The sequence below is a fragment of the Chitinophaga sp. RAB17 genome (assembly GCF_052114225.1).
Classification (GTDB): Bacteria; Bacteroidota; Bacteroidia; order Chitinophagales; family Chitinophagaceae; genus Chitinophaga.
The window spans coordinates 173,015-227,495 of the sequence record NZ_JBFREI010000013.1; the positions used below are offsets into that span (position 1 = coordinate 173,015).

The 54,481-nt window shown below is 43.9% G+C and carries 30 protein-coding genes and 1 other RNA gene (1 of these 31 only partly in view); 9 read left to right on the forward strand and 22 right to left on the reverse strand.

The features are described from left to right. The 13 genes from AB4Z08_RS30615 to tam all read right to left on the reverse strand — a co-directional run. Positions 1 to 6,303 carry the 5' portion of a DUF6443 domain-containing protein gene (locus AB4Z08_RS30615; RefSeq protein ID WP_441577600.1) on the reverse strand. The gene continues 1,992 nt to the left of window position 1, outside the view, so 6,303 of the gene's 8,295 nt are visible here — the first part of the coding sequence; its start codon is at positions 6,301 to 6,303; its stop codon lies beyond the left edge, outside the window. A gap of 6 nt (positions 6,304 to 6,309) precedes the next feature. Continuing rightward, positions 6,310 to 7,050, reverse strand: coding sequence for a hypothetical protein (locus AB4Z08_RS30620; protein ID WP_441577601.1), 741 nt, complete (start codon positions 7,048 to 7,050; stop codon positions 6,310 to 6,312). Beyond that, positions 7,043 to 10,573, reverse strand: a complete 3,531-nt coding sequence (locus tag AB4Z08_RS30625) for a hypothetical protein (protein WP_441577602.1) — start codon at positions 10,571 to 10,573, stop codon at positions 7,043 to 7,045. Before AB4Z08_RS30625 ends, AB4Z08_RS30620 begins: the two co-directional genes overlap by 8 nt. Then, complete coding sequence (locus AB4Z08_RS30630; protein ID WP_441577603.1) at positions 10,549 to 11,043, reverse strand: hypothetical protein; 495 nt, start codon at positions 11,041 to 11,043, stop codon at positions 10,549 to 10,551. The genes AB4Z08_RS30625 and AB4Z08_RS30630 overlap by 25 nt, the downstream gene beginning before the upstream one ends. 23 nt (positions 11,044 to 11,066) lie before the next feature. Beyond that, complete coding sequence (locus tag AB4Z08_RS30635; RefSeq protein ID WP_441577604.1) at positions 11,067 to 16,646, reverse strand: PA14 domain-containing protein; 5,580 nt, start codon at positions 16,644 to 16,646, stop codon at positions 11,067 to 11,069. A 40-nt stretch (positions 16,647 to 16,686) separates the two neighbouring features. Next, on the reverse strand, positions 16,687 to 17,787 hold the full coding sequence (locus tag AB4Z08_RS30640) for a hypothetical protein (protein WP_441577605.1): 1,101 nt from the start codon (positions 17,785 to 17,787) through the stop codon (positions 16,687 to 16,689). 9 nt (positions 17,788 to 17,796) lie between these two features. Next, entirely contained in the window at positions 17,797 to 20,088 is a 2,292-nt protein-coding gene (locus AB4Z08_RS30645; protein ID WP_441577606.1) for a hypothetical protein, read from the reverse strand. A gap of 491 nt (positions 20,089 to 20,579) precedes the next feature. Beyond that, the gene (locus AB4Z08_RS30650; protein WP_441577607.1) at positions 20,580 to 22,106 is read right to left on the reverse strand and encodes a redoxin domain-containing protein; all 1,527 of its coding nucleotides are present in this window, start codon (positions 22,104 to 22,106) and stop codon (positions 20,580 to 20,582) included. Between the two features lie 12 nt (positions 22,107 to 22,118). Continuing rightward, positions 22,119 to 23,648, reverse strand: a complete 1,530-nt coding sequence (locus AB4Z08_RS30655) for a RagB/SusD family nutrient uptake outer membrane protein (RefSeq protein WP_441577608.1) — start codon at positions 23,646 to 23,648, stop codon at positions 22,119 to 22,121. A 10-nt stretch (positions 23,649 to 23,658) separates the two neighbouring features. Then, positions 23,659 to 27,210 carry a SusC/RagA family TonB-linked outer membrane protein gene (locus tag AB4Z08_RS30660; RefSeq protein ID WP_441577609.1) on the reverse strand — a complete coding sequence of 1,184 codons (3,552 nt, stop codon included), beginning with the start codon at positions 27,208 to 27,210 and terminating at the stop codon, positions 23,659 to 23,661. A 185-nt stretch (positions 27,211 to 27,395) separates the two neighbouring features. Next, entirely contained in the window at positions 27,396 to 28,535 is a 1,140-nt protein-coding gene (locus tag AB4Z08_RS30665; protein ID WP_441577610.1) for a FecR family protein, read from the reverse strand. Positions 28,536 to 28,613: 78 nt separating this feature from the next. After that, entirely contained in the window at positions 28,614 to 29,183 is a 570-nt protein-coding gene (locus tag AB4Z08_RS30670) for an RNA polymerase sigma factor (protein WP_441577611.1), read from the reverse strand. A gap of 94 nt (positions 29,184 to 29,277) precedes the next feature. After that, on the reverse strand, positions 29,278 to 30,066 hold the full coding sequence (gene tam / locus AB4Z08_RS30675) for a trans-aconitate 2-methyltransferase (RefSeq protein WP_441577612.1): 789 nt from the start codon (positions 30,064 to 30,066) through the stop codon (positions 29,278 to 29,280). A 256-nt stretch (positions 30,067 to 30,322) separates the two neighbouring features. On the opposite strand from tam, the gene AB4Z08_RS30680 reads away from it, so the two are divergent. After that, on the forward strand, positions 30,323 to 30,664 hold the full coding sequence (locus AB4Z08_RS30680) for a HopJ type III effector protein (protein WP_441577613.1): 342 nt from the start codon (positions 30,323 to 30,325) through the stop codon (positions 30,662 to 30,664). Between the two features lie 199 nt (positions 30,665 to 30,863). Here AB4Z08_RS30680 and AB4Z08_RS30685 read toward each other — a convergent pair whose 3' ends face one another. Next, on the reverse strand, positions 30,864 to 31,649 hold the full coding sequence (locus tag AB4Z08_RS30685; protein ID WP_441577614.1) for a M57 family metalloprotease: 786 nt from the start codon (positions 31,647 to 31,649) through the stop codon (positions 30,864 to 30,866). A 353-nt stretch (positions 31,650 to 32,002) separates the two neighbouring features. Between AB4Z08_RS30685 and AB4Z08_RS30690 the strand changes: the two genes are divergently transcribed. Beyond that, positions 32,003 to 32,974 (forward strand): hypothetical protein, encoded by a 972-nt coding sequence (locus AB4Z08_RS30690; RefSeq protein ID WP_441577615.1) that lies wholly within the window; start codon positions 32,003 to 32,005, stop codon positions 32,972 to 32,974. 753 nt (positions 32,975 to 33,727) lie between these two features. Here the strand turns inward: AB4Z08_RS30690 and ssrA are convergent. The 4 genes from ssrA to AB4Z08_RS30710 form a co-directional block, all read right to left on the reverse strand. Then, positions 33,728 to 34,101, reverse strand: a transfer-messenger RNA (tmRNA) gene (gene ssrA / locus AB4Z08_RS30695). Between the two features lie 113 nt (positions 34,102 to 34,214). Then, positions 34,215 to 35,549, reverse strand: a complete 1,335-nt coding sequence (rseP, locus tag AB4Z08_RS30700) for an RIP metalloprotease RseP (RefSeq protein ID WP_441577616.1) — start codon at positions 35,547 to 35,549, stop codon at positions 34,215 to 34,217. A gap of 85 nt (positions 35,550 to 35,634) precedes the next feature. Further along, positions 35,635 to 36,801 carry a 1-deoxy-D-xylulose-5-phosphate reductoisomerase gene (locus AB4Z08_RS30705; RefSeq protein WP_441577617.1) on the reverse strand — a complete coding sequence of 389 codons (1,167 nt, stop codon included), beginning with the start codon at positions 36,799 to 36,801 and terminating at the stop codon, positions 35,635 to 35,637. A 90-nt stretch (positions 36,802 to 36,891) separates the two neighbouring features. Then, positions 36,892 to 38,391 carry a GH3 auxin-responsive promoter family protein gene (locus AB4Z08_RS30710; RefSeq protein WP_441577618.1) on the reverse strand — a complete coding sequence of 500 codons (1,500 nt, stop codon included), beginning with the start codon at positions 38,389 to 38,391 and terminating at the stop codon, positions 36,892 to 36,894. A 400-nt stretch (positions 38,392 to 38,791) separates the two neighbouring features. Here AB4Z08_RS30710 and rplU point away from each other — a divergent pair, with 400 nt between their 5' ends. The 7 genes from rplU (at position 38,792) to AB4Z08_RS30745 (ending at position 43,787) form a co-directional block, all read left to right on the forward strand. After that, complete coding sequence (rplU, locus tag AB4Z08_RS30715; protein WP_331957880.1) at positions 38,792 to 39,148, forward strand: 50S ribosomal protein L21; 357 nt, start codon at positions 38,792 to 38,794, stop codon at positions 39,146 to 39,148. A gap of 49 nt (positions 39,149 to 39,197) precedes the next feature. After that, on the forward strand, positions 39,198 to 39,476 hold the full coding sequence (gene rpmA, locus AB4Z08_RS30720; RefSeq protein WP_133809043.1) for a 50S ribosomal protein L27: 279 nt from the start codon (positions 39,198 to 39,200) through the stop codon (positions 39,474 to 39,476). A 64-nt stretch (positions 39,477 to 39,540) separates the two neighbouring features. Then, positions 39,541 to 39,972, forward strand: coding sequence for a hypothetical protein (locus tag AB4Z08_RS30725; protein WP_331957894.1), 432 nt, complete (start codon positions 39,541 to 39,543; stop codon positions 39,970 to 39,972). 187 nt (positions 39,973 to 40,159) lie between these two features. Further along, complete coding sequence (locus AB4Z08_RS30730; protein ID WP_441577619.1) at positions 40,160 to 41,848, forward strand: helix-hairpin-helix domain-containing protein; 1,689 nt, start codon at positions 40,160 to 40,162, stop codon at positions 41,846 to 41,848. Then, positions 41,845 to 42,546 carry a PrsW family intramembrane metalloprotease gene (locus AB4Z08_RS30735; RefSeq protein WP_441577620.1) on the forward strand — a complete coding sequence of 234 codons (702 nt, stop codon included), beginning with the start codon at positions 41,845 to 41,847 and terminating at the stop codon, positions 42,544 to 42,546. The genes AB4Z08_RS30730 and AB4Z08_RS30735 overlap by 4 nt, the downstream gene beginning before the upstream one ends. Positions 42,547 to 42,652: 106 nt before the next feature. Continuing rightward, on the forward strand, positions 42,653 to 43,288 hold the full coding sequence (locus AB4Z08_RS30740; protein ID WP_441577621.1) for a DsbA family protein: 636 nt from the start codon (positions 42,653 to 42,655) through the stop codon (positions 43,286 to 43,288). 4 nt (positions 43,289 to 43,292) lie between these two features. Then, entirely contained in the window at positions 43,293 to 43,787 is a 495-nt protein-coding gene (locus AB4Z08_RS30745; RefSeq protein WP_441577622.1) for a GNAT family N-acetyltransferase, read from the forward strand. Between the two features lie 475 nt (positions 43,788 to 44,262). Here AB4Z08_RS30745 and AB4Z08_RS30750 read toward each other — a convergent pair whose 3' ends face one another. From AB4Z08_RS30750 to AB4Z08_RS30765, 4 genes are all read right to left on the reverse strand, one after another. Beyond that, entirely contained in the window at positions 44,263 to 46,746 is a 2,484-nt protein-coding gene (locus AB4Z08_RS30750; protein WP_441577623.1) for a Calx-beta domain-containing protein, read from the reverse strand. Between the two features lie 42 nt (positions 46,747 to 46,788). After that, positions 46,789 to 48,936, reverse strand: coding sequence for an OmpA family protein (locus tag AB4Z08_RS30755; protein WP_441577624.1), 2,148 nt, complete (start codon positions 48,934 to 48,936; stop codon positions 46,789 to 46,791). Positions 48,937 to 48,958: 22 nt separating this feature from the next. Beyond that, positions 48,959 to 49,873 (reverse strand): PorP/SprF family type IX secretion system membrane protein, encoded by a 915-nt coding sequence (locus tag AB4Z08_RS30760; RefSeq protein WP_441577625.1) that lies wholly within the window; start codon positions 49,871 to 49,873, stop codon positions 48,959 to 48,961. 56 nt (positions 49,874 to 49,929) lie between these two features. Further along, positions 49,930 to 54,481, reverse strand: a 4,552-nt coding sequence (locus AB4Z08_RS30765) for a gliding motility-associated C-terminal domain-containing protein (RefSeq protein WP_441577626.1), incomplete at its 5' end; no start/stop codon positions are given.

Here is a 54,481-nt window from a genome sequence, read left to right on the forward strand (position 1 = left end):
AATATCCTTTGCAGTTAGCCCACTGCCTATACCATCATGGCCCATATCGGTAGTGGTATTGACAGAACTACTATTAACCCCCTTTAACCATCCTTGTAAATTATAAGCATAATCCATCCCCTGCACCTGCGCTTGCCCTATCACACTCCTGGCAAGTGATCCATGCTTGTAATATTGGTAATACGCATCATTTTCCCAATACAGGCTATCACGGCTCGTCTCTATATTAGTAATCCTGTTTTCTGCATCATAGTTATAGCGATGGTAATAAGCATCTACCTTACCTGGTTGGTAACTCACTGTATTTACATTGCCACTGATGAGGTCATAACTGTAACGGATCTCTTTCCAGCGATTACTACTATTATCCTCTGTTGCTGGATTATAGTCCTGCAACAAGGTATTTACATTACCGTGAATATCGTAGCTATAATAGGTAGCAGCAGCCTGTCCCCCCGCTATTGTATCTGCAATGTTATTATATACTGCTGACCAGGAAACCCTGTTTCTCAGGTTCTTTGCCTTCCATCCGATGCTCTCCACAAAATTATATGGTTGATCATACACTGTACGGGTAATCTGGGAACGACTTCCTCCAGCATTCTGTATCCAGGATAATAAAGCCACAGGATTCCTGCTGATGAGATTGGTCATCGTTGCACTGTTGTTAATTTCACCTACTTCTGTAATACGACCTATATCATCATAAAGCGTGTAACTATATGCCACTGACCCGTTTACCGGATACAATTGCCTGGCACTTTGGGAAACAACGAATCTTCCCAAGCGGTCATACCATAAACGTGATACGCCTGCATCGGGAGTCTTTAACTCTACCACACGATTCAATGTGTTATACCTATATTCTGTCTCCATCTTATGCAAAGGTGTAAGCGATATACCGCTACTTCTGGCGTCTTTCACACTGTCCAGCCAAGGACGGCTGCGATTTCTGAGCACACCGGCGGGGGGCACCATTTTTACCAGGTTACCTGCCTGATCATAATAATACAGGGTATAGTGATATTCTCCAAGATTATAATGCACCGCAAAACGCTCATGTGATTTGGCATCCAGTGACCTCGCCATATACGTACCTTCAAAATCATTCATCACGGAATCCCGGATAGCATTGTAGATTTCACGTGCCTTATTCTCCGCTATATCCACACTATCTGCACAAGCAGTTACCGGCCTTAACGGATCCTCCTCGTAAGCAGGTGTTGCATTACCACATAATAACCGGTCTCGTGACATAAAGCAACTGTCAATACCCGGACAGTTAATGATAGTCAGTATTGGCGTACATACTTTCTCTGTAATAGCAACAGTATTGATATTGTTATACGAAAGAAATAAACTGGCCTGTGGCAATATCGAAATCAATCCCGGGTTACTGGCACTCACACTCAGATTTTCCACTTTATCGTCACAACCACTTTTTCCGTCTTTATTAGCCAGCATCAACATCGCGCGGCCATTATACAAACCGGCGCCCGCGTAAGAGCTATCTGCATTCTGTACTACTTTATACAATTTATCGTCCCCGCTCAACTGCACATGACTTGTCCAGCTTAATGCATTTCCAGCATTCCATTTAGTCCACCACACATCCTGATTGGAAGATGCCGCAATCACACCGCCATCCAACGTTGGAGACGCTGTCCAGGTGGAAGAAACAGCACCGGAGATACCATTTAGTTGCTTACTACTCGCTACATAACCGGTCTTGTCCACATCTATAAAAATGCCGGCATTATTACTTCCTGCTACCACTATTTTATAACCCGTGGAAGTCTGGATTAGATTGTTTACCACACCCGTACCATTATTGGCTGGCTGGTATTGCAGCATGAGTAACTGTGCCCCTGTTTTCAGGTGCTGCTTGAATAACACTGGTGCAATACCATTCTGGCCATTCATAGCCGTTGCTGCCACTAATGTGTCGCTGTTGGTAACCAGGCTAATCATACCTTTTACATCACCGGAGCCGGTTTGCTTCAGCCATACCAGTTCTCCTCCTGCCGATAATACACCTGTCACCCATTCTGTATTGATATTATTGGTGGTACGTACACCCGCAATGGCAAAATTTCCATCATGGGTTTGTACGATATCGCAACCTTTCGCCCCATTGTTGGCACCAAAATCAACTGTCTTATTCCATTGCACCGCACCATGTGCATCGACCTTCACTACCATCATCGCTCCTTGTGGGAAACAAAAAGAACGCGTGGAACCAATGGCGATATAGCCACCATCTGCCGTTGGTATTAATCTGCGGAACTCCTCATCATCTTCTCCCCCATAGGCTTTAGACCATTGCAGCTGCCCGCGGGCGTCCGTTTTGATAATATAAGCATCCTTTTTACCTGCACTACACCCCGTAGTGGCACCTGCCATTATGAAGCCATCTGCCACAGAGCAGATATCAGTGATCGTATCCTGGCCACCGTTATTATAAGTAATCACCTGACGTTGGGAACTCGCTGTTTTTACACATACACGGGTACCCAGATCGGTAGAGTTATGACAACTATCTAAAAAAGCCAGGTAAGTAGCCGTTCTTTCACTGAAGCCCAGACGGTTGTTCATAAAGGCTTCAAACAGTTTGTTCTTAGCTCGCTGCTGCGGATCCGTTTCATCTGAAAGTGGTGTAATACCAGGATAAGCAACCGTGAACTGATGATACAGACTATCCGTTACCACACAGTTGACGCAGGGTGGGGCAATATTGCATTGGATTAATACAGGGATCTTCACCGGCTTTGTCAGATAGCTACAACCAGAGGTGTTACTGCTGCAGGCTGCCAGCAGATCATCAAGGTCCGTCTGCGCAATCATTACACCACGGGTACGTTTCAGGAAAACGGAGAAGTTGGCATCTTCTGGTTTTTTATTCTGAAGATATTGTGCATTCAGTAAACTCAGATTATTACACTCACAGTCCTGCGGTTTCTTGTAACTGGAGTTGTTAGCAAGGGCTGGCTGGTTATTATAAGGCTTAGGATAAGTGATCACCTCACCATTACACACCAGCGGATCCGTGATCTCGTGACTGTTGTTATACTCTGCCAGGATCGCCTGAAAACTGCTATAAGCATTCAAGGCCCCGGGTTTCAGTGTGCTGGCACCATAAGGATGATCCGCATCTGCACTGGCTTTACACAGGCTGAGTAATTTTGTTTTAATCTGTGCAAGGGCTGCATCTGTATATTTACATGGTGCCAGTTGCTTTAACCAGGTATTGGCCAGCGTGTCAATATTGTTATAATATATCTGGTTAACAGCCTGCTGCGCCGCATCCTTCGTTGCCTGTTCATTGCCCGTCTGACTTAAAATACCATTGGCGATATCCGTCACTCCGGTCTGTTTCATGATCAGGTCAGGCGTAATAAACTGAGGTTGTTTCTTCGCTGCAACAATATTTGCTGCTGCTGCACGATCAGATGTACACTTCCCATTGATATAATTAGTACTCTGCTCACGGTGAATATTCAGATACAGGGAGCGGAATGTACGCCACGCCATATCCAGGTCACCTGCACATAAAGCAGCTTCTGCATCTGCCGGTGTGAAGGTCCTGTAATCATTAAAACAATTCGCCGATTCACCACACTTAGTAATTGCTACCGCCATACCCAGCAAGGTGATAGTACCGGAAGGTGCCCTGTATTTTGTCAGGCCGGCGTTCAATTCTGCACCCTTATAGGCTGTCAGTGGATCCGGATTGGTAGGCCCTGTTGGCAACAGGTAGCCCTTTTGCTTCGCACCGAAATAAGTATCTGTTTTAGAAAAATCTTTCTCCCAAAGCTGCGCGCTCTTCATTGCAGCCTCCTGTAAAGCAACCAGCTTGCAATACTCCGGATGCAAAGGCAATAAAGCCTCCGCCCATGAAGCTTGAAATGCATCAACGAACTGCTCCGGAGTAAGGTCCTGGGGAACTACCAAGGTATTGGTTTCAGTACTCAACACTTTCGCTGGCTGATTATTAGCATCCAGGTAGGTAATATCTCTACGTTTATATGCAGGAGTAGTATTGTTCCGGTAAAAAATGGAATAATCCGTTTTCATGTCATCAGATAACAGTGCATACTGCCCCGAAGGCGGGCTCATATCCTGCAACATCATATTCCGGATATCATCTCCTTCTGAATGCTGTGGATCTTCACACTCCGCACATACCGGCTCACAAAGATTCTTCCGCTGTTTTATTAACTGGTTCTCACGGATCGTTTCATAGGTAGTACAGATATTATTTTTCAGGAAGATACTATCGCGATAGTACTCCATCGCCACGTGACTCACCGACAAAGTTTTCGAAATATTGTAAGTACCCTTCACCAGGAAAAGAGAAAATTGAAGCGACAACTTACCACCATTAGCTATCTGCAAATCCGGTGTATAGTTATGCAGAACCGTATCAAAAGGAACTTTACCCGGCATATGCTGGTTCCACACATCATCGGTAATCTGAATCCGCAGATCATACAGACTAACGTAATTGGTGGCATGCTGATCACACCCCAGCTTTGTCAACACCGGAGGATCCAGTTCGTAATTGAATGTATAGGTACCATCCATCAATACCGGTGTAGACCGATTCGTGATTAATGCACGGTCACGAATAAACGTTCTATCTGGACCAGATAAAGAGTCAGTAACAGGAATCACTTCTTTTTCCGGCACATCTTCCAGGCTCTTATTCCAGGCTTCTCCTGCCAAAGCAGTAGCAATAGTACGCCCATGCATGTCCACATAAGTTACAGATAACAGTCCATTGGCGTCTTCCACTGCATTCTTCTTATAATGACTACTGGAGCCCACCTCAGTACCAAATAATGCATCCAGGCTTTCCTGCTCTGCATCGCCATAGTAGTATTTTACCTCATGGTTGCTGCCTATTTTAAAGTCTGGTCCCAAACCTCCATGACGACTAATGCGCCCGGTATTATCCGCCGTGTAGACGATTTCACTAAAAGCATACCCTTTTGCATCCGGTAGGTATTGATTTACACCTATATTCTTTTCCGGATTCGCTGGAGAATAATACTGATTGGCACCCGACGCGGTAGACATTTGCGCTGCACTGGCGTTCGATACTTCAGAAGGCTGGTCTATATGGTCATACATATCTTTATCATATTCCCCACCATTGATCGCCGAGTTAATACTTCGTGTGTACCTCATCACATTGTTCAACGTTGGCGCAGGTAGCACCTGGATAACCGGCCTTCCCTGATAATCATACAACGATTCTGCCACCAACGTTTTATTGGTTATATTATCTTTTGTGACTGTTTGCCGGTTACGCAAACTACCGTCAAAATACTGCACTGACACCTTGCGCTTCCCGCCTTCTGCAAATGATGCATATGCCTGCCAGTTCAGCCTGTTCTGGTGACCATTAAAAATATAATGTCCCAATCCTCCACTATAATCAGAACTCCAGGCCGTTTCTATTCTCACATCATTACTCTTCTCCTGCACCGCTCTCACCCGATAATACAACACTCCAACTTTATCATATAATAAAGGAACAGCATAGGAGTTGCCCGCAATAGTGACTCTTGTCGCATTGTTCTCAAAAACCAATAACGGATTTAATGGCATACCAAACCTGTTAGCGTCCAACGCGCTGGAATCCACATACGCCCATTCCAGATCATATACGTCTGCCCCCGTTACAGCAGCCCAGCTCACAGTGATTTCATCAGTAGAATCAGTATTTGACGGATTATCGGAAGAAATTGTTTTGATAGCATCTGCTGTACAATCCAGTTTATATACTGGGTATACCGTCATCTCATTTTCCAGTATCAGCGCAGGAATAATATTTTTAGCGGCATTGGTAGTAATGCTTAACACTTTTACCTTTACCTGGTGCGCTTGTGTGAATACGAAACTATTGCGCATCTTATAAGGATGCGTGGTATCATAATCTACACTGATAGCCTGATCCGTAGAATCTGTACTCAGATTCGGAGCCGTATAATAAATACGTACATTCACCGTAGCACTGAAAGTAGCCGGCAGATACAAACTGGAAAATTCATTGATACGCAATGTGACGCTGTTACGCACCTGGTAGGGCGTATCCAGCTTACTCTTGTTGGCATCAAAATAATATTTGTCCTGTATATCAATTACTGAATCTTTCGCTAATTGTCCATTGGCGCCATCCAGCACTCTTTTGATCAGGATCCCACGATTTAGCTGGGCATAACCTGTTAATCCTGCCAGCAAAAAAAAACTGAGCAATAGCAATAGGGTACGGGGCACTTTCAGCAAATAAGGTTTCATATACTTCTATAGGTTCGGCGATGCTTTAAAAATCTGATATTCCCGGTAAGCCGGGGTTGGTTTGATGATATCTCCTTCTCTAATGAAGTAAGTATTTTCATCAAACCCATTATACGCTCCAGGCAATGGTTTATGATTAAAAAAACGGGAATCCACCTCCATCATCTTCATACTTCCTTCTTCTTCTTCCCTAAAACTTCCCGTAGGAGCCATCATGACGATATGTGTTTGTATGATGTAACCTGTGCGCTGATCAATCGTAAACTCGGCACTTCTACAATTGGCCCCTTCTTTATACCGGATCTTCAATATGCTTTCTTTACCTTTTGTATCTATTATCCAGTCCTGCATATCATCTGCGAGGCGTCGCATATTAAGATTACCGGCGATGCCGATGTCCTTACTGTCGGAAGATCGTGTCAGGTACATACTTTTATTCTGCTTAAACAATACAATCATATACCGCTCGTTCACGATGGTTTCCACGTCATTCAACAGGTAATGCAAACGGCTGCCATCCATCTGCATATAACCAGATATGGAATCGGTTATTTTAGTAGATCCGGTTTTTACACTGGTAATCTGAATATCATAGGATACTGGCACTTTCCTGGCAGCTTGCTGTATTTTATTAAACTCGGCAAACAGCCTTGTTGTATCCTGCGATTGTGCCAGCAACCGGAAAACCGAAGCCAGGAATACCAGCAGGAAAAAACTAACCCTTAAGGACACACGCTTACTATTCATTATCTGTTTTTATAAGACCGTTTCTTGATTCTTTGATCGTTTTCACACCACGCTCCGTTTCCTTCTTCACCCTGGTAAGCGTGCCGTCATCATCATACTCATAAAAGGATGCATAATTATTCTCATCCAGTTCTGCCATCAGACGCAGATTCTGCGGATCATATACAAACGATTTCATGTTAGCATTGTAAGGATGAAAACGCAGGTCATCGAAATATACCTTCGTTCCACCAGTAGCCACCATCACCACGCTAAGCCCCGTGCTACCTGCAGGAAGATCAATTACCTGTTCATACCGCTGCCAACCTTCAATGATACTACCAGTAGGCTGCACTTCCGCCGTAATACGGGTAGTACCCGCCACAAACAAGGTGATCTTATTATTGGTATAGGAAGTACAATTACAAACCTGTTCTTCTTTTACCCATACACTGAACAACATTCTTTTACCAGCCACTGGAGAAAACGGCGGCAGTAATACAGAACTATTCGCTTTCACATTTTTCAATACCTCATAGGGGGTGCAAACGCTGGCGCCTTTATTAAAAGTAGGAGATTCCAGCACCGTTTCCGCCGCTACCACTGTTACTTTCATCTGAATAGTATCTTTGGGATCAGCACGCAAACTATAACGTCCGGTGTGATGCTGGGTATTGTCTATTTTAGAACTGTAATTACTAAAGTCCAGTCTGCGATCCACTTTACAGCTGGCATCATCATTACACTTGCCACTCAGGAACCCATAGTCTTCGAAGCCATCAAATGCAGCGTCTCTATAGCGGCTGTTTTGCACAGTGGCCACTGGCACGGCATTATCATAGCCATATAACCCGGCGTTGTAACGTCCCAACGGGTCTTTATTTTCCAGTTCAAAACCTTTCTTATTAAAAATGGTGCTTTCTGCATTCCATACCCAGGTAGTAGAATCGTAGTTAGCATCCTTTGCCCATCCTTTTGTTTGTTGTTTCCAGAAGGTTTCAAAATCTCTGTAGGCACCATCTGTACGGATATTGGTCTTTTCAGCGGTGCTGGATTGTGCACGGGCGCCGTAATAAGTGTAGGTCCGCGATGCCCGCCAATTGCCCAGCATGCCAAATGTATAAGGATTAACACTGGTATCTGTAACAGCGCTATAACAATAAGTAACATAAGGTGCCAGGCGGATATTCACACTGCCTTCAATAGGGCGGGAACACATATCGGAGCTGATAGTTACATGATATACCCCTTCGTCTTTTGGCTTTACCTGCGGTAAGATCACCGTTTGATCACTGCTGGTAAAGTTATTAGGTCCCGTCCAGGAATAAACCTTGGCGGTGGTGGGTAGGTTAAACGCCTTCAGGTATACATCATCATTTATACAGAACAAAGGTTTGTCTGTCGTCACCACCTGGTAATTCGCAAAATCAAGGATCGCTATACGCTGTACAATGGAAGCCCCGCAATCATCAATGATCTTAACCTGGTAATTGGTGTTTCTGGATAACTGATATCTACTGTTACTATCGAATTTACCAGTGTAGTTACTATCCAGGTAGGGCCCTGTTTCACCTTTGCCATCTACTGCCAGTTTATATAAATAGCGCTTCGTACCGCTGTTACCATCTACCCCCTGTATTTTGATATGCCCGCTGTTAGCAGAATCACCAGGACATATCCAGCCAAGTGTACTGTCGCTTTTTGATTTCAGGGGAGCATCATCGAAAGTGATGTCTTTACAATTACTGCCGTTATCATATGGCATCACATATGCACCCATTGCAATCCTATAGGTACCTGCAAATGGAAAGACGAATGATTGCCCTTCATTAATACCATCAGTAGGAAAAGAATTAGTACCGGATACTATTTTATAATTTCCGTTATTTAGTCTGCCTCCATGTCTGACAGTACCTTTCGGCGTTACTTTCATCCCCAGGCAAGTTCTCTCCATACTATATGACCAATCATACCAGTATACATCCTCATCGCTTACATAAAAGGGAACATCGTAGGTTTTCCCTTTACATACATCATTCACCCTGAAAATATAATATCCGGGTGCCCAGTAATTACGATTATCGTCACCTAGCAAACCCTGTGTGTTAATAGTTGTGTAAGTGGGAAACACTTTCCCTGTGCGGGGATAAATTAACTGAACCGTAGCTCCCGGCGAAAAATTTCCATTATTACTTTTTAAATTAAGTTGGATAACGCCACCCATACCTGACAATACCCAATAGTCTGCGTCCGCATAAATGGAGTATGGATTCGATATCTCTGCTGGTGCCTCCACCAGAAAAGCAGTGTCATTAGCCATCACGTACCCATCAGCAGTAGTAACCGTCAGTCTGTAATCGCCAAAAGGAAATTGCTGAGAAATCGTTCCGGAATAAAAATTCGCTGTTTGTGTCAATACCTGATTGGTTACCTTATTTTGTAAGGAAATAGTAAGAGGATTGCAATAAGAAGCTGAATTATAAAAGTCGGTGGACAACCTGAATTGGCCGTCACAGTCTTTCAGCACATTGTATCCAAAATTTGGGGTCGGCACTTGCTCAGTACCTATAAACTCACCCTGACAAAGAATATTTAAATAGTAAGTAATTATTTTTCCATAATAATCCTTTTGTGTCTTTCCGGCTGGAAACGTAATTGTCTGATAACTGTTGCTCGTGCCGTCTATTGCTTTATATGGAGTTCTGGCCCCCCCGTCCAGCGACATACTATAAGTAGCAATACTATCTGTGTAGTTATAACCAGAATTATTGACTTCAGTGATATAAGGATAGCTGGATACGCTGTTACAGTTATCAGTACCCCGAAACTGCGGATAAATCCTTGTGACTGGCGGAAACTCCGCTATCGTAATACTTCCGGTAGCAGGGGTTGTAGAACAGGCGTCTGTAACGGAAACAGCATAAGTACCTGCGGTAAGATTACCAATAATCAAGGTATTAACACTGGTATCAATATTCCTGGGCCCGTTGTAGCTTGCCGGTGCAGAAGTAATTGTAATCCGGTAGGGTTTCCTTCCATCGTTCATTTCTAATCTCATACGTCCGGTATTACATGCATTCATTGTATTTCTCGCCAAAAAAACAGCTGCTGTCAGCTCCTTATAACTTCCCCCTACTACTACCTCCAACGTCCGGGAAACTTGTTGCTGACCACACAATGCTTCTACCAATACCTGGTACCTGCCTGCTTTCAGATTCTCCAGCACTGGTGTAGTACTCTGATAGATTACATTCCCACCTGTGAACAAAGGATTCAGACTATAGAAAAAATTACTGAGATTGCCTGCATCTGCACCATTAACAGATACTGTAATTTTACCATTAGCAGCACAACTGGAGCTGTCTATCACAGCAGCAATATTCCAGTTATTGCATTGCGCCCATAACTGGTTGCCGGTAAATAACAGCAGCATTAACAATATCCCGGCCGCTCTTTTCTTGCATTTATTAAATTGTCCCATCGGTATAGGGTAATAGGCTTTAGTAATATGTTTCAGGATCAGTGAACCCTGGTATAGTGACATGTATATTTAACTTTAACCGGAACTCCGGTGGATCTATCCATATATCCCGATACTATCGGACCTACATCCAGATCGCCATTGCTACCGAATGAATATTGCAACAATAGCTGCTGCACTGGTGCGTCTTTTTGAGGAGTATTAACCGCATGCGCCTGTTTTAACTCCAAACGCCCGGAGTCAGCACGTGCATAATCCCAGGCATTACGGCCACCGGATTGTTTAATCATACAATACTCCTCCGTGAACACAAGATTCAGCAATACGCTCCCCATCCTGGCAATCGAATCATATCTGCTGATCTCCTCTTTTCCCAGCAAATTCCCCTGCTGCATATGATAGCGCTCTACTGCCACACTTTTAATCTGCCACTCTCCTTTCAACTTTACATCTATTGGTACCCGCATCTGCTGGGCAGATACCTGTAAGCCGGATAATAACAACAGCGTAAATACAATATTTCTCATCTTCATAAATTCTTTTTTAACAATGACGATTACTGGTAAACACAGGTGGTGGTGGATTTCTTGGAATCTTCCACATGCCAACTCTGCTTATATTCTACCATCGAAGCATTAATAATATTCTTCCGTTTATCGATCACCAGTTTATAACCGTTGCTGGTTCTTTCCAATGGACTCTTCATCATTGTTACAGTACCCATATTGGCGCCCATATTCTTTCTGCCGGAACGGATGATTTTCATTGTAATATCATTACCTGTCACTGGTGCCCCTTCCTTCGTCATGAAGTAAATATCCGGTGAACCACCTTTAATGGCGTTGGCATCCACTGCCCAGATTTTAGCACTACCCGGGAAAGTAGCCAGTTGTGTTGAACAGGCAGCTGTATCTACCTGTATCTTACTATACATAATGATCTCATCACCTGAGGTAAAGTAATCTCCCACGGTAGCAGGAGAAAGATCATTTAACAACTTACCTGCTTTGATGTTAATTCCAGTGAGCGAAGTATTGATATTCTTGTAAGCACCACTCATGCCATCGTATGCCCACGCTGCTGGATACACAAACTGGAAGATAGAATCTCCGAATTCGTTTTGTGTGGCGGTCAGCAATACATTTCCGGTTTCGCTGTCGAACAGCAGGTTGCGGGTGGTGACCCTGCTGCCTTTATCGGTTACGGCTATACTATCCAGGATGCCATGACGGTTAATCACTTTTGTCATAGCCGAGGAACGATATTTCTTTTCCTCACTTTGAGGATATACCAATCCAAAACCGGTACTGGACCATAAGCCTGCATAAAAACCATCCGTTCCTGCGCTATAGCACATCCCTTCCGTTTTAGAAGTTTGTTCGCGCATATCGGTCATCAGTTCTACATCCAATCCTATAATAGCACTGGAATCTATTACCCCCTGTGCATTCATCGATAGTACGCGGTTATTCAGGTGTTTAAATTCACTGTTCTCATCTGCCACCCGGTAATAGTTGGTAGTGGAAGATATCGGCTCTTTGCCTACTTCTGCATATACCGACTGCGACTTTACCTTTCCATGCATATCATTCAATTCCACTACAAACCCCTGGGTCATGACCAGGTGACGCGCCGAATTTATTTTCAGTATTCCTCCCAGGCCAGGTGTATATTCCATACGGGTAACTCCCCCTTCAAATTCAGAGAAGGCAACATAAGTAGGAAAGTCATAGGCGGTATAAAAACAGCTTTCATTATATCCGTTTGCAGAACGTGTATTTTTGGTGATCAACGAACGGCTCTGAACTTTGCTATATCCTACAGAGGCTCCTGGAAACAAGGTTTCTCCCAATGGTGTCTCCACGTAACTCACCACATCCGGGATCAGCTTACCTAATTTCTCTTTATATATAAGTGGTGTACGCCACGGATTATCTTCCCCTCCAAGAATGGGTTCATAAGCAGCTACGCCACTGCTGATCTCCACTTCTTTGCCATTGATTTGTTTTGTGGTAGTATAATTATAAACTGTACCATACAGGGATTCTTTCTGTCCCGTCATGGCGTTCCAGTGGTCATAGATCAGGATACTCTTTACCCGTAGCCCTCCACCATATTTTTTATAATTCGGTTCATTTAACCTCGCAAAGGAGCGTGTAAGATCCAAATCCCTTGCAGCACCGCGGCTCCGGGCTGCAGCAGGAAATCCCTTCAACTCACTGTGAATAGAAGTAACCATGGTGGCCAGCATTTTAATAGCACTGGCCCCGTTCAGGTCATCTCCTATTTCAGTGCCGGGATAAGCCTTACCAGGCAGGTTCACTTTCAGGAATTGTATGGCAGCATTAGCCAGCGGACTGAATTTACCCCCTCCATCTCCATCCAGTTGTACAGAGCGGAGTTTTACATAGATGGTATTGCCATTGTCATAATAACCATAATCCGTTCCATCAAGAAATCCATAACAGGAAATATATTCGGAACCGTTGTCCGGTTTGTCTTTCTCTATTGGCATCTGTACATTCAAACGGAAGAAGAGCGTGTCATGTAATCCTTCCAGGTAGTTGCTGAATACTTCACTCTTGGAAGTAACCGACTTTGGTACTTTAAAAGATACATACAGGTAATCCGAGCCACCATATAGTTTATTGGAGATATCGTTCAATGAAGTAGGACGGCCAGCGGAAAGCCCGGCTATAGGCGTCATCTGAGCCACACGACGATTTTGCACATAAGCATAATCATCACTCTCATAATTGATCTTTATCCGGCCGCCTGATGGCAGTCTGATAGAGTCCATCGTCCAGGCAGCCACGTTGGCCGCCATTACAGCACTATCCTGTAACGCATATGGATACTCCGCATTTGTAATCAGGTTCTGAGCGGTAGATTTTGGATTCTGTAATGCATCTTTATAATTACCCCAACGGTCAAATGATTTTCCATTATATCCAGGGTTTTTACTGTTATAGTAAAAAACGTAACTATTTCGTCTGGCTCTTACAGAATCTTTGCTCTGGTTACCATTATAGGAGAACCAGATTCTTTTCAGTGTCAACTTCCCGCCATTATTCAGCGGGGCATTAATACCAGGACAAAGTTCATAAGTATAATCGAAATGAACAGTTTTGATGGCTTTTGCCTTGTCACCGTATTTGATAAAATCGGCTTTGGTATACAGATTAATTTCATCCAGTTTCTTAGGTAACTGGCTATTGATTATCTTTTCTCCGTTTTCTCTGATAGGCAGCAGATCTTCCCGGTTGCTCACCTTAAAAGTAGCCACCATGTTTTTGGAAATAATGGAGTTCAGATACCATAACTCTTTCTCTCCGTATACGTAACTACCCTTGTCATCTTTAAAATTAGATTTTACCGCTTCATTAAAAGTTACCTTATTACTATAGGGGGTTCTCCATTTATAGGAATAGGCACTACCCGCAGTTTTGGAATAATTAAACTTAACGGCATTTCCCGGGTCATCATCGGTGATGCCATCTCCGGTAAGATCCACATAATCCGGAGAAACAATCCCCGTAAGCAGAAAGCTATGCGCGTAAGCAGGCATCTCTTCTTTTGACAGATAATGATCATTACCCTTATCGTTATTAATCGTATTATCTTTTCCTGATTGATAATCTGCGGTACCTTCTGCTGTATTTCCATCTTCATGATTCAATGAAAAAGTAGCTTCTGTCTGAGCCAGGTTGTATACCGGTATGCCATATACGTACTTCTGTCCATCCGGGTTTAACACATCAATTTCCGAGATATGGTGTGGTTTACGGAAATTATTGACCCTTTTCTCCAGTGAAACATAACCCAGATTCAGGGTATCGATCGTTTCAGGCAAATAGAAGTTTTCGTTCGGTACCCTCGTTCCATTGCAATACCAATCCATCTTTAATACACCATCCGCTTCAGCATTGAAATAGTCGACTCTGATATCATACATTTTACCAGCTTCCAGGTTTACGGTGCCTTCTGCATGTTCATAGCCATATTCATGATCAAATTTGTCGATAAAAGGGGCGTCACGCTCATTGATATATAACCGGAGCTTATCATTCAAAATGGTTTTGATCTGGTATACGCCGGTTAAAGGTGCTTTTAAACGAGACCTAAACCGCATGCATACACGTTCTTCTCCGGTATAGGGCACGGCTGGTTTGGCCCTGGGCCATAAGTCCCACATGTGGTCAAAAGTGATATCCGGGAAGGTGACTACGTGTTTTAATGCGTAATCAAAAAACCAGTCGGCCTCATATATCTCCGCCAAAAATCCCTGTTTACTTTCCAGGCTTGATGGCATAGTCATATCACACTTATTCAGTGTATACTCATTTACTTTATAGTTCTCAATAAACTTTGCCATCCCCACAGTACTGGCTTCTTCAGCAGATAAATAGGTGATCAGTTGTGTACGTTTATCACGATCCTTTTTACGATTATTGGCCGCAGATATTGGTAATTTGTCAATCACTTTACCACCACGATATCTCAACAGGTTACCCGTGGTATGAATATGCCTGGTTTGATCACCATCAATTTCCGGTATTACCACATCGTCTTCCCCTATTGTTTCATAGAACTGGCTGTTGTTGATCGCCATCTCTCCCGGGTTACGGAAATATACGGGCTCATAATCCTTCTCTGCATTGGTAAAACGAAGATTGGCCGCCAGGGGGTTTTCATCTTTCCAGGGGCCGCTAACGGAATAGGCATGTGTTTGGTTAAAGTCGGCGCCTATATGTATGGCATTACCAGCTCCTATGTCTACACCGCCACTTATCGATTTATCGCGGGTTTTCATAGGATGATCGAATACATATCCCATATCATTACGGTATGCCCTGAACATACCACCCGTTCCTTCTCCCGTAATGGAAAAGGCATCATAGGTATAGTAAGGCAGGGCGATGGTACGGTTGCTCGATTGGGCCGGAATTTCCCTTTCCCGGTTATAATCCAGCAAAGCGTTTTCCTGCACACCACCATTATATAAATTAAGATACCCGTATGCTGGTAAGGTTTGTTTCTTATCCTCAGTTGCAATGTACTGGGTGGTAACATACCCGCTCAATCCAAAATTCGGATAGAATCCGAATAATTCTCCTCCTAAACTAAATTTGCCGGTATATGCCTCACTGGTATAAGGCATACTGATAGTAGGTGTATAGGAAGGTGCAGCAAAGCTGATGGAACTTGAAAAACCCAAAGAACCATAACCATTTACGCTCGTATTTTGTACAATTTTTTCTAAGTGTTGATATTTGGTAATCCCGGCAGAAAACTGCAGTGCTTTCATACCACTCCTGGTATTAAAAGAAAGACTGCTGGAAATATTCCCCGAAAACCCACCATTTTCATTGGTGCCTTTCTGGTACAGGGAAATGGATATACCAGGTGACACGCTCAATCCTCCCTGTGTATTTTGTGAGATGCCAAGACTGGCAGTCAACGGTCCATCTGATTTAGACCCACTGCGGATACTGGCATTAATACCCTGCTCCATTCCCCAGCCACGATAGTTATTATAGAACAATCCCAGGCTGGCGGTAAATTTGATAGGAGTACCAAAAATCTTACTACCGAAACTACCGTCAACGCCTATGGTTTTATTCTCTTTAATAGTCATCTCTTTTGTTATCCTGTCCGTGCCATTGAAGTCATCCGGCAGGCCTCGCACATTCCTCGTAATGGAGCCCGGATTAATATTCCATCCCAGCCCCGTCCAGCTGGCCTCCTGATCCATTGTAATCCCGCTGTTATAACCAATAGAAATAGGATATCCACCTACGTCCATTAAAGGAATGCTATAGGAAAAATCCCCGCTGAAAAGGTTGACCATATTATCACTGTTCACAGAATGGAAAGATTCTGTTTCCGGCTGGGTAGGTCCTCCATCTGCTTTAGTTGCTTCGCCGGATAAGCTACCTGAAACCGCATTCACGTTTATAGGTACTTTCGCCTTACTGGTAGCAGGCAACGGGAGTACGGCAGCAGCCGGCCTGGTATAACGGGGTGCACCAGGCTTTCCCAAAGCATAGGAAGGTAGGATAGCTTCCATATAGATCAGGGATAGCATAAAACCCGCTATCAGTTTCTTCCTCTTTGCAGCAAGAGCCAATATCATTTCACTTTGTTTTATAGGTATAAGGTGTTGTCAGTTTCTTTTACAGGCTATTCCTGTCTCTCACATAAATAAATTTCATCTGCCAGTATTCATGCCTGGTATTCAGTAAGCGGAACAGATATACTTTATCGCTGTCCAGTCCACGCTTCCTTCCCAATGGTATACTGATGTGGTTGGCGCCGCGCTTCAACGGTACAGTGCCTGCATACACCGTTCTATTGGTATTATCCAGCAACAGCAGCTCATAATGCGCGGTGGTATCTCCTGTTTCATTATTATAACTCATCTGCATTTCCTCTCCACACCGGATGATAGACCCATCCAACTCCCTTCTTAACTGCACAAATCCACCGTCTGCATTATCCATCATTTTCACAATACCTTTTACYCGGAAAGTCCAGGTTTCCGTTTGAGCAGCGAATAAATTACCATTACGCGCTATCACCGACCATGCATAAGTGTTAGCGGTATCCAGTGCTGTGGCGCCAGAAGGATAGTTGACAAAATTGTTACGCAGTCCCGGCACCCGCAATACCGGTATGTTCTGTTGTATTGCTTCCTCAGGTGATTGGTTAGAGTGTACTTCTGTAAGTATCATCTCGTATTTCAGATCATTGAACATATTCACCGGCGCAGGTGGAAGCCAGGTAAATTGTGGTAATAGGGAGAGCGACTCACTTTTGTTAGCGGGCATAATTAATAGCGGCGGACTCACCGGTTCTACAGTAAAAGGAATACAATCTTCGCCTGGTTGGTACCCGGATTTATCGCCTTCCACAATAAGACTGTAACAGGCGAGATAGTTGCCCGCAGGCAGTAGTCCATTCACGCTGCGATCTACCGATGCAGCCAGGTATTCATATTGTATCGGCATAAAATCTGCCGCCTGTAGCTGCCTGGCACCTTTACTCATTACAAGGCTGCGGGTAATGCCGGTGAGCACAGGTTGATTGGTGCGCGCATCTGTTAAACGCATGGTGATCCTTACGTTAACCGTAGCATTAGAAGCTGATACCAGTACTATATTCCATAGCTGTGCCTTCAACAACACGCCAGCCGGAGGTAACTGTGCGGTCATACTAACCTGAGCGCCTGCACGAAAACAGCACAGCAGCAACAAGAGGTATAGGAGTTTCTTCATAGTCAATACTTAAAATATTTTGGTATAGGTTAATCTTCCTGTTTTATTTGGTACCAGTCGCCGGTTTACACCCGGCACAAATCCCTTATCTCCCGACACCGACACTTCTCCGAATTTGCGGATACTTATCCTGGCATTTGCCAGATATCCTACCTGTTTTATTTCGTACACAGTCTGGTAATTATACTTTAATCCTGCTCCCAGCTCCAGCCATCTCAGTGGCCGGTATTGCACGCTTCCATCTGCGCCATATACAGCATACTCGGTACTGGTAGCCGTGGAAGCGCCGCCATTAAGTGTAAACTTTCCCAGGAAAACAGTCTGATTCAGCAACAGATTTGTACTGTTGAAGTACACAAAGTTGCTGTCTGACTGATGATTGTAAAATTTAGTTCCGGAGAAAATGGTATTCATTGTAATCCCTCTCAACTGGTAATAATAACTACCCGTTGCTACCAATGTATAGTAAAGGTTCTCCATAAACTTATCGTCACTCAGCTTCATTAACTGAGATGACGGGAAGTATCCAAGTGACAACACCGGCCATTTTTTGCGCCGGRAAGTGGCCTGTATACTTTTAAAGATGGTATTACTTCTATAACTGGAATTCTCAAAAACACTGGTGTATACATTCTGTCTTACGCTTCCTGTCAGTGTAAGCTGTTGCCGGAAAAAAGGCTGTGACACCTGCACCATCCATGCATCCTGCGCGGAACCGGAAGCATACAAACTGAACGACTGAAAGTTAGCGCCCATTCTTTTATACATCCCATTAATACGTGTAGCCGTTAACGGTAAATATGAAAAAGCACTCAAGGCATAGGCCTCATTACTATGATCACTGAAGGTGGTCATACTACTTCCCAGGCCCTGATGCGATGCACTTCTGGCATAAAAGGGAAGAGATGATTTGGCAACCTCTCCTATTACATAATTGTTTCTATCAACTTGCCAACGGCCTTCCAGCGACAATCCCATAATCTTGTAGTCCGGCGTTTCCACAATACCTCCTGCAGGAGGATTAGTATTGAAATTATATACCTGTTTTTTCCCTGTATAGTAAGAAAGGATCAGATGATTTCCTTCTTTCCTGCCAGCTCCCACCCTTATCATGTTGAGATATTGCCGTACACGATTATCATTCACAATAAAATCTCGGAAACGGTAATCTACCATACCTGTTGCAAAGGCCACATACCAGGAAGGGTTTAACTCCGCCTGCACCCCCATAATACTGATATTTTTTGCCGTCAGCTCGGAATAATCTACCATGGTGCGTCCCAACCCGAAAGACTTAACGGCCAACAACATCTTATATCCCTTGGGTAACAGTGAATCCGGCAGATTTAAGGCTTCCAGGTTATTGATCATTTCCTGATCATCCCGGCTATGCTGCAACGCATCCATCAAACTACCTTTCCGGGCACTATAGACTTTCTCTTTCTGATGAAACAACCGCTCATTTTTGGCATATAGCTGTTGTAAGGAATCAAACAGCATCTTTTTCTCTTCATACTCGTGCTGGAATTTCACTAACAAACTATCCTTGCGGGAAAGTTTTACTTCCGGCACACCTCCCAAGCTATCAAGTAAAGGTCGCTTTACACGCGCGGCCAACTGCATCAGCGAATCCTGGATCTTCAACCGGTACTCTCTTTCTTTGGATTCCGCCATCTTCTGTAGTTGTCCGGGGGCCGTAAACCAGGACTTCAATTGGCTCAGTTCATTCCAATCGTTATCCAACCTGGTCTTCATCTGCTCCAATGCTAACTTCTGCTTTAACTTTCCTGCATCCCAGCCTTTTGCTTTGGCCAGTAACATGTTTTTAAAATCCTGATTGCTATATTGAAAATTGATGCCGGTAATATTGCGAAACAACTGGGAATTGCTTTTACTTGTACTAAATGAAAAATGTAAAGGATACTGATCCTTCACTGTTATATCCAGTGTTGTTTGTAACGTATGTTGTTGAATATCCCGCTCCAGGTAAGGAGTATCCGAATTAGACTGGTAGTAACCATCATAGGTAACATTTCCATGCACCACTAAAAAAGGCTTGTGACTTTCAACAACGGGTTCGATGTCAATATGCTTACGGCGGATCGCCTGGTAACGAGTATCTCCACGCGGTGCCTCATATAATACTACCAGTACAGGTAACTTCATTTTGCAACCCCTATGAATATAAAAGAAACTGGTATCTGATTCCCTTCCGCTAATGCCGGGCAGGTGAATCTGCGCCTTACTTTCACAGGCGAGCATTAAAAATACGATAGTTAATATAGCAGCAATTCTTTTCAAAAGGGATCCAAAGGTTAACTTAAGTTGCTTGGCAAGTCGTTAATCCTTTATCAGTAAGGATATAGACAATTGCATTCAAAACATTTTGCACATCGGATCATCTAAAGAGATAAAGTTATCTTCTGGTGAAAAGAAAAAAAAGTTTGAAGAGATGGCATATTCACCCGCTCGGATGCTTTCATAGTATAGGTAATTTTTTATAGGTATTTGCCCATTAAGTGGCGGCCAAATATATCATATTTAATTTATTCTGTACAACTTTTTTAAACACTGCGATGCTATTATTCCACAAAATATCCCTGCTTACAATTCTTCAATCTTTCTATATTGGTATCGGCTATAATAAACGTGCATGAACAACGGAATACCCAGCCGTTAACCAGTGTATTCCGTTGTTTGGAGATGCAATAGCAAATATTTTTCTGCTGCCCGAATGAAGCACCATTCAAACTATCTAGCTGTGAATATTCGCTATCAGAGACTTTAAAAATTTAGTTTTTTTTCAACACCGACCCTATCATCAGTTCCAGTGTCCGTTCATTACTTCCATCTATCCGGAAATCTGTAAACACCAGCTGCCCTTTCTGATCGATCAGGAAATTGGTAGGCTCTCCACGTACTTTATATACCCTGGCCGCCCATTCATCGGTAGCACGTAGCGGAGTAAAGGAATAACCTGTTCCTTTCATAAATGGTAATACATATTCGTCCTGGTCCGGAGAAACATTAATGCCTACATAAGCTACTTCCTGCCCTTTAAATTTGTCCATCACACTTTGGAAATGTGGGAACTCGCCGCGGCAGGGGCCACAACCGGGAAACCAGAAGGTGAGCAATACCACTTTCCCCTTATAATCTTCCAGGGAAGCAGTTCCTGAGGAGGTATACAACCCGAGATTGAAAGGAGGAGCAGGTTTCACCGTTTGCTGCCGTATCTGCCAGATATCGTTTTCCATCTCCTGGGGATTCTTTCCCTGCGCTTTTCCGTACACTTCCAGTTCCTTCCAGATATCATCAGTTGGGTCCTTCGCATAAATCGCGGCAAGTCCATTATAAGCTTCATTGGTATTACCTGCTCCATGTGTGGCCCTGGCTTTCAGTAAGGCTATGAAGGCCTTTAATCTTGTGTAACGCGGCAGCTTTATGCTTGCCAGCAGATCAGTAGCTTCCTGGAATTTCCGCTGCTGCAGATAGGTATTCACTGTAATGATCTTTCCTGCCAATGTATCTTTGGCGCCCCAACCCTCCTGGTCTTTCAGAGAAGTGGCCAGTGCTGCTGCTTTTTCAGGAGCTGTTTTCAGGTAAATACTAAACAGATCATCCATGCCGCCGGATGACCAGCTGAATTTCGCGGGCGGATACAAAGCACGCAACTGCTCATATACTTTTACTTTTTCTGTGGTGTCGTTGCTCCTGGCACCCAGCCAGTATAAGCCCTGGGCGCCGCGTTCATTTTGCGGAAACTTTTTGGCCAGGTCATACAACATAGCCCGCCATTTTTTGCCATCCACCTGCTCAAAATCCATGGCATAATAAAATGCATAGCTGGGATCTGAGGGATCTGCTGCTGACGCTTTCCCCATGTATTCCCTTGCTCCATTCTGATCGCCCCATCGGTCTGCATCAATAGACAAGTCTCTCCAGGCCTGGGCCAGCCTGGGGTCCAGGTTTACTGCCTTTAGCAGATACGGTTTTGCCTTAGGGCTTTCTGCATCAGCAAACGCCTCCCCTATGGCAAAAGGTATGGTAGCTGATGTTGGGAATTGTTTTGCCCACTGAGCATACTGTCCTTTCAGTAATGATATCACCGAATCTCCATTGCGGAAAGAGGCATTAGGAATACTTTTACGGAATGCTTTAATGTAATCATGATGCGCCCCCAGGCTATCCGGATACTTTGTTATCAAGGCCTTTAATTCGTTGATGTCTCCTGTACTTTGTTGTGCTGCAACAGGTATGGCCGGGAGACCCGCAAGCAGCAAGGCAATACCGGCATTCATTATTTTTTTACAAATCATATAGAAGCGTTTTTAGTATTTGTTCTGTTCAATTAAACCGTTACTCGAAATGATTTCTGTGCGGGGAAGCGGTGCCGCAAAACGTCGCCCGTTTTTAGGCAGCGTATATATCTGCGTAGGCTCTCCCACAGATACCTGTGCATTATTGTAAGGATAAAAAGTTCTGCTGAGTACTACATCATCGTTGGGGTCATCATTGTTATTAAACCGCCTGATGTCAAACCAACGTTGTGTGAAAGGCATTTCACGCCTGCGTTCTTCCAGGACCAATTTTATGGCAGCATCTTTACCGGCAGCAACAAGATCTACCCATGGACCGGGTTTCATGCGTTTCGCCCGTAGAGTATTTACAGCAGTCACGGCTTCACTGATGCTTCCGGTTCGTGCCAGGCACTCTGCTTTGATCAGCAGCATTTCTGCAACGGTAGGGCCAGAAGGAATTCTGTCTTTAAAGAAGAAAATGTATCCTGGGTAACTATATGCAGGCTTGATTAAGCCACGGTCGTAAGAATAATTTTCAACGATATGATATTCATAACGCAGGTCATGATCACGATCGTACAGGTCCAGTAATGCTTTACTGGGTATATACCACCACGACTCATGATTCAGCATCCTGAAATACAGGAATTCTTTCCAGCCTATCATGTCGGTCATATCAGACTGGTTGTTGTGCGTATAGGGGTATTTAATGGTGACCGTTTGCGCATTAGGGGTACCGGCATTGATCGTTATATTACCGTCAATGCCATATTTCATTTCCGTGTTATAATCTACCAGGCGGTTGTATTCTGCTAATGCTGCATTCGCATACTTCAGTGCTTCCGCGTAATTATTCCGGTTTAAATAATAACGAGCAGCGAAGCCATTCACCCCCGCCTTGTTGGCCCGCCAGTGACGGGGTATTCCACCTTGCACCAGGGAAACAGGCGTTTTCAATGCTTCTGTCAGGTCTGATTCAATCAGTTCATATACTTTCCCCAATGGCTGGCGTACCACCGGCTCTTCAAAACCAGTACCTAACTTTATAGGCAAGCCGGTTTCCTGCTTATTGGCATCTGTATACGGCACACAATAAGTGTTGGCAAGCACCCAATAGCTGTATGCCCTTATGAAATGCGCATCCGCTTTTATAATTGCTTTCTCTTCATCAGTACCGCTTACTTTGTCCGCATACGAAAGGGCCATATTAGCGTTAAAGATTTTCTTGTATTCACCACTCCAGAATGATTCTCTGCCATCGTCCGGCAGGTTATTAATATCCCAGAGCGTAAACTCTACCTGTGCCATGGAAAATGTGGAAGGACGCGCATTATATAAATCCAGTGGAAGGTCTGCATCATCAGTACTATAAATAGCTGTCCTGTTTCCTTCCAGGTAAAAGGTGCCATAATTATTCAACAAGGCATTTAGCTGTGCTGTAGTGGTAACCACCAGCGAGGATGTTTTATTGGGTGGCTCATTCAGATATTTATCACAGGAAGCAAATAAAGTAAGCATGGCCATGCCCGGCAACAAGCGGTATATTGTATTGATAAACATAATGGCAGATTTAAAGCGTTAATTTAAGTCCGAACGTAAACTTGGGCTGGGGTTTCATGGTGCCCAGCGGGTACTCCGGATCTTCTCCGGAATGGTTGGCCAGAATCGTAAAAAGATCATTACCCTGTGCATATAACTGCAGCCCTGCAATATGCATAGCTGATGCTACCCTGTTTTTCAGGTGGTAAGTAATATTCACTTCCTGCATACGGATATGCGAGGCGTTTTCTGCCAGGTAATTCATGTAAGGATAAAAACGGTCCCAGAAATAAAATTTAGGCTCATCATCATTCATGGGCAGTGGTACTATCTTCATCGGATCTCCCTTCATCACTTCACCCAGTTTATTATTGGGCAATACCCTGGAACCCCATAGTACCGGATAGTTGAACGACATGCGGTTAAACACATGACCGAATTTACCGGTAATGATAAACGACACATCAAAGTCGTATAGCTTAAATGAGTTCACCATGCCCAGTGTATAAGGCGCTACCAGTGTTCCCATATCCTGCATATAATCCCGGCCATCTCCCGGCGTCCATCCTGTAAAATTATAATTGTCCTTCCCTGCACCTTTTACATAAGGTTGTTTGTCATACACGCCCGCATATTGAAAACTCCAGAGCGTATTGGCATCCTTACCCTCCACATAGGCGCCGCTTCCGCCGGAATACAATGTAGACGCTGCATAGTTGGCAACAAACAGTTTGGTGATCTTATTTTTATTATAGGCAAAGTTCACATCTCCCCTCCATACAATATCATTACGTTTAATACGTATGGTGGTACCGGCGGTTATTTCTATCCCCCGGTTGCTCATCTCTGCGTTATTTAATTTCTGGGAAGTGGTACCGTTTACAGCAGGGATAGACAATACGGCGATAAGATCTCTTCCCCTTTTATTGTAAACATCTACTTTACCCCGAAGCTTGTCGCGGAAAAGCGCATAGTCTACCCCCAGGTTCCAGGTGCCTGTTTTTTCCCAGCGCAGCGTAGGATTGCCATAGCTGGAAACAGATGCTTTAAAATCCTGTGTATAAATATCCGGAGTCGCCGTGGTGGAAATCAACGGACGGAAAGCGGTGGACTTATCAACGTTGCCGTTAAAGCCATAAGTCAATCGCACATTCAGCCAATCGATCCAGGAAATACGCGATATAAAACGTTCCTTTTGTAATTGCCATGCCAGGCCAGCCGACCAGAAAGGTGCATAGCGATACTGCGGATCATCCGTGATCAGGTTGGAAGCATCTGTACGATAGCTGCCGGACACGGTGTATTTATTCCTGAAAGTATAGGCGCCATTGGCGAAGAAAGAAAAGTATCTTTCTGTTGCATAAGAGAACGTATTGGTATAAGAGAATGTCTGGTTATTACCCAGCCAGTTCTTAATTGGAGAAAAAGTGCCTCCGGGTCCATTGGGAAATGTACCCAGGGTCAGTGTCTGATCATTATAACCATAGGTTACAGGGTTGCCGAAAGTCTGTGTAACGAAGTTGTTGATTTCAGACCCGGCAATCACATTTACTTCATGCTGTTTTCCGAACCTGCGGTTGAAGTTTACTTGGTTGCGGAAATTATATGATTCCGCCTTACTCCTGCTTTGCGTAAGGATACTGCCTTTAGGAAGATTCAGGGTGATAGCGCCGGTTGACTGATTCCAGCTGGCAGCAGTATTCACCCGGCTTCTTACATAAAAGGTCTGATCATTATAGAGTCCGCGGTTAAAGGTATTAAACAGCTCATACTGGATCTTGCTATCGAACGAAAGCCCCTTCATTAATCTGAACGTAAGCCCTGCCTGTATGCGGGCATTTAACTGTTTGGTACTAATATCCCGGTTGGCTACCTCCTGGATGGGATTGTAGGTCCAGTCAGCATAGGGAAATTTATTCATTGGCACAGACCGGGTTAATATAGGCCAATAATACTGGCTGATATTGGTATAGGAGCCATCTGCATTCAGCAGCATATCGTAGGGCGACAAGCCCTGTATGTCGCTTAGTGATACGCCATTGCTGCGCGCATCATTGTATTGGACCATGGCCGTGGCATTAAAGTCCAGCCATTTAAATACGTTGGCACTGGCGCGGTAATTAAACAGGTAATTATTTCCGCTGGTTCCTTTAAAATTCGACTGCTTTTTCCCGAACAGCAGAGACAGTACATTACTCATCCGTTGTGAGCCACCGTAAAGCGTGAGGTTATACTGCTGATCCAACGGGTTAGCCAACAGGTTTTTTGAAATCTGGGAACGGTTATCCTGTGTTTTTAATTTCTCTAATACAGCATCGCGGTCGGCATTTGACAGGTATCCAAGATAATTTTCGCTCAGGGCTACTGTTGCCTGCGACCATTGCTTCCCATAGTTGGAAGTCAGATCACCGGAATTTACCTGGGCTCCCCACCTGTTAAAAGTCAGTTTCTCATAATCCACTGTTTCGGCAGACGATGCAAGCGGATTTACATAGTCCAGGTTAAATTTACTACCCACACGGGTAAACGCGGAAAACTCTACCCGGAGCGGAACGCCGCGTGCAGATTTTTTGGTGGTAACAACAATGACTCCATTAGCTGATCGTGCTCCCCAAATTGATGCAGCAGCCGCATCTTTCAGGACAGTGATACTTTCTATGTCACCGGGGTTGAGCGTATTAAAGTCGCCCTGTACCGGGAAACCATCTACCACCACAAGGGGAGTTGCAGTCGCATATAAACTGGTTTTTCCCCTGATCTCAAAAGTAGGATTACCATCAACATCCAGCCTGGCCTGCATACCGGCGGTAGTACCAATAAGGCGCTGCGCAATATTAACAGCCGGTTTGTCGAGCTGCGATTTACTGATCACATCAAATGAACCGGTGGCACGCTCCTTTGATATGGTTTGGTAACCGGTAGACAATACCGCTACTGCATCGAGCAGGTTGGTTTTTGTTTTTAATACAATGGTGAGAAAATTTCGCCCATCTGCTTTTATTCTCATTGTTTCATAACCTACACTACCGATGATCAATGTGGCGTTCTCCGCTACACCTACCAATGTAAACTCACCGTTCTCGTTAGTGATAGTACCCATGGCTCTCCCTTCTACGCGTACGCTGACGCCAGGCAGCGCTTTCTCGTTTTCGTCTGTTATGCGGCCACGAATGGTATTGGCAGCCAGCACCTGCAGCGGAAGAGACGGAAAAATACCATTCGGCATACGCCGGATAATAATAAGATGATCTTCTATGCTGTATGTATAAGGTGTTCCCTTAAAACACACATCCAGCGCCTCTCTCATTGTAATATTCTTCAGCCTCAGATGCCGTACTGTATTATTCTCCAGTAAAGTATTATCGGCGATAAAGGAGTAACCTGTCTGGTTTTTTATTTCACCAAGAACATATTTTATAGTCAGGTTTTCCCGTTTGATAGTAATATACTGAGAGTAAGTTTTAGCGCTCAGATGCAGTGCGATGAAGAGTAATAATATGGTCAGTCGCATGATCTTCCAGATTAAAAGAGACAATAATTCGCCCCTGCCCACAGGGGCATTCCCATTAACAATAAGTTTCATAATTTTGGTTTGTTCGGCTGTTACTTTAAAACGAGGTCTTTTAAGCAGATTTGGTTGATAAGGTAGCCTGAATATTATGCCGGAGGTGAGTCGTAATCACTTCCGGCTTTTCTTTTCAGGCATACCGGTGGCCCAACAACTATCCTGTTGTCATATAAATGAGTTTTTGGTTGATGAATAAATTTTTACTTAGCTGAAACGATCAATGTCCGGCCTTCCAGGCGTGCGTTAACGCCATAAACAGTTAATGCTTTTAATACATCAGATAAATATACATTCCGGTCTATCGTACCGATAAAGCCGGTTTCCGGCAATGTTCCCTCGACTTTTATTTCTACATTATACCATCGTGCAATTTTTCTCAGCAGCGCCTGCAGGTTGTTGCTTTCCAGGGAAAGCTGCCCGTTTACCCATGCCATCGCATCGGCTGCATTTTCTACTTTACTCACACTCACCGATTCTTCCCCCGCGCTGGCCTGTGCCTGCTCTCCCGGCTTCATGAGCGTTCCGTTAACCCGTATCAATCCCTCTATCAGGGTTGTTTTCATTACTGGTTCATCGGCATAGGCATTGACGTTAAAAGCCGTACCGATATCTTCTATCACATGTTTGCCTACACGCACTTTGAAGGGCTGCGCTTCGTTATGTACTACCTCAAAATATACTTCGCCGGTAATATCCACGATCCGTTCCTTACCGTTAAAACTCAACGGGTATCGGATAGAGCTGGCTGCGTTCAGCCATACCCCGCTTCCATCCGGCAACACCATTCTCCATTGTTTGCCTTTATCGGTAGTAATTTCATTATACAATACCTCGTTGGTGCCGCCCTGGTATTTTATCACCCCATTCTCTTTCACCACTTTTACCTGTCCCTGTATGGCTACCGTGCCATTACCCGCACTGTCCAGCACAACACTGCTCCCGTCTGAGAGATGCAATACAGCGCCATTACTTCCGGGCGCAATGTCCTTAGCTGCCAATGCAGGCACGCCTACGTTTGTGGCACGTTGCAGCCACCAATACATGCCACTACTGCCCAACAGCAGTATAACGGCAGCAGCGGCTACCCACGCCCGTAAAGGACGCCGGAAGGGTACTTCCTTCGTTTTTCTATCGTGCTGCCGGATGCTCTCCAGCAACTTCGCTTTTATTTCCTCTTGCAGCTCCCTGCTTTCTCCGGCGTTGTGTGCCTCCTTGTTCAGGTCATCCAGGCTGTCCATATAGCTTTCAATAAAGCATACTTCAGCCGGGGACGCCTGTCCCGCCTCATATTTCCTGAGTATAGATAGCAAATGTTTCTGGTGCCAGTCAGAAAGCTGCATAAAAAGCCTTTTTTATATAGTCACAAAAAAAAGCGCAGCTTCCCGGAAAAAAAAGATATTTTTTTTCTCGGCTTCATTTTAGTGTATAAAAAGATGCAGGATGACGGCTATTGTACCAAACCTGGTACGCAGATGCCGGAGAGAAAGACTTAAATTATTCTGTATTGTTTTGGGGGAGAGATTCATTTCCAGCGCAATTTCCTTTACAGACAATTCTTTCAGGAAATATTGTATAAAGATCCGGCGTTGCGTTTCCGGCAATGTATCCACCCATCCTTCCAGCAGCTTTATAAAATCCTTTTGTTTCAGCAGCTGGTCGGCCTCGTAGGGAGAAAAAAGAAGCGTTTCAAATAAGTCGAAAAAAGCGGGGATCTTATTACGATTGATATAATTAATAAGCCGGAAACGGACGGCCTGTTCCAGGTATGCCGGCAAATGGCTGATGGTTAAACCTTCCCGGCGCTTCCAGATATCCAGGAACACATCGTGCACAATTTCTTTTGCCTGCTCTTTGTCTGCCTGTTTGCGGCAGGCCGATTGATAGAGCCGGTTCCAGTAGCGATCATAAATTTCAGTAAAGGCCGCCTCATCGCTGCGCGCAAGCAGCGATATCAGTTGCTCATCTGTATATACATCATACTGAGACATAAAAAATAGACACAATGGTTGGTACTATAAAGATAAACTGTTTTCATTCAGATGTTTAAAAAGAATTTTCAGGAGTGAAAGGCCCGCGTGACGATTAGCGGGTTGCAATAATAAACAATCTTGGAAAAGGCAATAACACGGTACCGTTATCATATACCGGATATGCTTTGCTTATTTCAGTGGTATATCTGGCCAGAAATGCGGCGCTTTCCTCCTCATTCAGGGGATCCAGGAACGGGCGAAGTCCGGTACCTTTAAACCACTCCACGATGGCCGCCGCACCGCCGGCAAGTGGATGATAATAAATAGTGCGCCATATATCTAATGTCTTTACCTGGTTACGCAGGTTTTCGTAATACCAGCCGGCCCCTTCACGTGCTACCCGCTTTGATGCGTTCACCAGCTTTGCAGCCCATGGACCTTCAGCAGCCACTGATCGCATTAATTGTTGGGCGGGTTCTTCAAAATTGTCAGGCATCTGCACCGCTAAACTTCCACCCGGATTGAGTTGATGAATCAGCGATGGAAAAAGCGTTTTATGATCAGGTACCCACTGCAAAGCGGCATTAGCCAGGATCACATCGTAATGCCCGTTACCTCGCCAGGTTGAAATATCTGCTACCTCAAATCGAAGATCCGGCATTCGTTTGCGCGCTGCTGCTATCATATCTTCAGAACTATCCATTCCCGAAACAATGGCAGCAGGAAAATGAAGGTGAAGTAACTCGGTCGAATTACCCGGACCACATCCTATATCCACTGCCGTCTTTACTTCCGTGGTAGGTATATGCGCCAGTAAATCTACAATAGGTCGGTTGCGTTCATTTTCAAACTTAGTGTATTGTTTTGCAGACCAGCTGTCGTTTTTATTTTGATCAGACATTTTGTAAACTTTTTCTATCTACAATATTATTCGATATTTAAACAGGTAAGCACAGCACTTTGTTAAATATTGTTCCGGCAGAAATAATAAAAAAGATAGACCTGCTGTAAAAGCCGGCCTGTCTAAATAACTATATCTCCAAATGAAAAGCTATGTCTTTTAATTTCTATTTTTGATCTGTTAAATGAGGTGTGCCGGGGTTGTCATCAGTAGCTTCACACAGTCTCACATTCATTTTAAATACATAATACGCCGGATGAAAGAACAGCTAATTACCCTGATTCAGAAACTAAAAGACAATTCACTGCCGTTCAAAGAGGTCATTGAATTTATAGAAACGTACTATCAACATCAGCCTACCGCCTTTAAAAATGGAGAGGCGCATAATGAAGCCACCCAAAATCAGGGCAGTGCCAAAGTTTTTGCCTTCGCTCAACTGAATCACCTGAGCCAGGAAGATACTCTTTACTTATTTGCCGAACACTATCAATCTGTATTAAATACGCCGGATGGAACAGACCACCAGAATATCAGGCAATTCATGATTCATGGCTGGTCAGGGATTGTTTTTGAAGGACAGGCATTATTGGCGAAATAAGATAATACCTGGTGTGAACGATGTGTTTACACCTTTAAGATACAGTTAAAAAGAAGGGATATAGATCAATGATTTATATCCCTTCTTTTTTGAAGTTAAAATAGATAGCTGTTGAATCACTCTTGCAGGCTTTACTATAATAAAAAGGGCTGACTGAAAATATTTTCAGCCAGCCCTAAAGACCTGTTTACATTGCTGCTTATTGTGGATATAATATCTGTGTTGCAAGAACATCTCCAGCTGTAAATCCATTCCATGGAAGCACGGTGGAATTCATCACAGAGTTTGGATCTGAGGTAGGCGTTCCGGGTATTAATGTACCAGAGGTTTGGTTGGTGTGGTGGAAGCCTATTGTATGACCAAATTCATGGGTTATAGCAAACAGCTTCTGACTGGCGGCAAGCGTATTGAAATTGGAATTAATTTCAACACTTACACCAGGTGCACTATTTGATCCTGGCAGATAAGCCCTGGCTATCCAGTTTGCACTTTCAAAACCCATAAAAATCCGGGTGTTTGCATTGGCCTGACTGGCTACAATAGACATACCGAGACGGGTGCCATTCACTGCGTTCCAGTTGTTTACCGCACCCTGAATGGCTGTTTGCCAGTTGGCAGGTACTGCAGGGTCAATGTAAAACTTAATGTTGGTATTGTAAGCATTACTTACAATGTAAGTGCCTCTCCGTTGTTCTGTTTGAGGAACACCAGACTGTTGTTCTTTTTTCCAGTCTGCAACACGTTGTTTAAGTTCAGGAAGGGTGATAATAATATCATTTTCTATAACAACACGGTCTTTATCAAAGACAATATGCTGTCGGTCAAACCCCTGATTTACCAGGTAACTTGTCATATCTTCTACTGCATTGGGAGCTGGTGTCGGGTCTTTCAATTCTTTGTCATTCTTTGAGCAGGAGGAGAAGAAGATCATTAAAGATGCAATACAGAGTACCGCGCTAATGTAGAATCCATTAGGGTGTTTCATGCTAGTACAGATTTTGGGTTAAATAATTGGGTTAAAATAATTGGGTTAAATGATAAACTAAAACTAACGCCTATGGCGGTAATATTGTTGCAGTTTAGATGTTGGAATACCAAAGACTTAAACAAGCAGAGATGGCGGGACAATCACACAGTAAAATAGCTTAATATATTAATATTTATTTATTAACAGATAATAAACCCTGTAGACGTTTTGTAGCCACCTATCAAGGCTACTGTAGTAAATCTGTAGGTGTATGAAAATATGGTATCCCATACCAACCACCTATTTTTGAGAACCCGGGATCACTCAATTTTCCAGGTATCCTAAAATGTAAACCGTACAAAAAATAAAAAATGATCAGAAAGATTAAGCAATTAGCAGGTCCCTTGTTATTATTATTGGTCACCAGCTCCATTCTTCAAGCCCAGTCATCTTCTTCGCTACTGCTGGTATATGATGATTATTCAGGTAAAAGAGGTCTTACCTATTGGAAAAATGGAGAGATGATCCAGCTAACAGATGGAAAAAAACATGCCGGGGCATCAGCCATTGCAATATCCGGAAATGATGAGTATGTCGCTGGCTATCAGGATAATGATGCAGGAGAGCCTGTTGCCACCTATTGGAAAAATACGAAAGCGATCACTCTCTCTGACGGGAAAACGTATGCAAAAGCAGTGGGTATTAGTGTATCCGGCTCAGATGTACATGTGATTGGAAATAATGGAAAACTGGCTATGTATTGGAAAAATGGAGCCGGCACCTCATTGGGAGAAGACAATAAATTGTATGCTATTGCCCTTAGCGGAACAGATGTTTATATAGCCGGTTACCAGGTAAGTGATGAGGGAGAATATGTTGCCACCTGCTGGAAGAACGGGAAAGCGCAAGCGCTGACAGATGGCAAAAAAAGCGCAGAAGCCCATGCTATTGCCGTATCCGGCAATGATGTGTATGTGGCGGGATTTGAAATCAATTCAGCTGGCGAGGAAGTTGCGGTGTATTGGAAAAATGGCGAGTCTGTCGCACTTCCGAATGGTTGCAGAGCAGATGCGATTGCCGTATCCGGTAACGATGTATATGTGGCCGGGATTGACAGAACCCAGGCCGGCGCCAATGTCGTTGTTTACTGGAAAAATGGAAAAATTGGCCGGTTGACCAATGGAAACGAAGCTGCAGGGGCTGGAGTAAGGGCTATCACCGTATCAGGAAACGATGTTTATGTGGCCGGCTACCTTGATGGCATAGCCACCTATTGGAAAAACGAAAAACCGGTAAGTCTGAATGAGATAATAGGCGGAATAACCGGGATAATTGTCAGGTAAGAAAGAATCAGGGATGCCTTCCCGAAAAAACGGTCTTGCCTCACGGAGATATTTTGATGAATAAACCCTTTAAACCTGCTTTCTTTCAATAGTATCTCCTTTTTCTGTTACAGCTCGCCATAGCATCGCTACTATGGCGAGTTCTGACCTTATACATCCGGACCTCATCCCCGCATCAAGTCCACCTCAAGTCCACATCAAGTCCACCTCTACTGCAATGATACTATATGTACTAAGCAGGTCCCAGGCATAGGCTCGGCAGCGTCTACATAATAAAAAGGCAATGTTGACTATAATGATAGGGGGTCTTAATGCACTATATCTTAAAAGAAGATAAAATCCCTTGTGATGCAGGCTTTGGGGCAGCTGGCAACCCTGGATCCTCAGCATTCTTCCTTTAGATTGACTAAACTTTCTACTTAAAATTTACACCATCTCACAGGTTTTCAACCTGATCCCGAATTACCACTAAAAATCTGCTTTCTAAACCAATACAAATAAAAAAAGTTACTGAAAATCCAGTGACCTTAAAGTTCAGATTACAGAAGGGCAAAATCAGGATATTAAAGACATTAACATGTTGATTATAAATATTTTACAAGCATCATCGTGGCACTTTTTTTTACAAATAAAAAGTGCCACGAATGACGCCCATTATTACCTGGAAATGTTGCGATTTTTGGGCATTCCTAAGCAAAAAAAAGCCTGTAGATGTAACATCTACAGGCTTTTAGTACCTTTTCATTAGTCAAAAAGTGGAGATGGCGGGAATCGAACCCGCGTCCAAACATATTCGCCGAAAGCTTTCTACATGCTTATTTACGCATTGTTTTGTCGGGACCTGGCAGGGGCGTAACGAACCAACCGTGTCCTTATCCGTTGTAGCTTCAGTATTCACTCACAGAAACCATGAATACCTATCCCTATGGGTTTATGATTCGGCGGCGGAAGTCACATAAGGCGACAACTTCAAGCGGCTATAATGGGTGTCTAATCTATGATTAGGCAGCCATGGCGTAATTAGATTCGCCAATTAGAGTTTGAATATTCAGATTATCGTGCTAATTATCCAACGCACGGCATGCTTACACTTTCAAAGATCTATGCTGTCAAAACCAGGCATCCCCGGCAAATAGGCGACAAAGATACGTTTTTTCTGTCAAGCGTCAAATAAAAAAAGTTGCAGAAGAAAAAATATTCTCCTGCAACTTTCTTTATTACAATAACTTATGTGTCTATACTAAGAAAACCATTTGCTGATACTTCTCCAGATATCCAGTCCATTTGCAAACAGGAGCAAACTAAACAGGAGCACCATACCCACTATCTGTGCATATTCCAGGAACTTTTCGCTGGGTTTACGGCCGGTAACGATCTCGTATAACAGGAAGAGTACGTGGCCACCATCCAGTGCCGGGATAGGCAGGATATTCATGAATGCAAGGATAATAGATAGGAAAGCTGTCAGCTGCCAGAAGGAAACCCAGTCCCAGGCTTCCGGGAACAGGTTGGCAATGCTGCCGAATCCACCCAGTGACTCTGATACCTTTACTTCTTTGGAAACAAAGATCAAGCGGAATTGTCTGATGTAGTCTACCAATTTATCAACACCTTTCTGATAACCCGCCGGGAATGATTCCAGGAAAGTAAAATGCCTGGTGTTGTAATTGAAAGGAACCTTTGGATACACACCGAACTCGCCTTTCTCTGATAAAGTAGTAGACATGTTCAGGGTATCTTTACCACGAAGCACAGTAATGAAGACATCTTCTTTTTTATGTTTCCGGATCTCTTTGGCAAAATCGCTAAAAAAGGGAACCGGAACACCGTTGATCGCTATCAGCTGATCCCCTTTCTGTACTTTTACTTTGGCAGCGGCACTTCCGGGCTGCACGCTATCCGCTACAAAAGGAAAACGTGGCATCGCAAAAGGAGCCTTCTGTTTCAGCAATGCTCTGATAAAACCATCTGGCACAGGAATACTTACTTCCTGCCCATCGCGTGTTACCTGTATGCTTTTAGCTTCATGCAGGATCACATCTCCGGGGATAGATTCAAAAGACTTTACAGGGCGATGATCAATGGCAATGATATTATCACCATCTTTTATACCAATACTATGTGCGAGAGAATCTGCTACTATACCGTATTTCACTTCGCTTACCGGCAAATAGGTTTCTCCATAATGCCATAACAGCATGGCATATATAAAAAATGCCAGGAGTATATTTACGGTAACTCCACCTATCATGATGATCAAACGCTGCCAGGCTGGTTTTGCCCGGAACTCCCAGGGTTGTGGGGGTTTCGCCAGCTGTTCCTTGTCCATGCTCTCATCTATCATTCCGGATATCTTTACATATCCTCCTAATGGTAACCATCCAACGCCATATTCTGTTTCTCCTTTCTTGATCTTAAAGAGAGAAAACCACGGATCAAAGAACAAATAAAATTTTTCCACCCTGGTTTTGAACAGCTTAGCCGGGATAAAATGGCCTAACTCATGCAACACTACCAAAATAGAAAGTGACAGTAATAACTGCCCTGCTTTCACCAATATTACCTCTGTAGTCATTTAATTATTTCTGCTTTAATCTGCCTAATATATCAGTTTTAATACATATTCCGGCAAAACTCTTTGTTAATTTTTATTGGCAATTTTATATAACGATAGAATTGATAAGGGAAGCAGCATGTTCGCGTGCAGCATTATCGCATTCATAATAATCGTGCAGGGTGGGGGTTTCAATAAACGGTATCTTGCCCAGTGTTTCCTCAATTACCTCTGTCATCTGCAGGAAGCCGATCCTGTTTTTCAGGAAGGCATTCACTACTTCTTCATTGGCAGCATTCATTACACAGGCAGCATTTCCACCTTTGTGCATTGCTTCAATGGCAATAGCCAGGTTGCGGAATGTTTTGGTATCCGGCTGCTCAAAAGTGAGCGTAGGATAGTTCCTGAAAGAGAACCGCGGGAAATCATTCGCCAAACGATCAGGATAACCCAGTGCATACTGAATAGGCAGTTTCATATCCGGTAAGCCCATCTGTGCTTTCAGGGACCCATCTATAAACTGTACCATAGAATGAATGATAGATTGTGCATGTATCACCACTTCAATATTCTCTGGTGCCAGGCCAAACAACCAGCGAGCTTCAATCATTTCCAGCCCTTTGTTCATCAGGGTAGCGGAATCGATCGTTATTTTGGCGCCCATGCTCCAGTTAGGATGTTGCAGGGCATGATCTTTCTTTACATTAATCAGGAAATTGGGCTTTTTACCCAGGAAAGGTCCGCCGGAAGCAGTGAGAATCACTTTCTCCACTTTGCTGAAAGGCTCTCCCAGCAAGCATTGGAAAATAGCCGAATGCTCAGAATCGACCGGTATAATAGGTACATTTTTTCTACGGGCGGTAGCCATCACAATATCACCTGCTACTACCAGGGTTTCCTTGTTGGCCAATGCCACCGGGGTACCCTGCTCAATAGCAGATAAAGTAGGCGCCAGACCTGCAAATCCCATAATAGCCGCCAGCATCATGTCAATAGAGCTCCAGGCAGCTACTTCCACCATGGCTTTGGGACCGGCAAATACTTTAATCCCTTTATCAAATAATATGTCTTTTACCTGCTTGTACTTTGCCTCGCTACCTATTACTACCGCATTAGGTTTGAATTTCAGCGCCTGCTCTATCAGCAGATCTGCATTCTGCTGTGCGGTCAGTACTTCTACACTAAATCTGTCGGGATGCGCAGCGATCACCTCCAGTGCCTGTATGCCAATGGATCCGGTTGACCCAAAGATGGCAATCTTTCGTTTATTCATTACGGTGATTTACTTTTTTTACAGTTAACAAAAAATGAAGAATCAGCTGCCGGTAATTACCTGACAGCTGTTGCTGCTTTGAATCGCCGGTTATTTTTGTAAATATGCTGCCAGTTCATCTGCCAGCTTTCTGTCATTACTCAATCGAGGTACCTTATTTTGTCCTCCCAGTTTTCCAATAGCTTTCATATAATCGATAAAGCCCTGTTTGCGAACAGTCCTTATCTTCAGGGGTTGCAATATATTACCTGTCAGCAGATCATCGTAATAAATATTTTTCTGACGCATGTTTTCATTTACTTTCTGCGCAAATGCAGTCAGATTGTCCGGCATATTCTCAAACTCTACAAACCACTCATGGTAAGGTAATTCACCATTGGTTTGCACCATCGGGGCTACCGTAAACTCTGTAATATGCACATTTTCTTCTGCTGCGGCCTTCATCAGGCTATGCTCTACTTCCTCTCCGATCACGTGTTCACCAAAGGCAGAGATAAAATGTTTAATACGGCCGGTAACCAGCAAACGATACGGATTTACAGAAATGAACTTCACCGTATCACCGAGGTTATAACCCCATAATCCGGCGTTGTTGTTGATCACCATAGCGTAATTTACACCGGTTTGCACATCTTTGAGCGATAACCTGGTCGGATTTTCATTGAAAATCTCGTGGGCAGGAATAAACTCATAGTAGATCCCGGAATTGGTGTTCAACAGTAATCCTTCCTGCTCCTGCGAATCCTGGAAGGCAAAGAAGCCTTCTGATGCCGGAAATGTTTCCAATGTATGGATGGGTGCGCCAATGGAAGCCATCAGCTTGGCCCGGTAAGGCTCAAAGTTCACGCCCCCATATACCATCACATCAAAATTTTTAAATATCTCTTTGATGCGCTTTCCATTACTACGCTCCATCAAACGGTCAAAATACATCTGTACCCATGGTGGTATACCACTGATCAGCGTCATATCCTGGTTGATGGTCTCTTCTACAATCTTGTCCAGCTTGGTTTCCCAGTCATCAATACAGTTGGTTTCGTAAGATGGCAGCTGGTTAGTGCGCAGGTACCGGGGAATATGGTGGTTCACAATGCCGCTCAAACGACCTGTAGGAATACCACCTACCCTTTCCAGCTCCGGAGAACCAGACAGGAAAATCATTTTTCCATCTGCAAACGCTGTATTGCCGGTTTCCCCCATATAGTTCAACAAGGCATTACGGGCGGTATCCATGTGGTTGTTAACCGATTCTTTGGAGATGGGAATATATTTCACGCCACTGGTAGTGCCGGAGGTTTTGGCCAGGTAAATCGGCTGTCCTTTCCACAGTACATTCTGCTTTCCCTCCTTAATTCTCTCTATATATGGCTTAAACTGCTCATAATCCCTTAGTGGTACAGCCTGCTTAAACTCCTCATGGGTTTGAATGGCGTTAAACTTATGCTCTGTCCCAAACTCTGTCTTTTTGCCTGTCTTTATCAGCTCCTGCAGGATAGCATCCTGATCTTCTACCGCCCTTAACATTTCCTTCTTTATCTTATTATGTACGATTGAAGCAAATGGTTTGGCCAGCAGTGATTTAAACTTCATGCCTGTTATTTTATGATTGAGAGACTCAGAGAATTACGAATTACGAATTACGAATTACGACACCAAAGCGGATAATGACTATTAATATAAAGGAGTAAACAACTCAATATCTGCTGATTATCATCCGCTTTGGTATCGTAATTCGTAATTCGTAATTCGTAATTCTCTCACCCGTAAACGACAAAAGTATACAAATTTGCGTTGGTTTGTACAGCAAGATAGCTGTTTTTAAATGATCCGGAAATAGCATAAACAGGTGGATATTGCGGTCCGGCACCTGAAAGTATAATTTGTTAAAATAATTTAAAATTCAAGAAAGTATGTATCTTTGAAAAGATTAAGCTTTTGTCGGTCCTTCACATGTGTTTATACATTGTGATTTAAAAAAGACCGAAAAACTTTGTCTATTAAAAAACAAAAGGTTACTTTTGCGGAAATTATATTTTGGATAATTATGTTTGCAGTTGTAAAAATCGCAGGTCAGCAATTTAAAGTACAAAAAGACCAGGAAATTTTTGTACAGCAGTTACAAGGAAATATTGGAGACAAGGTGGAGTTTTCCGATGTACTGTTAACAGATAATGCTGGGACGCTGTCCGTAGGCACTGATGTAAAATCAGTAGTAAAAGCAGAGATTCTGGCTCATGTTCAGGGTGACAAGGTCATCGCTTTCAAGATGAAGAGAAGAAAAGGCTTCAGAAAGAAAGTTGGTCACAGAACCCACTTTACAAGAATCAAAATCAATGAGATAGCTTAATTAAGTTTAGGCTAAATTTTTTATTAGACAAGTTTAAAGTAATTATACAATGGCACATAAAAAAGGTGAAGGTAGCGTTAAGAACGGCCGTGACTCCCACAGCAAAAGGCTGGGAGTAAAAATCTTCGGTGGTCAGCCAGCTATCTCCGGTAACATCATCGTTCGCCAGAGAGGTACGGTTTATCATCCCGGTCAAAATGTAGGTCTTGGTAAAGATTTTACCATTTTCGCAGTTAGTGATGGAGTAGTTGAATTCAGAAAAGGTCGCGAAAACAAAACTTACGTTTCTGTTAAAGCATTTGATACCACTGCTCAGGCGGAAGCCTAATCAGTGTTAGCCATAAAGTTTTTTTTAATACCCAATTTTTTTACTAACCCAAATTCAAAAAACAATGGCAACAATTAAAAAAGCGGCTGCTAAAAAAGCTGCGCCTAAAAAGAAAGCTGCTCCTAAAAAAGCCGCTGCAAAGAAAGCTGCTCCTAAAAAAGCTGCTGCTAAGAAAGCTGCTCCTAAAAAGAAAGCCGCTGCTAAGAAAGCTGCTCCTAAAAAAGCTGCTGCTAAGAAAGCTGCTCCTAAAAAGAAAGTAGCTGCTAAGAAAGCTGCTCCTAAAAAAGCTGCTGCTAAGAAAGCTGCTCCTAAGAAGAAAGCTGCTGCTAAGAAAGCTGCTCCTAAAAAAGCTGCTGCTAAGAAAGCTGCTCCAGCTAAGAAGAAAGCCGTTGCTAAGAAAGCTGCTCCAGCTAAAAAACCAGTTGCTAAGAAGAAAGCTGCCCCTAAAAAGGCTCCAGCTGCTGCTCCAGCAACTCCTGCAACTCCGGCTAACTAAGATCGGAATTACAAAATGTAGTTATAAGGATCCTGGCATTTTTGCCAGGATCTTTTTTTTAATTACGAATTACGGAAGAATTACGGATTACGGATTTGTGGATAGACGTCAGCGAATAATAAATTCGTTTATCACCTACCCACAAATCCGTAATTCGTAATTCTTCCGTAATTCGTAATTTCACCCCATGGATAATTATTCAATCGCAGATAATTTCTCCCTGCTCTCCAAACTAATGGATATACACGGAGAAAATAGTTTCAAAGCCAAATCCTTCGCCTCCGCGGCGTTTACAATAGAAAAACTGCCTTCGCAGCTGAAAGAAACGCCTAAAGACGAGATATTCCGTATCAAAGGCATCGGAGAATCTACCGGCAAAAGCATACTCGAAATGCTGGATACCCAACAATTCTCCCTGCTCAATCACTACCTGGAAATTACCCCCGCCGGTATCCTGGAAATCATGAAAATTAAAGGCCTGGGACCCAAAAAAATAGCTACTATCTGGAAAGAACTGGAAGTAGAATCTATGGGGGAACTCCTCTACGCCTGCAATGAAAACCGCCTGATGCTCCTCAAAGGATTCGGCGCCAAAACCCAGGAAAGTGTACGACAGAATATAGAATTTTACCTCTCTAACCGCAACCGCTTCCTCTATGCAGAAGTAGCGGCTACCGGCCAGCAACTGGAAAAACAACTGCAACAACTCATGGCGCCGGCAGCCGTTTCCCTTACAGGAGCCTTCCGCCGCAACAGCATTATCATAGATGAAATAGAAGTACTGATCGCCGCCCCGGTTGAAATAGTGGCTCAGCAACTGGCCGCCCTCCCCGGCTTTGCACTCACCGCTACCAACCAGGATAACCTGGTATGGAAATACGAGGAGAAGCTTAAAATAGTGACACATAGCTGCGAAGCAACAAACTTCCACGCCAAACTATTCACCACTACCGGCGCCCCTGCTTTCATCGATAAATTCAACGCCGCAGGTGGAGCCGCCTACCTCCACAATGCCGTATCTGAAGAAGCCATCTTCAGTGCCGCCGGAATGGCCTATATCCCGCCGTTCTTACGGGAAGGCATAAACGAATTAACACTCGCCCGCGAGCAACAACTGCCGGATATCATCGTACCAGGCGATATCAAAGGTATCATCCACTCCCATAGCAACTGGAGCGATGGCGAATCTTCCCTCGAAGAAATGGCCGTTGCCGCCAAAGCACAGGGATTCGAATACCTCGTCATCAGCGATCACTCCCGCTCCGCTTTTTATGCCAATGGACTGCATATCGAAAGAGTGCTGGAACAACACGCCTCCATTGATGCACTGAATAAAAAGCTGGCGCCTTTCCGCATTTTTAAGAGCATAGAGTCCGATATTCTCAACGATGGTACACTGGATTACCCCGATGAAATACTTGCCAAATTTGACCTGGTAATTGCATCTGTACACTCTAATCTTAAAATGACAGAGGAAAAGGCAATGGCCCGTTTGCTGAAAGCCATCGAAAATCCATATACCACCATCCTCGGACATATGACCGGCCGACTCCTCTTAAGTCGTAACGGCTATCCCGTGGATCATAAAGCGATCATCGATGCATGCGCCGCCAACCAGGTAGTCATAGAACTCAATGCCCACCCGCGACGCCTCGACATTGACTGGACCTGGCTGCCTTATGCCATAGAAAAAAAGGTGCTCATCTCCATAGATCCTGATGCCCACAGCATCCATGGATTCGGAGATATCAGGTATGGTACACTCGCTGCGCAAAAAGGAGGCATCACAAAAGCAAACAATCTGAGTAGTTACACTGTTGACATGCTGAATAATTATCTGCAACAACGTAAGCAACAAAAAAATATCCTTCCATGATGCTACTGGGATTGGCCGTGGCCCCGGGATTTGCAATATGTCTGTTTATTTATTTAATGGATAAATACGATCCCGAACCCACCGGCTTACTGATAAAAAGCTTTTTGCTGGGCATGGGCTGCGTTATACTGCCATTGCTCGTACAAGGTCTTGCGGTATCATTGGGACTACGGGAAAATAATGGTACACTGCTGGGCACCGCAGCCTTCGCCTATGGCGTAGTAGGTGTTTCAGAAGAGCTGGCCAAGTTCCTGGTGCTCCTGCTATTCGCCTATCCCAAAAAAGCTTTTAATGAACCCATGGATGGGATTGTATACGCCGTCATGATAGGAATGGGCTTTGCCACCCTTGAAAATATCGCGTATGTAGGCCGGTATGGCGTAGGCACCGGGGTAGCCCGGATGTTCCTCTCCGTACCCGCTCACGCTACCTTTGCTATACTCATGGGTTACTATGCAGGCATGGCAAAATTTGTTCCGCATAAAAGCGGTGGCCTCCTCTTCCAGGGCCTGCTGATTGCAGTCTTCTTCCATGGCACGTTCGATTTCTTCCTGTTCCTCGGCAATAATATTTTCCTGATGGGAGCTTCTGTCATCACCCTCATTTTTGCCGTGAGACTATCTATAAAGGCTATACGAAAAGATGCAGCCCTCTCCAAAAAACTGCATGAACAACACTTTTTTGAGGAAGAAAATTGACAAAAGCCAGGGCATGAAGCATAAGGCAAAAAGCTTTCAGCTTTATGCTTTTAGCTACCTTTGTACCGTAAACACCTTACAGCTAACCACTAAAAGCTAACCGCTGATGCGATTCATATATATCTACGATCCACTATGCGGATGGTGCTACGGATTTACCCCCGTAGTACAACAATTGCAGGAACGCGACAACGGAAACATGGAATTCAATATCCTCTCCGGAGGCATGATTACCGGTGATAACCGCCATCCGTTTTCTTCTATGGCCACCTACATCCAAAGGGAACATACCAATGTAGAAGCCTTGACCGGCGTGAAATTTGGCCAGGCCTTCCTGGAAAAATTACTGCCCTCAGAAGAAATCATGGATTCCGAAAAGCCCAGCATTGCCCTCACCGTATTTAAACAATACCAGCCGGAAAATGCCATCACCTTCGCTCATGATATGCAGGTAGCTCTGAACTATAACGGGCAAAGCCTGAATAACGACAGCACCTATCGCGCGCTCATAAAAAAGTTCAGCTTGCCGGAAGATGAATTCATTAGCCGCCTGCACGATGAACATTACCGTTATGAAACAAATCAGGAATTCCAGCTGATACAAAACTGGGGCATCACCGGATACCCCGCTGCTATACTGGATACCGGCAAACAACTATATCTCTGCGCCAGAGGATTTACCACACTGGACAAACTACAGGAAACCATCGAAAATATACTCCGGGAAAATAACAGCTTATAATACCATGTACCAAATCAATAAAGCAACAACAAACGATATCCAGGTGATACAGGACCTGGCAGAAAAAATATGGCGGCCCACTTACAAAGCAATAATTACACAAGCTCAGATCGACTATATGCTGGAGCTGATGTACAGCACCGCAGCGCTTAACAAACAGATCACCGAACTGCAACATCAGTTTCTGATCCTGATGGATAATGAACAACCAATTGGTTTTGCTGCTTATAGTACGACTGATACGCCAGATGTGTATAAGCTCCACAAAATTTATCTGGACTTTAATTACCAGGGGAAAGGTGTAGGAAAATTACTGCTGCAGGAAGTCGAGGATCAGGTAAAAGCACATGGTGCCAATATCCTCGAACTGGACGTAAACAAATACAATAAAGCCAAACTTTTTTATGAGAAACAGGGCTTCCGTGTTAGTAAAGAGAAAGACACTGACATCGGCCATGGATACCTGATGGAAGACTTTGTAATGCGTAAATCATTATAAAAAAAAGCCCGGTAAGGATATACCAGGCTATTCCCAAGTTAACCATTAAAAGACACAACTCTTTAAAAATAACATTGTTTTATAAGGTTATGTACGATAACTGTTAACAAGCGGATTTATCCTTACAAAAAAAAGCAGCATCTTTTATATTCTAATATAAAAGATGCTGCTTTTAAGTTTATTAATATTTATAAAGATTTCAGGAACACATATTGATTCCTGTTCTCTGCCACTTCTCCATCATGCCAAAGGGTTGCTTCAGGAAGACTCCGGGGTCCTGCCATCATGCAAATAGTAAGGAATCCCATTCGTCTTTTCAAACAAACCATCACCTTTTATACGAAAAAACCGATACGGATCGTTCAAAAACGGAAACTTTTCGATCTGTTGTATCAAAAAAAATTCCCGCATAGTAAACTATGCGGGAAGTAGGTGTGCCTGAAGCGCGTATATCGGTTATTGATCCAAGCCGTTATTATTTAGCTGTCAGCACAGTGCCTTCATCGCTATCATCATCGTGGATGATCGCTATGGCCTTGTTCAGTTTCAGCTCAGGGGAAATTTTCAGCACCCCCGCATTTGCTGCTGCGGTCGCATCACGCAGTTTAACGGCTACCAAGGCATCTGCTTCTTTTACGCGATCGTTTACCAATGCTACCTGGATATCGGTTTCACTGAATGCACAATCACCGGTAATCTTCACCATGTCACCGTTCATGATAACATAGTCTTTACCATAGGCGGCAGTGCTCGCAGAATCCACACCAAAGAAGATGTTGATATCGCTACCCGTACAGTTGGTTTGTACAGATTGATCGGAAGCTTTTACCAGGATACATTTAAACATACTCACCGGTGCAGTGGCAGATTCGTTGGCATCTGTCAGCTTAACCAGCGTAATGTATGCTGCCTGATCCTGTATGTACTGAGAAGCAGAAATAGAAGTAACGTCTCCGTTGTAACCAACCACTGCTTCGTTCTCTGCTTTTATTTCACTCAATACCAGTACTACTGTTTCTGCCAGTTCAAAGCGGTTGTCGTCTTTTACTTTTACATTCAGACTGGCAGTAGTTGCACCGCTGTCGATCACGAAAGGAGCTTTAATGCTGCTCACGAAATCTGCACCAGGTAAAGCAGTACCGTTACCAAATTTATAAGTTAAACGAACCGGTTTGGAAGTAGCATTGATCAGCGGCGTATTATCTCTTTTAAATAAACCGGCAGAAAATACCACATCTGTACCAGGTTCTGCGCCGTTGTTACCTCCAATGAATTTCACCATCGCCGGTTGATCCAGGATGGTTACTTCACCTTTGGATTTAGTAAGATACAGTTCTGATGCATCCAGCACTTCTACGTGGAAAGACTCTTTACCTTCCAGCAGGTTATCGCTTTTTACAGGGATCTGTATGGTTTTGGAAATAATAGCACCAGCGGCAAATTCAGAAGGTACAAAGGAAATAGTTCCTTCAGTAACATCGAAGTCAGCTGCACCGGCACCACCTTTATGCGGAATGGTTTTATAATGAACGTTAACGGGCGTACGAACACCGTTGCTCCTTAAAAATCCGGATAAGGTAATCGTCATGGTAGCATTAGATAATCCATTCAGGGGTTCAGAAACAGCAATATCGTTAATAGATACACCATGACTGATCTTAATGATACGGTTGCCATCTTCATCGCCACCGCCCGCTGCAATGATTTCGCCGGAAGGGCTCATCAGCAGGGAAGCCAGACTTGTTTTAGCATCGTATTTACCCAGTTGCTTATCAAACATCATTTCACCATCAGGAGTCAGTTTAATCATACGGTAGCCATCTTTAGCTACTACACAGATCTCATCATCTTCGGTGAGTAACAGGTGCTGGAAAACAGAACCCAGGTTTTTGTTTACTACTGCAGTTCCATCAGGAAGCAGTTTTACAATTTTACCGGTGTTGTTGCTAACGTTACCGCCGGCAGCCACCACCTTTCCATTTTTACCTACTTCCAATGCATATAAAGCAGCATCGGTTTCTTTGTTAAACAACTCTGTTCCATCAGGACGCAGTTTAACAATACGGCCTTTATCTTTTTCTTCTGCGCAGGCAAAGATCTGACCCAGGTCATTTACTTTGATGGCATTGAACTTACCATCCACAGTACTGTATTCCTTGTCAAATACTACCTGACCTTCCGCATTCACTTTTGCGATGCGGCTGGCGTTGCCGGTACCATAAGCGCCACCGCCCATAGCCAGTACAGCGCCGTCTTCCAGCAGTAACATTTTTTCGAAAGTAGCACCTGGTTTACCGAAAGAAAGCTCAAATTGTTTTTCTCCCTTACCATCTACTTTTACCATGTAAGCTTTTCCCTGTCCATCACCCACGTCGCCACCTACAGCAACAATGTTTTCATCTTCATCAATCAGCACATTGGTAAATACATTGTGTGCACCAAAACCTTTGTCAAATTCAACTTTACCATCAGCGCTCATTTTGGTGATGCGCGCCTGGGCAGGCTTGCTGCCATCTACGCCAACGGTAATGTAATTACCATGACGATCGGTAATGATCTTTGTGAAATAACCACCCTGACCATTGCCAATACTTTTGTCAAACACCACTTCGCCAGTAGCAGACAGTTTGGTAATACGGGCATTGCCATAAGCAATGGTACCACCACCCACTGCCACGAGTTCATTTTTAGGTAATAAAAGCAGATCCTGGTAAGCTACCAGTCCACCCTTATTCAGTTTGGCATTATAAATAAGGTTTCCTGTTGCAGATAATTTGGTAATGCAACCATTATCTGTTCCGCCGCCGATAGCAACAATCGAGTTGTTCTCCGCAATCGCCAGCTTCTTATACTGGTTCTTGGGAGCACTGAAACTCTTGTTAAACACAACAGGCATTTCCTGTGCGAAGGCTTGTGTGCCTACCGCCAGTAAAAGCATTAGTGAAGAAATTTTGTTCATTTGTATTAGTTTGATATACGCAAAAAATAACCGATAAACAATTTATTGAATCCTGACCTCACATCTCCTGTTTACGCCTTGCAGCTGTATGAAGACGTCCCTGTCGTTATCCAGACTGTACTGTCTCGCTATCCACACCGGCCTGGTAGAGCCGAAGTAATTAATCTTTATTTTATCTGCATCCACTCCCCTGCTCAACAGGCATTCCTGTATGTACACCGCACGGTTCTTGGAAAGCGACAGATTATATCTTTCTGTACCAATAATATCCGTATGCCCGTTCACCATTATAATCCGGTGAGGATTGGCCTTCCATAACTGGAAAATAGAATCCAGCTTGCGCCATTCCTGGTCCTGCGGCACGTAGGAGTTCAGGTCGTAATAAATAAAGCCCGGTACTTTCCAAAGTGATTCCAGCGCTTTCATGGCACTATCTTTTGCCAATGTGTAACTGCCACCTTTAAATGAAGCAGGCATGCTACCCGACTGTTGCCAGCTTACCACCTCCGGACTGCTATATGCTGCCTGGCCGGTGTGTACGGGTATTGTTGTTGTACTATTGGAAGATGTGGATGCAGTAACGCTGCTACCCGGATTGGTCGTTTGCCAGGGAATATTCTCAGGAGAACTGTCTGTTATATTGTCGGAATACGCTACCTCTTTACGCTCAGGCGTGGCAGCAACGGCAACTGAGGTAACAGGCTTTACAACAGCAGGAACCACTACCTGCTGTTCTGCAGGGCGGTTATCATACTGTTTACTACCTACTAAAGTCAGCTGTTGACGGCTGTCCGTCTGGTTCATAGTATAAGGCACTCTATCGTCGTCTTTTACTGGTTTGCCGGGATAAGGCAGATCCAGTTGTTTCAAAGGATTTTTCTTCAGGTTTAATACATAGATATGATCATTATCATGTGCACCTGAACGATCTGATGTAAAATATAATAACAGTTTGCTTTCATCCAATACAGGATTCAGATCATCAAACTGCGTATTCACAGGATAAGGCAAATGTACAGTACCTTCTTCTGGTTTTTTAGTATTGATCATAAATATATCCAGTCCGCCAAAGCCCCGAAGACCGTTGGATGAAAAGAATAATTTATCGCCAACAACAAAAGGATACAGTTCGTTACCGTTGGTATTGACGGCGGGCCCCATGTTCACAGGTGCTTTCCACCTTTTGGCTTCCTTGTCCCAGTCAGCATAATAAATATCTGTACCGCCCTGACCGCCGGGCATATCGGATGCAAAGTACAAACGTTTACCATTAGGTGCAACTGATGGATGCAGGAAAGAATAAGATTCTGTGTTTTTTCCCAGTTTCACCGGCAGTGGTTTGCTCCACATATCATGGTCCGGTTGATAAATAGCGGATAACAGCTGTGTGCCATTATTATAGTTGATATAGGAGTTCTTATCATTCTTCACATCCGTAAACCGGTTGGAAGTGTAGATCACCTTTTGTCCGTTCTCAAAGAAAGAAGCCGGTCCTACCTGTAAAACACCCCGCAAACTGTTATTAAATGGTTCTACCCCATCTTCTGAAATCTGGTATAATTTGGAGTTGGTATAGAAAGACTGCTGTTCATTCTTCTTGATATCATTGGAAAGGAAAACAACATTGTTCTGATACAATGCCAGGCCATATTGGTACCCTGGCAGATTTAACCGCAAACTGTCCACCTGGATATTTTCCATAGAGTCCCGGTTAAAGAAGCTGTAGTAGTCCACCAATGACGCCTGCAGGTTCGTAAAGCGGGCGTTACTTTTATAGTTATTGGCATATATCGCGCTTATTTCCTGCGCCTTGATTACCCGCCCTGTGCGTTTCAGCAAATCGATGTAGTTAGTTACATCCGTCACCAGTACATCCTTTTCCGGTTTGTATAACAATTCATCGTACAGGCTGATTGTTTTTTCAAACTGCCGGGTTTCAAAATAAGTCCTCGCCAGTTGCAACTTGGCCCTACGTAAGAGGTCTTCACTGGTGCCATTATTGATCACTTCGATACACAGTGAGATGGCCCGCTCATATTCTTGTCTTTTGTAAAGACGTTCGGCACGCTTTACCTTAGCCTTACTCCCCAAGCCACCTATTTGAACATGATCCTTTACAAAACTGCAGGAAACAAACAGGGAAACAATGCTCAGAAAAAGTATGAGGGAACAGAAATTGATTTTTCGCATACTATTCTTCATTTTATTATAATTAGAAATAACGTGGCGCCACCACTTTCCACTTAGACCAGGAAAAACGGTAGTTCACCATCAACTCATGCGATACAGTTTGTGCGCCTTTCAGGTTCGACTGCATAGGTGTATCATAAGAATAGCCTATCTGCAGGTTCTTGGTAGCCTGTACCTGTACCAATCCTGTTACTGTTTTTTCTGAACGCCAGGACGCTCCCAGCCATACCACATTCTTCAACAGCACATTGGCATTCAGATCATACTGGAAGCCCGCTCCTTTCACCTGTCTTAGTAACACGTTCGGCTTCAGTTTCACGTCATCATTAATATTGATAAGATAACCGGTTTGCAGATAGTAGTGCGATTCCACCACCACCTTATTCACACTGTTACCCATATCAAAGCTTTTGAATGTAGGAGAGGAAATCCCGATAAAGAACCGGTCGGTAAACAACATAAATCCAAATCCAACATCTGTTTTCCAATAGCTCTGGTTATGTGCAAACGCCGGATCGGTGGTAGATAACGAGCTGTTATCTTCCCGGAACTGCGACATACCACCCTTGATGCCCATGGCCAGGTAAATTTTCTCGTTGAGCTTTACCCGCTGGGAAACATTAAAATTGACAGCCGTTTGGGAGTTCACCGTGATTTTTTCATTCATCAGCGAAACACCAAAGCTGGTGTTAGTGGCTTTAATAGGTGTATAAAAAGAAGCCGTTGCAGTTTTAGGTGCACCATCTACTCCCACCCACTGGTTACGACCCACCGCCGTAAGACTGGAGGACTCGTCCATTGATGGGTAAGCCGGGTTGATGATCATACCGTTGAACATGTATTGCGAATACAGTGGTTCCTGTTGTGCGGTCGCCTGCAGGCAACAGCACCAGCATAAGATAGCAACCCCTAAAGCTTTCATAAGACGCTCTTTCATAGGTATCAGCTTAAATATTTAGTCAAACTCATCTTACTAATAAATTCGTGTATACGTTAACGTTTAATCACAATGAAGCCGGTGTAACGCTCTTTCTTACCATCTATGGTTACTTCAATGTTATAGAAGTAAGAACCGTCCGGTACATCATTACCTACACTGCCTCCTGCATTCGCACGTCCTTTAAAGTTGTTGGACTTGTTATCGTAGTTCTTCAGTTTAAAGATGGTACCACCCCAACGATTAAATATCACCACTTCGTTGTTTGGATACTTCTCAATGTTTTCGATATACATCACATCGTTACCCAAACCATCATTATTTGGTGAAATAGCAGGATGTACGCGGATCTTACCACTATTATTGTTGATCGTACGACCATCTGTGGTGAACTTCTCTACGGAATCAGGTACACCGTCACCATCAGAATCAAGATCCAGGAAGTTCGGAATACCATCCCCATCTGTATCATCATCAAACGGATCACCGTTGCCATTGATATCTTCCTGTCCATCAGTTAAGCCATCACCATCTGTATCACAGGTTTTGCACATCGCATCGTCATTCAGGATCACACCCGTTGCTTTAAACGGACTACCTAATACCGGTGTATTCTGGCCGGATGGTACTGATACAGAAGACATCTTCAGGATAAATGTTTCGTTTTGCTCAAACGTAGTATCACCCTTAATATTCACAGCTACCTGTCCGATGGTTTGTAAAGGAGCAATCACCGTTTGTTTGATCGTATTGTCGAAATCAACACCCGGCGTAGCTTTGAAGTCCATGTAAGGATAAGATACCCCTTCAGTGGATTCCTCAAAATCATAGTTAACAGTAATCGCACGGGAGCTTTGTCTGCTCAGCTGTACATTAAACCTTAACGGTGTATTTTCTCCCTTATTACCTTCTTTCACACTGAATTTATCAGCGGCAAAAGTCAGTGTCAGCGGATCATTATCGGTAATGCTTACCCTTGCGGTATCCTTTTCACCCGCTTTGTATACCAGCGTGCTGCTACCTCCAACGAATGGCAGAATAGCTGTTTTCAGATAACCATCATCATCGTTGATATCATTATCAGCAGCAGTGATAGTGAAAGTATGTTGCTTCGTCAGCGCCGGCATGGTGATCGTAACAATGTTACCATTCACGGTACCTTCACCAGCGGTAAACGTACGTGCCGCATCCTGGGCAATCTTTATTCTCACCGGTACATCATGTGCAGCAGAAGCTGGCGAAGTAAGTGTAAACTGTACGGCAGTTCCTTCTGCCACACTGGTAGCATTGGTAGATAATTCCACCACCAGGGTATCATTGTCATGTATGATCACATCCGCAGCCGCATTGGCAGACAATGGCCAGGTTACACCAGGAAGCGTACTGCTAACAATTTTCAGCTGCACGGATACATTCTCATCTCCTTCTACAATACTATTATCAATAGGCGTTACCGGGATATCCGCACCATGCTGACCAGCAGGAATTAATACCGTGCCACTCAGTTTCTTATAACGGGTATCCGCTACAGCATTACCTGCTACGGTATAGGTAACCGTCACATCTTTTGTGGCAGACAACTGGGTATCAGTAAACTGAACCCGGAAGGCTCCTGCAATAGCTGGCTCGGAAGCGTCAGCAGTTTTTGATATCGTCATTTCACGACCCGGAGAATCACTTTCATCATCATGAATATTCAGGCTCACCGTATCACGATCATCTACATCCAGGGCAATGTTTTTATTAAACCGTTTCATTTGTGCCAGCATCAGGGCTACTTTCACCTGCTCATCTCCTTCAATCACCTTGTTGTCTATCACATTCACGGGAACGGATACACTATTTTGGCCAACCGGTATAACTGCGGAGGTTTGTATCGGTGAAATATTAGTTGTACCTGCAATGCTGCTTACATAGAAAACTACTTTCACATCTGTGGCAGCGGTGAAGTTAGCTGGCAACTTCACAGTATAAGCACCATTGGTAGCCGGTTCTGCAGCATCTTTATCTTTTTGCAGGATCACCCGCATATCGCCTGTTTCAGGAATCAGCACCATGCCTGGCTGTGATATAACATATCCGGTAGTTCCCAGCTGTGCTGTAAACTGCAGTTGCTCGTCACCTTCCAGTATCTTATCATCCTTCACCAACAGGTGATATACCTGGTTGTGTTCACCTGCAGCGAGTGTTACCTGTGCAGGTACACCACTGTAGTCAGCAGCATCTGCGGTAGATGTTGCATGCCTGGAGATATTAATCACCACATCTTCTGAAGAAGTTATCTGGCTGTTCACAAATCCAACTGTCACATCACTCGCATTACCTTCCTGTATAACGGAGGAGTCTACACGCACTTCCAGTTTCAGGTTGTCCGGATTCAGCCTGGTAGCATCATCAATAGTAACCGATAGTTTATCTCCTTTCATTCCAGGGTAATTCTGTGGTGCTGCCGTAATCCATAACAGCTCTGGTTTCTCCAGTATGAAATCTGTTTTTGCCTGGAAGGTGAAGTCTACACCAGGTGCGTTCGCAGGGATGGTAACTGTAAGCGGCAGATTATTGATATCCCCTGCACCCGCTACTGAAGCAGCATCTATACTTAATGCTACGGTGATAGGTTTGCCGGAAGTAACTCCCGGTGCCAACGCTACGTTCATGGTATAGTTGTTACCTTCCAGTACATGTGTACCAGTAGTTACCGCAGTGAGATGTATAAATCCGGTGGCCGGATCATCATGTGTTCTGTCTTTAATAGTGATCGTGGTATCTTTTATTACAGCTGCACTGAAAACAGGATCGGTAATACTTCCCTTAAACACCACTGTTTCATCATCTTCCAGGATCATATCTTTCGCTGCCTTCAGCACAAACGGATGTGTACCGGCATTCTGTCCTTTTTTGATAAGGATATCATATGGAGAAGGCAATGCGTTATGATCTGAATTGACAGCGGTACTCAGCGTGTTATCCTTATTAATATGTACCACGATATCCTTACCTGCCTGCAGGTTGTTAGGCAATTGTACGCTTAACACAGCTCCCTGCGCGCCATTCTCGTCAATAGCTGCCATACTGGTATGAATCAATATATCAGATGGTAAAGGATACTGCGCCGCATCATCCTGAATGGTCAGCGTAGGTATAGCAATAGTATAGGTACTGATGCCATCTGCGGCCGTAGCGGAAAGTGTAATGGTTTCCGGTCCTTCTGTGAAATTATCTTTCTTAATACTCAAGCTGGTCGCCACGCTGCTGCTATCCAATGTTACGGTAGTAGCCAGTGCATAGTCCAGTCCTGCTTCTGCAGTACCTCCTGTTTGTGGTAACTGTATGTGGATAGGGATAGCAGTAGTCACTCCCGCAGGCAGACTAATGGTCACCGCACCATTATCACCTTCTACCAGTGGTGACTTAAAGATATTCACATTCAGCTGCAGGTTAGCCGGGTTGGTACGGGTAAGATCCTTGATGCTCAGGCTCAGGTTATTTACCGTATAGCCATTGGCGGTAGCATTTACTACCAATGCTTCACTATTCTCCAGCACCTTATCCGCAACAGTTTGCAGCAATTCAAAATCAGCTGTGGTAGTACCGTGTGGCAATACAAACGTGTTAGCCGACATCGTATAGTCGTCAACGTTTTTAGCGGTAGTCAGCGCAGGATCTACTGCCAGATGAATCGTCAGATCCTTGGTAGAAGCATATGGCACAGATACATGCACCATTACTTTATTGCCTTCCGGTATTAACGTAGCATCCGGCGTAAGTGTAATCTTTCTGGCGCCTGGTTGTGTTTGGGTAAGGTCCTTAATATAAATGGCAGTGTTGGTAGCAGGCATATTCACATCACCTTTGTTACCTTCTACGATAATGGACCCTTCATCATCCAGTATTAAATTGGTACTGGTAGTGATAGGTGCGGTAGATCCGGCGGCAGTGTTATTAGCAATCGTAACAGTAGCAGGAATACTACTATGACGACTATCCGCAACAGTAGATAAAATCGTACTCTTATTAAGATTTACTACCCAATTCTTACCTGCTTTCCAGCCATTTGGTAAAGTAGCAGTGATCACTGCACTTTGTCCTTCGTTGACGCTATCCGGTACGCTGCTTAGCTTGATGGAATCACCGGCAGGGAATGGATACTGTGCATCTTTGATTGTCAGGTCAAGCGTTGCCGGTGCAAAGGTGTACACCGTGCTATAAATATCACTGACTGTTGGATTCAGATGAATATCTTCCACATCTTCTACAAAAATATCAGCTGCTACTTTCAGTTCAGCAGCACCGGAAGTACCGGTAAAGCTGGTATCTGTTGGCAGACTGTAATCAGTGCCACGGGTTGCGGCGCCTGTAGATGGCAGCGATATCTTAATAGGTATTTCTGTACTCACACCTGCTGGTAAGCTAAACCCAATCTGTTGGGTATTGCCTTCCGGCATACCGGCAGCAGGCGGCGTGAATGTGATCTTTGTTTTAGCCGCATCTCTACGGGTAGCATCATAAATCTTCAGTTGTGCATCTGTTACCGTGTAACCGCTGGCGGCACCGGAGATATTCAGTTGCTCATCTTTTTCTATGATCTGGTCTGCGATCGCTTTGATC

Coding starts and splice junctions, on each gene's coding strand:
- AB4Z08_RS30760 (WP_441577625.1), bottom strand. CDS start 49,873: ATGAAAGAGCGTCTTATGAAAGCTTTAGGGGTTGCTATCTTATGCTGG.
- AB4Z08_RS30690 (WP_441577615.1), top strand. CDS start 32,003: ATGATCAGAAAGATTAAGCAATTAGCAGGTCCCTTGTTATTATTATTG.
- AB4Z08_RS30740 (WP_441577621.1), top strand. CDS start 42,653: ATGCGATTCATATATATCTACGATCCACTATGCGGATGGTGCTACGGA.
- AB4Z08_RS30750 (WP_441577623.1), bottom strand. CDS start 46,746: ATGAACAAAATTTCTTCACTAATGCTTTTACTGGCGGTAGGCACACAA.
- AB4Z08_RS30710 (WP_441577618.1), bottom strand. CDS start 38,391: ATGAAGTTTAAATCACTGCTGGCCAAACCATTTGCTTCAATCGTACAT.
- AB4Z08_RS30730 (WP_441577619.1), top strand. CDS start 40,160: ATGGATAATTATTCAATCGCAGATAATTTCTCCCTGCTCTCCAAACTA.
- AB4Z08_RS30635 (WP_441577604.1), bottom strand. CDS start 16,646: ATGATATTGGCTCTTGCTGCAAAGAGGAAGAAACTGATAGCGGGTTTT.
- AB4Z08_RS30680 (WP_441577613.1), top strand. CDS start 30,323: ATGAAAGAACAGCTAATTACCCTGATTCAGAAACTAAAAGACAATTCA.
- AB4Z08_RS30630 (WP_441577603.1), bottom strand. CDS start 11,043: ATGAAGATGAGAAATATTGTATTTACGCTGTTGTTATTATCCGGCTTA.
- rseP (WP_441577616.1), bottom strand. CDS start 35,549: ATGACTACAGAGGTAATATTGGTGAAAGCAGGGCAGTTATTACTGTCA.
- AB4Z08_RS30655 (WP_441577608.1), bottom strand. CDS start 23,648: ATGTTTATCAATACAATATACCGCTTGTTGCCGGGCATGGCCATGCTT.
- AB4Z08_RS30620 (WP_441577601.1), bottom strand. CDS start 7,050: ATGAATAGTAAGCGTGTGTCCTTAAGGGTTAGTTTTTTCCTGCTGGTA.
- AB4Z08_RS30650 (WP_441577607.1), bottom strand. CDS start 22,106: ATGATTTGTAAAAAAATAATGAATGCCGGTATTGCCTTGCTGCTTGCG.
- AB4Z08_RS30625 (WP_441577602.1), bottom strand. CDS start 10,573: ATGTCACTATACCAGGGTTCACTGATCCTGAAACATATTACTAAAGCC.
- AB4Z08_RS30735 (WP_441577620.1), top strand. CDS start 41,845: ATGATGCTACTGGGATTGGCCGTGGCCCCGGGATTTGCAATATGTCTG.
- rpmA (WP_133809043.1), top strand. CDS start 39,198: ATGGCACATAAAAAAGGTGAAGGTAGCGTTAAGAACGGCCGTGACTCC.
- AB4Z08_RS30745 (WP_441577622.1), top strand. CDS start 43,293: ATGTACCAAATCAATAAAGCAACAACAAACGATATCCAGGTGATACAG.
- tam (WP_441577612.1), bottom strand. CDS start 30,066: ATGTCTGATCAAAATAAAAACGACAGCTGGTCTGCAAAACAATACACT.
- AB4Z08_RS30685 (WP_441577614.1), bottom strand. CDS start 31,649: ATGAAACACCCTAATGGATTCTACATTAGCGCGGTACTCTGTATTGCA.
- AB4Z08_RS30725 (WP_331957894.1), top strand. CDS start 39,541: ATGGCAACAATTAAAAAAGCGGCTGCTAAAAAAGCTGCGCCTAAAAAG.
- AB4Z08_RS30755 (WP_441577624.1), bottom strand. CDS start 48,936: ATGCGAAAAATCAATTTCTGTTCCCTCATACTTTTTCTGAGCATTGTT.
- AB4Z08_RS30665 (WP_441577610.1), bottom strand. CDS start 28,535: ATGCAGCTTTCTGACTGGCACCAGAAACATTTGCTATCTATACTCAGG.
- AB4Z08_RS30670 (WP_441577611.1), bottom strand. CDS start 29,183: ATGTCTCAGTATGATGTATATACAGATGAGCAACTGATATCGCTGCTT.
- AB4Z08_RS30660 (WP_441577609.1), bottom strand. CDS start 27,210: ATGAAACTTATTGTTAATGGGAATGCCCCTGTGGGCAGGGGCGAATTA.
- AB4Z08_RS30705 (WP_441577617.1), bottom strand. CDS start 36,801: ATGAATAAACGAAAGATTGCCATCTTTGGGTCAACCGGATCCATTGGC.